Origin of the sequence: Bacillus sp. EB106-08-02-XG196 (assembly GCF_013396335.1) — a bacterium.
In the GTDB taxonomy this organism is placed as follows: Bacteria; Bacillota; Bacilli; order Bacillales; family Cytobacillaceae; genus Neobacillus.
Genome location: NZ_JABWSY010000009.1, coordinates 115,344 through 170,326, shown reverse-complemented (window position 1 = coordinate 170,326; position 54,983 = coordinate 115,344). Strand labels below are relative to the sequence as shown.

The window sequence follows — 54,983 nt, the reverse complement described above, 5'->3', positions numbered from 1 at the left end:
TTGTTTGGAAGAAACGTTTAGTCTATTTAATGTGACCGATCGAATACCATCGAATTATCAGGGGAGATTTCTTTCCACTGGAGATATTATACTAATTGATGAAGGTCGTGGAGGCCAGCATTATTATCAATTGAAACCTGGCGGGTGGCAGCCTGTTAATCGAATCCAGATAAGATAAAAAAACCTAAGGAGAAAATTCCTTAGGTTTTCTTTTTGCTTTTATTGACCATTACTTTTTCGACCGCCTGATGCTTCATTTTCTTTTGCATGAGCATTATGCTCTGCTTCAATGGCCTCAGGTGGAATATGATTATTTTTCTTTGGACGATTTGTTTGTGCTCTATGCTTTTTTCCCATAATTTTATGAACCTCCTTTGGATAATCTAAAAATAGCTTCCCACAAATAGAAAAATTCATGACGTTTTCAGTGAAAGGTTTTTCATTCTAAAAAGTGTTGTGATATATTGACTAGTGTGAAGTTACGAACTTCACTTTAATTGATTGGAGGATTTTTATTATGAGTGTACATATTGGTGCAAAAGAAAATGAAATTGCTGAAACGGTATTATTACCTGGTGACCCGTTAAGGGCTAAATATATTGCAGAAACCTTCTTAGAAGATGCCAAATGCTATAATGAAGTGAGAAATATGTTTGGTTATACAGGTACATATAAAGGGAAGAGAATTTCTGTTCAAGGAACAGGAATGGGTGTTCCTTCTATCTCCATTTATGTAAATGAATTAATTAACAGCTACAATGTCCAAAATTTAATCCGTGTCGGCACTTGCGGAGCTATCCAAAAGGATGTAAAAGTCCGCGATGTTATTTTGGCAATGACCAGTTCAACCGACTCTAATATAAATCGTCTTACCTTTGGAGGTGTAGATTTCGCTCCTTGTGCGAACTTTGATTTACTTAAAAAGGCATATGATGCTGGTTTAGAAAAAGGACTTAGTCTAAAAGTAGGGAATATTTTTACTGCAGACTCTTTCTATAATGACAATGCAGAACTTGAAAAATGGGCAAAGTATCAGATCCTTGCCATTGAGATGGAAACAACAGCATTATACACGTTAGCTGCTAAATTTAACCGCAGAGCATTGTCGGTACTTACAGTTAGTGATCACATTTTAACAGGTGAAGAAACAACAGCGGAAGAAAGACAATTAACATTTAATGACATGATTGTAGTTGCACTTGAAGCAGCGACAAAAGAATAGAAAAACGACCTCTTTCATTTTTGAAAGAGGTTTTCTAATTGACCTTTTTGGTAAAAATAGATATAGTGCATAAAGGATGAAGAAAGATAGATAGGTGAGAATAATGGTATGGAAAAATCTAGTATTAATTGGATCAATGACCGTTCTTTTTAGCGGCTGCAGTCAAATCGATTCATTATTAAATAAGCTTCCCTTCACTGGGAATGAATCTAGTAAAAACCAAGAGTCGGAGCAAAATGAATCTCCAATAAATGATCCACTCAGTTTAGAATCAATTTTTTTCAATGAAATTAAAGAAGTAGATGGCAAAAATGTCATCCAAAATTCGACGAATGTCATGGCATTGGTTAACAAGGAGTTTTACTTGCCAGAAGATTATATACCTAAAGATCTTGTCAAACCAGAAGTACAGTTCTCTTTTGGCGATGAGGATATAGAAAAAAGTTTAATGAGAAAAGAAGCTGCTGAAGCATTAGAGAAAATGTTTACTAACGCTGCTGAAAATGGAATCGAAATTTTTGCTGTATCGGGATACCGCTCATTTAGCCGGCAAAAATCGTTGTATGATGCAGAAGTAAATAGGGTAGGGAAAGAAAAGGCTGAACAAGCGGTAGCCATTCCAGGTGCGAGTGAACACCAATCGGGATTAGCCATGGATATTTCGAGTAAGTCGAATAAATTATATTTAAATACAGCCTTTGCAAATACCACTGAAGGTAAATGGCTAAAAGAAAACGCTCATCACTTTGGCTTTATTTTGAGATATCCGAAAGAGAAAATGGACATTACTAATTACATGTATGAGCCGTGGCATTTCCGTTATGTCGGTGTGAAAGCTGCAAGTACTATGTACGAGCATAACTGGACACTAGAGGAATATTTCAATGAAGTTAAGAAAATTTAGATAGCACTTCCGGCACGCCTGACAAATGGATGTGCCCTTTTTCTTTATACATAACTTTTCTTTGTTATTTTTTAATAAAAGATGTTATTCTAATCACTAAGGGCAAGTTTTACATATTATTTTTTGGACAATGAAAGTGGTGAAATCTTTGGATGAACAAAATGTTAATCAAGAAAATCTTGAACAAGAGCAGGTAACAGATAAGAAATCTGGGTATGTACACATTAAGAAATTTCATTTTATATTGATTTTGTTTTTCCTTGTATTGCTATCTACCGGTATTACGACATTTGCCTTATCGTTTGGGGATGAAAAGGTCATTACAGTTGGGACGGAAAGATCAGAATTTGATAAACTTTACACTGCCTATGATACGCTGAAGAGTGGATATTTTGAGGAGCTTGATCAGAAAAAACTGATTAATGGGGCTATTGATGGTATGGTAAAAGCTCTAGACGATCCTTATACTGACTATATGAGTGTGGAGGAAGCGGAAAAATTCCATTCCTCAATCAGTTCTTCATTCCAAGGAATTGGAGCCGAGATTCAAGAGAAAGACGGACATATTATGATTGTGTCACCTATTAAGGGCTCACCTGCTGAAAAAGCGGGTTTAAGGCCGAATGATATCATTGTGTCTGTCGACGGAAAAAGTCTACAGGGAATGACCTCGACTGAAGCCGTAACCATCATTCGCGGAAAAAAAGGGACAAAGGTAGAATTAACGATTCAACGACCGGGAACAGATGCTCCGGTTAAGGTTCCAATTATCCGAGATGATATTCCAATCGAAACTGTTTATGGTGAGATGGTTGGCGACGGTATTGCCAAAGTTCAAATTACAAGTTTTTCTACCAATACCTCAAAGGACCTTGCTGCAAAGCTAAATGAACTGCAGAAACAGGGGATGAAAGGGTTAGTCTTAGATTTGCGTCAAAATCCGGGCGGATTATTAGATGAAGCCATTAGTATTTCAAGTATGTTTGTTCCTAAAGGAAAACTAATATTAAAAGTGGAAGACCGGAATGGTAAGACCGAGGAATACCCTTCACAAAATGATGGGGACCCAGACTTCCCGTTAGTCGTATTAATTGATAAAGGCAGTGCCAGCGCCTCTGAAATTCTTGCGGGAGCAGTAAGCGAATCTGCTGGTGTTAAGCTTGTAGGTGAAAATACTTTTGGGAAAGGAACCGTTCAAACGGCCAAGGACTTCCCTGACAACTCAAACATTAAATTTACAACTGCAAAATGGCTCACGCCGAATGGTAATTGGATTCATAAAAAGGGAATTAAGCCTGATATTGAAGTGCCGCTCCCTGACTACGCAACATTACCAATCATTAATCCTGACAAAGAGCTGAAGCTTTCAAGTTCATCAACTGGGGTTGAATCAGCACAGAAAATGTTAAAGGCAATTGGTTATGATCCAGGACGTGAAGACGGATTCTTCGATGAGAAAACACAAGAGGCTGTTATTAGCTTTCAAACAGCAAATAAATTGCCTGCTGATGGAATCTTAAAAGGGGATACTACCTTTAAATTAATGGAAAAGCTTAGAGAACAGATTCAAAAAAATGATACTCAGCTTCAAAAAGCAATTGAAGTGTTAAAAGAGGAAATGAAATAATGAAAAGCCTGAACCGGTTGCTGTTGGTTCAGGCTTTTTCAATGTGGAAGTATAATCTTTGCCTAATTTTCCGAAAATGGGGATAAAAAAGGAATTAGGTGAATTTAGATATGAAAAAATTAATCATTGCCGTCATTATCCTGTCCTTTTGCGGCTTCGGCCCCTTACAGTCATTTTTTCAAAGCAGCACGGAGAAGGAGGGAGAAGAAGCCAAGAGTATTCCTTTCCTAGAAAAATTAAAGGATTCTTCTGAAAGTGAGAATAAGCAGGAAACCTTTCTCATTATCGAAAATAGGAAAGGCGCTGCTTCATCAACAACAGAACCAGCGCTGTTGTTAAAATATGATAAAGACCATAATAAAATTGAGTACGGGTCTATCATGCTTGCACTTGATGGCAAAGAAGGCGAATTGGAGCAACTGAAAAAACAGGCAGCAGAAAAATATCAAGTAGAAATTGATTATTGTTTTATCTATGATACTTCTGGTTTCGGGACATTGATTGATTTGATTGCCCCGAACGGGATAGAAATGAAGACTGGAAATGAAGGGCATTTGGAAGGTGAAAGACAAATACTAAAGGGTGAGGATTTTGTCCAATACTTGGAGCAGCTAAAAATGAATCCGGGGTATGCAAAGGAATTATCTCCAATATTTATGGCGTTAAAAGAAGAAATATTGAAAGAAATATCTACTGAGGATTTCCTTACTATAGCACCACAAATTCTGAATGAGACCTTAAAAAATGTCAAAACTGACTTAGGAAAAGGAAAGTTAATGGATTTGGGATTAACGGTAATGATGAACCCTGTTACTTCAATTGAACAAATAGAATTAGTGGCTGCTAATAAAGATAACAAGCTTGAAAATGTAAATAAAATGTTAGAAGGCGAACAAGGATTTTATTAGAGTGATGAGAAAGTGAATGAGTTCATTCACTTTCTCATTAATTTTCAGGAAGAATATCTAATAATTGCCGAATTCTATCTTTTTTATGTTCTATCACTTCTGAAATAAATTGACTATATTCATTGTTTTTTTGTGAGGCAAGCTCCTCATATAATTCCTTTAATTGGTTAAGGTGCTCTTTAAGGGAATATTCATTCACGCCAGAACCCCCTGACTGTACCTTGCGTAAAATAATTTCCACGAGCCTGTCATTGGTTGCTTCGAGAGATTTTGTCCCTTGTCGAACATATATGGCACCATAACGAAGTTCATTCCGCTGAACAACTGAGGTGTAGGGCACATATTTTGGATCATATTCAATGATGAGTACCTGAAATCTTTTATTGCTTAATGTTTGTTGGTCACTGCTAAAATAAAAATCCTCCGTCCGATATTTTAAGTATTTTGGTAGTAAATTTGCCAGTTTATTATCTATATCTGCTTTATCTAAAAAATCATCTTCGTTTAGTCCAGTTAAGGAAATTGAACCCTCCTCATTTTGACTAACACCAACAATAATACAGCCGCCGCCCGAATTTGCGATCGCAAGCACGTGTTTAGCCATCTTAGAAAACTCTGTCCATTTGGTTTTAAAATCTAGAAAATCTGTTTCACCCGTATTGTGAAGGAGAAGGTCTTTTAGGGTTTCGTGTGATGGGTTCTTAATAAAATGAAGGAGACTTTTTGGGTAGACATACTCATAAATCATGAGGAAAGATCCTTTCTGAATATTCTTTTACTACTATTATAAGCCACTTTTATCTGGTTGATAGCCCAATTTCAGCTATAATAAAAGGAAGATCAGATGAAAAAGAGGTAAACACAGATGAAAAACACTGAGGTATATATTTTATCCGGATTTTTAGGAAGTGGAAAAACAACGCTATTGAAGCGTCTGCTTGAAAATGAGCAATTATCAGGGCGAAAAACCGCCGTAATGATGAATGAACTAGGAAAGGTCTCAATCGATTCAGAAGTCGCTCGGGACGAAGATGTAGCTTTGAAGGAGCTATTAGGGGGCTGTATCTGCTGTTCCATTCAGGACAAGCTTGAAGCACAGCTGCAGGGCTTATTATTGAATGAAAAGCCAGAAGTTATCTATATTGAAACCACGGGGGCTGCACACCCGGTTGAAGTTCTAGATGCTATCCTTTCACCTTTATTTGCAGATCAGTTTACGATAAAGGGTATTGTAACAACAGTGGATGGATTAAGATGGAGTGACAGAAAGACGTTAAGTCCACAGGTTCATCAATTACTGCTCGAGCAGGTCAGACACGCAGATTTTATCCTTGTTAATAAAATGGATGAATTGTCGGAATCAGAGCAATCAAAAATTATTTTTGAGATACAAGGAATTAATTCTGCTGCACGCTGCTTATTAACTAATTATTCTCAGGTCTCTATTGATGAATTGAGAAAACTGACACTTTCATCATTTTCAAAACAAACTAGTGCTGATTTTTCGAAAAAAGCTCTTAATTTAACCACGTTTGTCTATCAATTCCAAGAACCAATCAACCATTCTGACTTCGAGGATTTTTTGAAGGGTTTACCTGAGAGGATATATCGCATCAAAGGCTATATAAAATTTGATTCTTTATCAAAACCATATCTCTTCCAATATTCTTATGGAATGCCTTTATATATAAAGGAAGAAATGAATTTACCTTTAAATCTGGTATTTATCGGCGAAAATATGGATTGGTCTGAGATTGAGGAAAAGCTAGGTAAACTTGAAAAAGACTTCAAAAAACAAAATTAAAATGAATGAACATTTCTTCTTCAGGTAACTCTTTTAATGTAGTTATTTTTTCATTGTAAAGGGGGTTTAGATGAAGAAGAAAACAGTTTTTGTGATGGTTATTCTATTCCTCCTAAGTGGTCAAGGGATTCATGCAGCAACAAATATTAGTTACAAAATTGAAATGCTGCCATGGGAAGAAGTCAATAATGTTTTGCCGAAGTATTCGAAGTTTACGGTTCTGGATCTTGAAACAGGGAAGAAGTATAAAGTGCAAAGACGTGCGGGCAGTCATCATGCCGACGTACAGCCATTGACACCCAAGGATACAGAAATCATGAAAAAGATTTACGGAGGAAAATGGAGCTGGAAACGGCGTGCGATTATTGTGATTCGAAAAGATCAATGGATTGCCGGGTCGATGCACGGGATGCCGCATGGTGCAGGTGCTTTAAAAAATAACTTCCCAGGACATTTTTGTATCCATTTTTACGGCAGTACCACTCATCGTACAAATGCAATGGACCTGTCACATAAGCTTATGATTTTAAAGGCCGCTGGGAAGCTGGAAGATTATTTAAGTAGAACATCTCCATATGAAACCGTTGAGGCGTATATTGCAGGATTAAAGCAGCAGGATGCCTCTATTTCAAAGATGATTTCCGTACAGAAGCTTAATTGGAAACCGATATTAGGCAAAATTGAAAATGTTAGAATTACCCGGATGCCAATTTTACCAGCAGAGGATTTAAAACAGGAAATAAGCATGGATGTTCCAATTGAAATTGATTGGTTTATTAAAAATAGAGGAAGTCAGCACTATCGTGGTGAAATCCATTTAATTCGATTTTCAACGATGGATGCCTGGAAAGTAGACTCAGAATCGTTTTTAAAAGAAAATGACTTAAAATAAATAAAAAACACCTTTAGCAAAAGTTAAAGGTGTTTTTCTGTTAGGCTTGTTCTCCGAATTTAATGAATGTTCTTTCGTCCTCAATTAAACCACAGGAGGCACATTGGATCCGATAATCAGGTCCGTTGTATGGAAGATGAAAGGGCTCTAATTCATTTTGACTGTATTCTTTCATAACTTCACCTGATTGCGGGTCAAGCTTTACCGATTGCGAAACTTGTTGAATGATATTAAAACGACTACGATTGGTTTTGCAATTTGGACATTTATAAGGCGTAGACATATATTTCTCCTTTCACGGTGTTGTTAATATCTATTTTTTGCAATAATATTGGAAAGTATGTAACAATGCAATTGAGGGGATATGGAGGTGGGGTTATTGACGATAGGAAATATCAATTTTGATGAATTACTAGCTGAGTATCGAATGGTTTGGAATAATCGTATGCTAGCTGCCAGTGATAGAAGCAGTGAGGAGACTTTAATAGAAGCTGTTAAAAGAGAACTGCTTGATGAGAACTCTCATCCGAGAATTCGGAAGAATAAATTTGAAAAATACTATTCCGCTATTAGCAGAATCACACAGTCGACAATCTCAAATGAAGCTAAAGTATCACTTATCCATGTCCACAATGGTATTATGGAGAATTTGATAAAGGAGAGCTAAACCATGAAAAAATTTAAAATTCTAAGTCTATTGTTTTTGGCTTTATTGATCGTCAGTGCATGCGGTAATAAAGAAAATCAAGATCAAGATCAAGCTGATAAAGAGTTACCTGAGTTTGTAGAAGTAAAGTTGACTATTACCCCGGAGCATGGACAAGCCAATGAACCGATTATATTTGAAGCAAAGGTTACACAGGGAGAAGAGAATGTTGAAGACGCAGACGAGGTGAAATTTGAAATTTGGCGTGCAAAGGATGAAAACCACGAAAAGGTAAAGGTACAGCATGCTGAAGATGGAATTTATCGCTTAGAAAAGTCGTTTGCACAAGAAGGAACGTACTATATTATTTCACACGTAACAGCTAGAGATATGCACAACATGCCTAAGGAAGAATTTGTTATTGGAACAGATAGTGAACCGGAGGACCCAAATGAATCGAAGGATTCAATGGATATGGAGGGGCATTAAAGAGTAAAAGACAGCAGTGTAATTGAATTGCTGTCTTTTTTCTATATTTCTGTAACATCGATTTGCGAGTATTGAATGTCATATGATTTTATTAGTTTTATTTCAAGTATTCCATCTTTATATTTAGCAGAGGATCCCTTCTTTTTTACCATTGCCGGAAGCTTGATGGAATGTTTAGCATCTCGCTCGGGTATATGTTCCACCATCAGCTGAGTTGCAGTATGATAAATCTGCAACTCTTTAAGGAGTGATTCATCCTTAATTGGTATTCTAACAAATACAGAATCATGCGTTTCAAAGGCTGAAGAATTTAATGGATTTCTCTGCTGAGTGGGTTGGGATTGATAATGATTCACGACGTCTTGAGGATTTAGGCTACCACCTGATTGAGATGCCATTACATTCCCCATAATGCCTTTAATAAATTGGTCGATTTCATCTGGTTTCATATGCTGAAGCTTATTCTTCATGTCTTTATTAAAAGGGAATAAATTCCACGGGAACATAATTTCCTCACCTTTTCTGCAAACTCTCTCTGGGCATTGATACCCTATACTATGCAATTGAGGTTTTAAACGTTATAAATTACCAAGTTAATTTTGCATATATAACCAAGCATCAAACATATAGTTAAGAAAAACATTTATGAGAGGTAATGGCTCTTGAATAAAAAAACGGCTTTAATTACTGGAGGAGCTACTGGTCTAGGGAAAAATACAGCATGGCAGCTTGCAGAACAAGGTTATAGGCTTGCGATTAATTATCGAAACAGTAAAAAAGAAGCTTTACTTTTATCTCAAGAGCTTGAAAAAAAATTCGGAAATAAGATCATTTGCATTCAAGGTGATGTAGCAAATCAGTTAGATTGTACGCACATTGTTGAACAAGTCTTGTCGGAATTTTCCTCGATTGATGTTGTCATTCATAATGCAGGACCATATGTACGTGAGAGAAAGAAAATGACGGAGTATTCAAACGATGAATGGAATTATTTAATAAATGGGAATTTAAATGCAGTTTTTTATTTATCCAAAGAAATCATTCCGTTTATGCGAAAGCAGCTCTGGGGAAGAATTATTACCATGGGCTTTGATAGAGTGGAAACGGCTCCTGGCTGGGTTTATCGATCGGCATTTAGTGCAGCAAAGACAGCACTTGCGTCACTCACTAGAACCATTGCCATTGAGGAAGCGAATTTTGGAATTACCGCTAATATGGTTTGCCCTGGGGATATCATCGCTGAGTGGAAGGAGAAAGATATTGAAGACTCCATCTTAAGTGAAAACGTTCCAGTTGGACGACAAGGAACAGGGGAGGATATATCAAGAGTAATTTCTTTTCTTATTGATGAGAAATCAGACTTCATTACGGGGTGTATTATTCCTGTAACCGGAGGAATGGACGTTCTCGGAAAGGCCTATTATCAAGCAAGATCGCCACAACAAACGAAAGAAACGTAATAAGTCTTTCCTTTTACAATTTTTGAACTATTCGATTTAATAGTATAAATTGTATTCCTTTTGTAGATAATAGATGTAACACATCTATGAAAGGAGCAAAATAAAATGAGTTTTAACATGAACAGAATTAATCCAAATCAAACTCAAGTATTTTTTCATGATGGTCGTTTTGAAACATTAACGAATGAGGAACTAGAAGAATTTTTGCTCCACATGGGTATTAGTGAGGTTAATTCAGGAATGGAACAAGATGTAACGGATTAATAAAAATCCTTAATAAGTACAAAAAGAAGAAGCAATCGGCCAAGGCCGGTTGCTTCTTATGCTTCTAACAAATGAGAAGGTTCTTCTTGTACTGCACCATTTCTCATGAGATAGAAGGAGTATTGGTCTTTAGGAATTTCATATAAATCATACACATCACCATCAGCATTCAACTGCTCATAAAGTGATTTTCTAGTTTCATTGGCTTTAACAACATAAGGGAGTTTTTCGGCAGCCTTAATAGACCTGATATTTACCTTACGTATCCTCATAAAGATGGTTTCTATTCCCATATTATAAAAAACTTCCTGGAAAAAAGCGTCCTTTGCAGGGCTGTTGTAGCCTTTCCCATGGTATGGCTTACCAAGCCATGTGCCTAAAAATCCAGCATTATCTTCAATATCAAAAAGATTAATAGTTCCGATTGGGTTACCCCATTCATCAAGAATCGTCCGTGAAATCAATTCACCGCGCTCTTCTGCTTCTATGGTTTGTTTGGTCATAAATATAAATTCTTCATAAGAATCACATTTTTGACGCACAAAAGGAAAGACATCTGGATGCGACATTAGTTCAAATAATACATGGCTGTCATGAAGATCTCGTTTCTTAAGCATTGAATTTCCCTCCATTGGGCAATCCGATCCCATGTCTAAAGAAGCGGCCCACCCTCGAAATTTTTTATTCAGATAAACTAAAAAATTTCGGGGTGGGAATCGAACCCACTAGAACCAGGTATTACTGGTGGCGCACCATTTGCCTTCCCTATATCATTTTTTTTGTTGATGAAAAATAATGTGATTTACCCCCCAGATTTTTAGGCCTTTTTCGGTGTCACTTAGAGTATCATACAAGAAAAAATAAAAAAAATAAATAGGTTTTTTGTTGTTTTTTTGAGATTATTTATTGGCAAATTTCAACATATATCTACTCTTCTGAGAAGACGATTTCACCGCCAATCATCGTCCATTTTGGTTTTGCTAAATAATGAAACGGATGGTGACTCCATAGTACTAAATCAGCTTCTTTTCCCTCATCAATGCTTCCCAAATGAGCGTCTAACTTTAGGTTCCTCGCTGGTAGCATTGTGATTCCTTCAAGTGCCTTTTGCTCGGAAAGACCCTCGCGCACAGCTATGCCCGCACATATATTTAAATATTGAATCGGGGTATAAGGATGATCAGTTGTTATCGATACTTCGACACCGTTATTAGTAAGCTCTTGATAGGTTTTCCAAGTCTTGTTTTTCAGTTCAATTTTTGATCTTCTGGTTAAGGTCGGTCCGACAGAAACTTTTAAGTTGATTCCAGATAACTCACTGGCAATTAAATGTCCTTCGGTACAATGCTCAATTCTTAAATCAAGGTTGAATTCCTCGGCAAGACGTAATGCAGTAATAATATCGTCAGCACGATGCGCATGAATTCTAACAGGAATTTCTCTTTTTAAAGCCATAACGAGTGGCGCTACTCTTAAATCCTCAGGGGTATCTGTATGGATTGCTTTATAAAAAGCTTCCCTGAGCATTCCCATGATTCCCATTCTTGTAATGGAGTCATTATTTCCTTGACTGTGAATTCTTTTCGGATTTTCTCCCAACGCAAGCTTTAGACCCGCAATTTCCTGGACGATCATTTTTTTTACATTTTTACCCGTTGTTTTAATAACAGATGTGGTTCCTCCAATGACATTGGCACTGCCAGGCATAACATGTGCAGTTGTGATGCCGCTTTTAACTGCATCAGTAAAGGCGGGATCTAAGGGATAGACACCATCAATGGCTCTTATATGCGGTGTCATGGCTTCAGCTGTCTCGTTTGCGTCATTACCAGCCCATCCAGTTCCTTCATCATATAAACCTAAATGGGTATGAACATCAATAAACCCGGGTAAGAGATAATGGTTATTACAGTCAATGATTTTGACATTTAAATCAACAGGCAGATTTTTTCCTACTTTTATTATTTTTCCATTCTCAACCAAGACATCCCCGTTTTGAATGGGCTGGGATGTGATGGGATACACATGCGCGTTTTTTAGAAGTATTTTCATGATAATTTAACCTTTCCCCACACTGATAATAGTATTTTTACTATTTTATCAACAGTGCTGTTGAAGTGGTAGTGGAAAATAAGTGATTTTTAAAAAAATTACGAAACCTTTTCCTGGAAGCAGCGTAAGTATTAGGGAAAGATAGAAAAAATTTTTCCTTTGGGGGAATCATAAAATGGTGAAAAGTGAAGAAAGAATGCTTGCGGCTATTCTCTATGTTGTTAGTCTTTTTTTCCCGATTATAGGCCCGCTGGTTATTTGGTTACTAAAGAAGGATGAGTCATCATTTATCAATTATCATGGAAGAGAATATTTTAACTTTTTCATTTCTTACACTGTTTATTCAGTAATATGCGGTATTTTAGTTCTCCTTTTGGTTGGTATTTTCCTATTATGGATTTTGGGGATTATGGCCCTAGTATTTACGATCATTGCTGCAGTAAAAGCTTATGAAGGAAATGAATATCGATTCCCATTAGTTTTTAGAGTAATTAAATAAAATAGACCAACTAGCCCAGCAAAAAAAAATTGCTGGGTTTTGAACGTTTTTATAGTTCAAACGTCATATCTTTATACAAAGCAAAACAAGGGGGAATGAGCATGGAATTATTAGAAGGGATTAACTGGGGGTTAATTGCGCCATTATTTATTATCCAACTTATTTTATTAATCGTATCATTCGTAGACTTATTCAGAATCGAAAAAACAAATGGTCCGAAGATTCTTTGGGTTTTTATTATTGTGTTTGTAAATATTATTGGGCCCATTCTCTATTTTGTGATTGGAAGGAGAAATGATTAATGTCTCTCATTCAAATTAAAGGGCTAAAAAAGAGTTTTCAAGGTCATGAGGTAATAAAGGGTCTGGATTTTAAGCTAGAAAAGGGCAAGTGTATTGCCCTTTTAGGTCCAAATGGGGCAGGTAAAACGACGACGCTGCGGATGCTTTCGGGTTTAATGAAACCGACTGCTGGGACTATTTCATTTAGTGATGCTAAAAAAGATGGGGACATTCGTCATTTAATTGGCTATTTGCCACAATTTCCAGTTTTTTATGACTGGATGTCAGGTCTCGAATTTCTTCAATATGTGGGAAAGCTTGGTGGACTAACAAGTAAAGAAGCAAAGGAACGTTCCTTAGAGCTGCTAGAACTAGTTGAAATCAGTGACGCGAAAAATAGAAGAGTAGGTAAATACTCTGGGGGTATGAAACAAAGGCTTGGTATTGCACAGGCAATCATTCACCGTCCGAAGTTAGTTATGCTGGATGAGCCAGTTTCTGCATTAGATCCATTTGGCAGAAGAGAAGTACTGGAGCTTCTAGAGGGATTGAAAAAGGAAACAACGATCCTATTCTCTACGCATATCCTGAATGATGCTGAGGAAGTATGTGATGAAATATTATTTCTACATAATGGAGAAATTGTTGAGTCCGGGTCGATGGATGTATTGCGTGAGCGGCATCAGCAGGCAAAAATTGACTTGATTTTCAGTAAGAAAACGGAGGAGATGGAAAGCACACTCAAACACCATTCTTTAACTCGATCAATATTGGTAGATGGTAATCGGATTAGTGTGTTTGTTACGAATGTAGAGCTTGCCAGGAAAGAGTTTTTAAAACTGATTTTCGAAAAAGATTGGCAATTGGATAAATTTGAAATAAGCAGTATGACCCTTGAGGATGTTTTTATGAAGGTGGTGGGAAAATGAGCCAGTGGTTGACGCTTTTTCAAAAAGAGATTCTTGAAATGTGGAGGAATTTTAAATGGATTTGGGTACCAATTACCTTTATCTTATTAGGTGTATCAGAGCCGTTAACGAGTTATTATTTACCGCAAATTCTCAAATCGTTTGGCGGATTGCCTGAAGGATCGGTCTTTGAAATACCAACTCCAACAGCAGGTGCTGTACTAGCTTCGGGGCTCAGCCAATACTCTACTTTTGGGGTTTTAATCATTGTTCTAGGTACTATGGGTGTGATTGCCAGTGAACGAAAAAGTGGAGTGGCAGCCATGATTTTAGTAAAACCGGTCTCCTATCTGTCTTTTGTTACTTCTAAATGGGCGGGCAGTCTGTTGTTAGTATGGTTTTCGTTATTTATCGGTTATCTATCAACCTGGTATTATACTGGTCAGTTATTTGAGTGGGTTGCTTTCGGTGAATTTTTCCAATCTTATGTTTTATATGGATTATGGTTGACTGTCATATTAACACTTACCGTATTTTTAAGTTCAGCTCTTTTGTCTCCTGGTATGGCAGGATTTATTTCGTTGGCACTTGCACTGGTAGTAAGTATTATTAGCGGGGCGCTTTCTCACTTGCTAGAGTGGAGCCCTTCGCAATTAACTAGTTATGCAGTGGCTTTGCTAACTACTGGGGTAGTTCCCGATGATACGCTACCAGCAAGTTTAATAGGCATCCTCCTCATTGTCATCCTATTATGGTTAAGTGTGTTCCTATTTAAGAAAAAAGAGCTTGCCTCATGATTTTAGTTGAAATATAGCAATATTAATGGAGAGGCCAGTAAATGGCTTCTTCTTTTCTACTAATTTAACGAAAAAACTCCTATCATTTTTTTTGTCCACGTTTAATAGAATAAATATAAGAAGGGGCAGATAAGGAGTTTTTTCTAGATGAAAATACATGAATTTTACCGTGGCAGTGCCAATATAACCTTAAATGGAAGCATAGCAGCACTTGTTCCTGCAATCATCATAGGAGTTGGGAATCTATATTATTTTCAAAATAAACAGATTATGTTATTAATGATACCTTTTATTATTTACAGCCTTATTAGTTTTCAAATCTATCTTTATAGGGTGAAGCAATCTGTGTCAATCGAGCGTAATATGACACAATTGCAAAGCTATTACCAAAATATTTTTGAAGCAAAACACCTAGTTGTTGTTTTCATGAACCACCAACAGCCCTGTTTACATCTCTTTTTCCCTGATGGACACCAAGCAGGAATGATTAAGAAATATAAGCAAAAAGGTTTTCGTTTGTTTAGAAAATCGAGAATATATGCGCTTTATAATAATCAAGAACAGACTGTTGGATTTTATAAAATAAAGCAGTCAAAGAGGTTAGTCGTTGAGGTTTATGATCGAAATATGAACTTTGTAGGCTGCTATGAAAAAGAAAAAATATCTTGGTTTAAAGAGAAGAAAGAAATGATCGATGAAAGTGGTCATAACATTGGCGCTGTGGAAGGTTCGGCATATTATATGGATGAGCGTGTTTATAATCAGTCTAGACAGCAGGTTGGCAGGCTGAGACGGGGGTGGATGCCGCTTGAATGGAGTGGTGTATTCCCGGAACCCAATACTCCCGTTCTTTCTCTTTCAGAAACTTTATCAGAAAAGGACAAGCTTTTGAGGATGTCCTTTTTGATTAATGGATATTTTATTGAGAGGTAAGGGAGTGTTATTCCTGCCACATATTTGATAGAATTAAGTATCAAAATTGCGGAGGTTTTTGTTGTGCTAATTGATTTAATTAAAGGCCATGGTTCAGGGAATGATTTTCTACTAATTGATGAAATATCTAATCCATATTCATTTTCAGAAACTGAAAGAGCAGAGCTAGCTAGTTTATTATGTAACCGAAATTCTGATTTAGGTGCAGATGGTATTCTGTTTATTATGAAAAGTGATCATGCTGACGGAAGAATGAGGGTGTTTAACACTGATGGTTCAGAGGCATCGATGTGTGGAAACGGTCTTCGGTTGGTTGCTAGGTATGTTTGTGAAATGCAGGGGCTTAATGAAGCGGTTATTGAAACAATGAAGGCGGATTTAAAGGTGAGTAAACAGCAAGATATATTTCCCACTGTGACTACCTACCAAGTAGAGATTTCACCCGTTTCGTTCCGTTTGAGTGACTTGCCATTGAATCTAAATGAACCAAACTTAATAAATGAAAATATCCCAGAGCTGTCAGAGGAGTTAATATTTTCTGCGCTTGCGGTGCCGAATCCACATTTAATCTCGATTGTAGAAACAGAGCAATTGAATTCCGGAGAGCAAAAAAAGATAAGTGAGAAGGTAAATAATCCAAATGAGTTGTTCCCTGACGGCGTAAACGTCAGCTTTGTTAAATCTTTGGATGAGGGAAGTATTTATGTAAATACATTTGAGCGTGGAGTAGGCTTCACAAATGCTTGTGGAACAGCGATGTCTGCATCGTCATTAGTCACCTGTCTACAAGGATTAAATGAAGTAGAAGATGTAATTAATGTCTATAATAACGGTGGGAAAGTGCAATGTGTAGTTCACGAAAACGATGAGGATTATTACATTGATTTGATTGGAAATGCAACATACTTATACAATGCACAGGTTGAAGTTGATTTGTCTCGGAAAACTTTTGAAGTAAGTTCGAAGGAAGATTTTGCTGAACAGCAAACCTACGAAAAACTACAGGCAGAAGCTCAAGCCTATCTAAAGGGTGCTGGATTGTAAAATAGTTAAGGTCACATAGAAATTTTATGTGCCCTTAACTATTTTTGGTTTATACAGGTAATCTGGAGTGACCGAAGAGATTGTTGGAATTAAATTTGGGTCAATGCAGGCGGGCTGGAGTGACCGAAAGGCTTGTTGAAAATGAATTTAGGTCAATGCAGATAGCCTGGAGTGACCGAAAAACTTGTTGAAAATGAGTTTGGGTCAATGCAGATAGTCTGGAGTGACCGAAAAACTTGTTGAAAATGAGTTTGGGTCAATGCAGATAGCCTGGAGTGACCGAAAAACTTGTTGAAAATGAGTTTGGGTCAATGCAGGATTTATGGTTGGGTTTATAGTGACCGAAACCAGATTCGAAACAAGTGAGCGGTCACTATGATTTATTTCTTTGCTTTTAAAACTTCTAACACAGGCTCAAATGCTTGAATAGATTTTGTTTGAAAGTAATTTTTAAACGGGTCGCCTTGTTTTCGAATACGATTCAAAGAATTCTCCATCGTAAAGTGAACGGGATTCAGTTTATCACTCACTTCTTCCCAATAGAGTGGTGTAGCAACCCCGGCATGTTCATTGCCCCTCATGGAATATGGCGCCACAATCGTTTTCCCTTCACTATGCTGCACATAATCAACGTAAAGACGGTTTCCACGATTTTTTTTCATACGTTCGATGGTAAACGAATCAGGATCCATAGATATTAAATAATCGGCAATAAAGCTTGTGAATAGACGTGTATCTTCAAAGGAAAATACATTCTCAGGGAGCGGCAGATAGATTTGTAATCCTTTATTTCCTGATGTCTTTACAAATCCAATGAGATTTAATTGATCAAGGACCTCTTTGATTAACAAAGCGGCTTTTACTGCCAAATGAAATTCGTCCTTTGAGGGAGGATCTAAGTCAAAGACAATTTCACTAGTTCCCTTACTGTGAATGGTTTGAAAAGGGATATGGAATTCAATCGCCAGCTGATTTCCCAGCCAAATCAAAGTTTTTAAATTGTTGCAAACGATATAGTCGATTCCTTCAGCCTGATGTGTCTGCACGAAATTTGGTGCATAATCTGGACAATTCTTTTGATAAAAAGGATCACCAAACATGCCATGAGGGTAACGAATAACGGTCAAAATTCTGTTTTCTAAAAAAGGGAGCATATAAGGTGAAATTTCTCTTAAATACAGGATAAAGTCTGCCTTTTGTATATCATGATTTTTCCATAGAGGCTTATCAGGATGCGTAATATCCAAATCCTCAGGTAAGTTTTTTTGTTTAAAAATAAATTGTTCATATGTACATTCTTTCGGCTTTAAATCAAAGCGGAAGGTATGAAAATGAGGCTCGCGCAGCTGGTTATCATAAAGCTCAAGATATTTAACTTCTAGACAAATAGCCGGGTCAACATAGATAAATTGACTGTCCTCAAGAACCATATTCTGCTTGATGGTACTTTGAAGTGCTGACTTTTCATCAGGCTTAAAACCAAATAGCACATGACCGATTCCATGAATTTTCCCTTCTTTATAAACTCCTACATAAAAGTATCCATTTGTTTTTTCAAAAGAAGTAATAAAGCAGGAGACATATTTCCAGTTTTTGTATTTTAACCATTGTAACGACCTTTTTCCTTCCTCCCAAAGGCTATTTTTATGTTTAGCAATTATTCCTTCCCCATCCTGTAATACAACGTTTTCCCATAACTTATTAAAATCTGTATGAGCCTCTACAAGCTGAATTAAATGTTCACTATATGGATCTGCTGCTATTGGAAGACTAAGTTGTTTGAAAAGGTTAATAAGCTCATCTTTCCGTTTGTCGAAGTGTTTCGAATGTATAGCTTTCCCTGCCCTTACAAGGATATCAAAGACCATTAATCGACAAGGCGATTTAGAAGATTGTTCAGCAATTTTTTTAGGTGCTTTTAACCTGCCGCGAACCTGGATGGCAGCAAAGTTTGCCTTACAGGGACTTTCTAGAAATACCAGCTCACCATCAAGGCGAAGGGGAAGGTGTGGTTGAAATAACTCCTCGTGAGATTCTAGGTATTCCTTTATTTCCGGGAACTGAGCTAGCAATGGCTTATCATTTCTACTAGTTAATGTAATCCCGCTCTTATCCCAATTCAAAATAGCCCGAAACCCATCATATTTAACCTCGTACAGCCAATCAGGTTGAATGGTTAAATCAAAGGTTAGTGTTGGCAGCATCGGTTTCATTGGTGTATTTCCTTTCTTTTTCTTTATTTTGTTACAAACCATAATGAATCATCCTTTACCAATTGTTTTTAGGAATGGAGTCGGTTAATAAAAGCAAACATAATAACAAAAAGATTGGAGAATGACGCTATGCATACGATGTGGAAAGGCAGCATTAGTTTTGGGCTCGTGAATATACCCATAAAGCTTCATACGGCCACTGAGGATAAAGACATTAAACTTCGGACTCTGCATAATAAATGCAATGCTCCGATTAAATATGAAAAGATATGCACGGCATGTGAAGAGGAAGTAAAGCCAGAGGACATCGTTAAGGCATACGAATATACAAAAGGTAAATTTGTCGTTCTTGACCATGAGGACCTCGAAAAGCTTCGCAAGGAAAATGAAGAGAAGGCTGTAGAAATCATTGATTTCGTCAAAATGGAAGAAATTGACCCTATATATTTTGACCGGAGTTATTATATGTCACCAAATGAAGGTGGAGGTAAAGCCTATTCTTTGCTGCGAAAAGCTCTTCAGGAATCACATAAAGTGGGAATCGCAAAAATCATTATTCGGTCAAAAGAGCAAATGGCAGTTATTCGTGTTTATGATAATACATTAGTAATGGAAACAATCCATTTTCCAGATGAGGTTCGCCGTTCAGCTGATGTTCCCAATGTTCCAGCAGACGATAAAGTAACCGATAAAGAATTAGATACAGCCATTATGCTAATTGACCAATTAACATCTGAATTTGAACCTGAAAAATATACAGATGAGTATCGAACGGCATTACTTGAATTAATTGAAGCAAAACGTACTGGACAAGAAACCGTGACACCAACAGCGAAGGAGACACCTTCAAATGTTACCGATCTAATGGCTGCTCTGCAGGCGTCTATTGATAGGACTAAACCAAGGGGTGAATCTGCTGGAAGAAAAGAACCTATATTAAAAAAGGAAACAGCTGTAAAGAAAGAAACAACAGCGAAAAAGGAAACGATAGCCAAAAAGCCTGCAGCACCAAGAAAAAAGGCTGCACCAAAAGTAAAAAAAGAAGCATGAGGATGAAACCGATTCGACGAACTCGAGTCGGTTCTTTTTAAGTATTTAGCTTCATAGTCCGTAAGTACTTTCAATCCGGTTTCTGGCATATTATTATGGAAGAATTAAAATTTAAAAATGTACGGGGGAGAGGGAATGGCCTATAATGTGCTTTTGTTTGCAGACCCTGGAATTGATGATTCTTTTGCTATCATGTATGCATTATTAAATCCTGATATAAATATTGTCGGTATTGTCAGTGGATATGGAAACACACCTAAAGAGCAATCAATTGAGAATACCGCCTATTTACTCACCTTAGCTAGAAGAGAGGATATACCTATCATTGCTGGAACAGCCGGTCCATTGTCTGGTGAACCAGTTCAGTTTTATCCTGAAATTCATGGACCGGAGGGGCTGGGTCCAATTAAACCACCTGATACTTTTAAATTTACAAAGGTTCATGACTTTAATAAAATCCTCGAAATCATTAATGAATATAAAGGGAACCTGATTATTGTCAATGTTGGCAGATTGACGGAGTTAGCGCTTATGTTTATTTTGTATGGGGATGATGCTTTAAAGGACGTAAATGCTTTTTATATTATGGGTGGAGCTTTTTTAGTTCCTGGTAATATTACGGCTGAAGCTGAAGCTAACTTTTATTCAGATCCAATTGCAGCAAGGATTGTAATGGAAAAAGCACATAACGTTTATTTATATCCCTTAAACATTACGAATAAAGCCATTATTACACCAGAAGTTATCAATTTTCTTAATGAAAACAGTCCAACCCCCTTTAGACCGTTACTAAAACCTGCCTTTGATTATTATTTTAAGGCCTACCAAAAAAATATACCAGGTATAAAAGGTGCTCCTTTGCATGATGTAGTCCCATTAATGGCATTAACAAGTCCTGAAATTGTAAAGTATATTCCGAGAAGAGTGCGAGTGGAGGAATTTGGAAATGCTAAAGGGAAAAGTATCGCTGACTTTCGTCCAAAGCCAGATAAAGAACCAGCAGAAACCTTAGATTATATAGGAATGGAAGCGGACATTCAAAAGTTTATCAGCAATTTTATGGATGCCTTCTTAGTGGGGGATATTGGAAAAAAATAATTAATTACTATTTATTTATAGTAGCTTGCTAGTATGCTATACTATTAACTTTATTGACTTTTAGAAAGATATAAGGTATTATGAAGATACGCTTTTAAGTTCGTGTAAATATTTATTGGTTTAAGTAGTCGTAACTGCACGAAATGTGGGTGATGTCTATTACCCTGTTGTGCATTGCGGCTTTTGATTTTTTAAATGGTTATTAACTAAAAGTGAACAAATCTTTGGGGGTACTATTCATGAATAACGGTAAAGTAAAATGGTTTAATGCAGAAAAAGGTTTTGGTTTTATTGAAGCTGATGGCGGTCAAGATGTATTCGTACACTTCTCTGCAATTCAATCAGAAGGTTTCAAAACATTAGAAGAAGGTCAATCAGTTTCTTTTGAAATTGTTGAAGGCGCTCGTGGACCACAAGCTTCTAACGTAAAAGCTGTTTAAATTATTTAAAAAATAAAAAGGTGGTGCAGTGATAAGGCATCACCTTTTTATCTTTATAAAGATGTATTTTGCTTTAAATATAAGAAACGGTTCTGCAAAAAGTACAAGGGGTGATCATTTTGGCGTTTGGTAGAAGAAATGATGAAGAAGTAAAGCTTGAAGAAACTAAAATTTGGGAATGTAATTCAGAGAATTGTAAATGCTGGATTCGTGACAATTTTAAGAGCACTGAAGTGCCCCTCTGTCCAATATGCAAAAGTGAAATGAGTCTTAATACAAAAGAACTACAAGTCATTCATAATCATAGTAAAAACTTTATGTAATAAACATAAGAAAAAGCAGGGGAATATTCCTCTGCTTTTTCTTAGGCTATTTTCTTAAATTTTGTTGCTTATAACAGCAAAAATATAATAAGAAAAGAGCTTCAAACTAAATTCAAAAGTACAAAATGACTATTTCCACGTTAAAATCGGCTTTAAGATTTTAACAACAATCGTAGAGAAAACAGCCTTTTCTTATGAATCAATATTTTCTTTACAATAATTAAAGACTAATAATTCCTCATCCTCTTCAAGAGCAAAATCTAAGATCTTTTCAGTTCCTCTTTCATACAGATGATAGTGAGAAATTCTTGACCCCTGCTCATCAACTACAAAAAGTACCTTCATTCCAATTCCTTTATCTGAAAAGAGTTCATCCTCTTCATCAATTTCCAGTTCAAGAAAAAATTCATAGCGGTCGCCGCTTAATAAACCAAATGGATCTACAAGTTTCTCAACTGTATGACCAGTAATATTCAATGAAATCATCCTTTGCAAAATATTTTCCTTTTTATTATATACATATTTCGTGAGGAACTAGAAATAAATGACACCATTCGACGATAAATTGTTATCAAAATATGGATGGTTTTTATGAATTAAATGTGAACTATCTAAAATTTAATATTTATTTAATAACTATAAAGTAAAATTGAGCTATAAGGAGTCCTTAGGAAGAATCCTCGTGAAAACTGTGCTATATAATTGTGAATTATTTCACAATCAAAAAAGGAGGCATTTATTAATGTCTAAAGACAGTCCTGTTAAGAATTTATTGGCTAATAAAATGCAGCGTAGGACATTTTTGAAATGGTCGGGGGCAATTGGTGTTCCTGTAATTGCTGGAGGTGTAGGGACAAAATTATTGATTGACCAGCAAAAAAGGGAAAACGTGGCAAGTGCAAGTGATTGGGATAAGGTGGTTTCTACTTGTAGTATCAATAACTGTGGTGGCCGATGTGTCATAAAAGCATATGTAAAAGATGGAGTGGTGGTACGAGTAGCAACAGACACCCAGGAAAGCGGAGACCCTTCCATTCCTCCACTTAAAGCCTGTGTTCGTGGAAGAAACTATCGAAATTTATTGTATCATCCAGACCGCCTTAAGTATCCAATGAAACGTGTCGGTAAGCGTGGCGAAGGAAAGTTCGAACGAATTTCTTGGGATGAAGCTATTGAAACGATTGCTTCCGAGATAAAACGAATTGGGGATACATATGGTCCGGAGTCTAGATATGTTAATTACGCCTCTGGACAAAGCTGGGGGCTTCACAGCGGAAGAAACGCTGCTAGAAAAGTATTAGCTCTTACAGGCGGTTACTTAAATTATCGGAATGATTATAGTTCAGGGGCAGGAAATGTGGCGACCCCTTATACGTATGGTACGAACAATTCAGGGAGTAGCTTTGATTCCCTGTTACATTCAAAATACATTATCCTTTGGGGGCAAAATCCATCTGAAATGATTTTCTCGACTCCATACAGGGAGTATCTAATGGGAGCAAAGAAAAATGGAGCAAAAATTATTCTGATAGACCCGCGATATACCGATACAGCTATTACATTTGCTGATGAGTGGATACCAATTAAGCCAACAACAGATAATGCAATGATGGACGCTATGGGATATGTCATTGTAACGGAGAAGTTACATGATCAAGCCTTCCTCGATAAGTACTGTGTTGGGTTTGATGGCGACCATATGCCAGAAGGTCTAAGTAAAGAAGAATCACTAAAAAGTTACCTTTTGGGTGAAAAAGATGGAGTAGCGAAAACACCTGAATGGGCAGAAAAAATATGTGGGGTGCCAGCTGAAAAGATTCGTGAAGTTGCCAGAAATTATGCCACGATAAAACCTTCAGCTCTTATACAAGGGTGGGCAGCACAACGTCAGGCATATGGTGAGCAATTTATGCGGGGAGGAGCTCAATTAGCCTGTCTAACAGGAAATGTTGGTAAACTGGGCGGATGGGCAGCAGGAACAGGTTACTGGAGCCGGGCGGATATTGTGTATCCTTTTAAAGTGGAAAATCCAATAAAGTCTTCGATTCCTTGCTTTCTCTGGACAAAGGCAGTCGAACAAGGTACCGAGATGACTGTAGCAGACGGTCTTCAAGGTACAGATAAATTAACAACGAATATTAAATTAATTTTTAACATGGCTGGGAATATGCTCGTTAATCAGCATGCTGATATCAATAAAACAACAAGTCTTTTAGAAGATGAAAGTAAAGTGGAATTTATCTGTGTCAGTGATCTATTTATGACTCCAAGTGCCCGGTATGCAGATATTGTTTTGCCAGGAACAACCTTTTTTGAAAGATATGATATAGGGGTGCCGTGGTGCTTTGGAGATTACGTCGTTTTTGGTGATAAAACCATTGAACCTCTTTATGAATGCCGAAATGAGTATGATGTATTTACTGAGGTGGCAGATAAGTTAGGGGTAAAGGAACAATTTACTGAGGGCATGACTATTCTTGATTTAGTAAAAGAAAGTATTAAAAGAACGCGTGAAGAGCTCGATCCAAACTTTCCGACATTTGAAGAGTTCCGCGAAAAGGGTGTCCACCATTTTAAATTTGATGAACCGCTCGTTGGCTTCAAAGCACAGATTGATGATCTAGAGAATAACCCTTTTGAAACACCTTCGGGGAAAATTGAACTATTCTCTAAGACTCTTTGGGATATGAACCAGCATGAGGAGATACCAGCTATAGCTAAATATATTTCCTCATGGGAAGGCCCGGAAGATCCATTAATTGAAAAGTATCCAATACAGCTTATCAGTTGGCATTATAAGCGTAGATGTCATTCCACCTATGATAATATGCCTTGGCTTGAGGAAGCGGCAAAGCAAGAAATGTGGTTGAATCCTAAAGACGCCGAGAAGCGTGGAATTAAAGATGGTGATAAAGTTCATGTATTTAATGACCGTGGCAGCTTGATGATTGATGTCAAGGTAACGACGCGAATTACTCCTGGTGTTGCTGGTATTCCTCAAGGTGCCTGGTATACACCAGACAAAGCGGGAACGGACCAAAGGGGCTCAATAAACGTCTTAACGTCTCAGCGGCCGACACCACTAGCAAAATCAAATCCACAATTAACAAATCTTATTGAAGTGAAAAAAGCGTAAGGAGTGACTACCTTGGGTCAAATAGGGTTTTATATCAATCAAAGCATCTGTCAAGGCTGTAAAGCTTGCAGTGTGGCTTGTAAAGATAAGAATAATACGGAAGTTGGGATAAACTTCCGCAGGGTTTACACAAAAGAAGAAGGCGCTTATATACAGCAGCCTAACGGCGGAATTGTTCAAAATGTGAAGTCGTACTATTTCTCGATTGCGTGTAACCATTGTGAACAGCCAGCTTGTCTCAAAAGCTGTCCTACTGGTGCGATTGTAAAACGTGACGAGGATGGAATTGTTACAATAGATCAGGAAATTTGTGCAGGAGCACAGTTATGTGTAAGTGCTTGCCCGTATGGTGGACCACAGTATAACAAAGAAACGTTTAAATCAAACAAATGCAATTTTTGTATTGATCTCCAAGAAAAAGGAGAAGATCCTGTTTGTGTTGCGACATGTCCATTAGGAGCAATAGAATTTGGCACGATAGAAGAACTGCGAAGAAAATACGGTAAAATTAGACAAATTAAAGGGATGCCAAGTCCTTCAATTACGAAACCAAACATTGTGATTACGCCGCATCGTGACGCTAAGCTTGTATAAAGACTTTAAAAAATGAGTTGGTGAAAAGATGTCAATCCTCATAAATTGGCTAGAGAGCCTGCATCAAGAAATAATTGTAACCACTAAATGTGTTAGAGAGCGGAACAGGAAGTCAACTTGCGGTTATTGCGTGAAAAAATGTGAGCATGAAGCAATTGTAGTAAAGGAAAATCTACCCATCATTGATACAAATAAGTGTACAATGTGTGGGGAGTGTATGATTGCCTGCCCGATGTCTGCAATAGAGGGAATTGTTACTAATCGGGCATTCGAGAGAGGCACCCTGGTTATTGATACGAATTATGTGCCATCAATTAAGGAATTGCTCATATATAAAAAGAGAGGAATGACATCGATTCAAGCGCATCAGCCATTAAACAAAGACTGGGAAACAGTGCTATACGAGACAAATAGTCAATTACAATTGCTTAATGAAAGTCCAATTGTAGTGATCGAGAAGGTGAAGGATGAAGTTCTTTCTAGAAGAGCCTTATTTGGATCACTTCAAAAAGAAGGAAAACAACTAGCAAAGAATATGACTCCAGCTTCATGGAAGATGGAGAAGGATGACTGGAAGATAACAAAGTATTATCCTGATTATCAATTTTATGGTGTCAAGTTAAACAAAGAGAAATGCACACTCTGCCAGGCTTGCTTTACTCTTTGTCCTGAAAACCTCTTTCATATTAAGGACAGTAAGCTCATGATTGAAAATGAAAAATGTGTGGGTTGCACGTCTTGTACCGATGTTTGTCCGGAAAATGCGCTTGAGATTGTACCAGAAATTAAGAGGAAAAGCGAAGATCAAAAAAATATCCATCAGAAGACGTGTAAGAACTGTGAGCATACCTTTTATACATTTGATGTGGAAATTGAGAAATGTCATGTTTGTATAAATAGAGACCCTGATTGGTTAAGTCCATATTAAAATAAACCCTTTTATCACCATCATAGATTTTGTTCCATTTGGACAAATTAAATCCATCTAAACATAGGTGGTGATTATGTGACGAAACGGAATATCAAGACAAAATCTGGTCTTCAATCAGCAAAGAGTTTAACGAACTCAGAGTTTGCCAATGAAATATCTCCTCAAAACAAAAAGGCTAAGAAAGAGAAGCCTCAGACATAAAATAAAAAAATGGTAAGCGCTGGGGGAGCCCCAGCGCTATTTTAGTTTTGACTTTTCGTTCCCGGTTTTATAGCAATTAAGGCAACAAATGACGCAATGATACTTAGTCCGCTAAGTGTAATGAATATCCAGTAAGTAGCACCTTTCATTAACAAAGCAATAATCGGAGGGCCGGCTGCTACTCCGATAAATCTCATTGAGCTGTAGATGGAGGAAATTGTACCTCGCTCTTCCTTCTCAATTCCTTCAGTAATTAAGGCATCTAAACACGGAAGTCCTCCCCCGATTCCGATACCTGCTATTAAAAACATGCTAATCATAAACCAGAGTTTAATCGAGAACCATAGGGCCAAAATGGATAAAGCTGCTGCAATAATCCCTCCGAAGGTGATCCATTTCATGAGGACCTTATTTTTTTTGATTACCTTGCCTGCAATAAAGGATGACAAACATAGTGCCCCAAGTGGTAAGGCCAAAAATAAACCTTTCTTAATATCTTTAATACCATATTTCGTTTCAAAGATTTCAGATAGGTAAAATAATATACCAAAAAGCACTAACATTAGGATTCCGCCAATAAAAAAGATAGCGTATAACCATTTACCTTTCTCAGTAAAGGTTTTCTTTACATTAATAAAAAATTGTTTAAAGGGAATTGGTTTTGAAGGCTCAGGACACTTAACTAAAATCATTACCAAGATAACCGATATGGTACAAAACACTGGAAATGAAAAGAAAGGTAAAAACCAGATAAATCCTGCTAGGACAGCTCCTAAAATAGGGCTAAGAACCTTTCCAAACGTATTAGCTGTTTCAATTAGACCTAAACAGCTGCTGACATCATCGTCATTTTTGAACATGTCACCAACTAAAGGAAGTACAATCGGGGCAGCACCTGCCGCTCCCACCCCTTGAAGTGCACGCCCTACTAATATTAACCAATAGGCATTGTCCAGTTTCCAAGCAGCCCATCCTGATAGTAAACCTCCAAGTCCAGCTATGATGAGACTTGGAATGATTACCTTTTTTCTGCCAATATGGTCAGATAGGTAGCCTGCGACCGGTATTAAGAAAATGGCAACAATTGAATATACTGTAATAACCATACTTGTTTGAAACGAGGATATCGATAATTTTTTTTCCATTGAGGGCAGCACAGGTATTAACATGGAATTCCCTAACGTCATTACTAACGGAATGGATGATAGTGAGAGAATTGCCCACTTTTGTTTGGAAACTTCATCTGACTTTTTCTTTTTTCCAGCTGAAGAGGATTTATTTCTCACAGCCTCTGAACTTGGGCATAATTGTTCAATATGATCCATTTTTCTTCTATCCCGCCTTCATCATGATGTGCTAATGTTAATATTGACATCTTCATTTCAAAATAACTATCAAATAGTAATCCTTTAAATGGAATAACGATATATATTCTCTAAATTGAATTTTCTAAAAATTAATGTTGACATTAGGTTTGAAAATGGTTTAATATAAAAATCAATACGAAGGGCATTGATGAAGAGTAGTAACTTTTACGGATTCTTAAGAGAGCTGATGGATGGTGTGAATCAGTGTAGACGTTTAAGTGAATGGACTTCGGAGCCTCCAAACCGAACCTCCTATAGGGTCAGTAGGCTTTGGCGAAATCCTCATCGTTAAAAGAGGCAGATATTCAAGCATGTAATGCTTTGATATCGGTAAAGTGAGCTGATTTTTGGCTAATGAAGGTGGCACCACGGGTCTTCCGTCCTTTTTGGATGGAGGGCCCTGTTTGTTTTTAATTTAAAAAATAAAATCGTTGAACAAGAGTAGTACACTTATTTAATTCTTTTTCAGAGAGTCGGGGATGGTGAGAACCCGGTAAGAATGGATTTGTGGAATGGACTTGTGAGAGGCTGCCTGAACCTAAGTAGGGCCGCACGGAGTTCCACCGTTAAAAGGATAGGGTATCGGACTTTATTGGTTCTGTATCTGAAGGAGGAAGCTGTAATTTAACAGCTTCAAAATGAGGTGGCACCACGACTTTAGAATCGTCCTCTATATGCATAAGTTTTTATTCCTTATGCATATAGAGGACGATTTTTTATTTTTTTACGAAGGGATGCAGAAAACATGAAAACAAAAAACACCTTTTTCCTTAAGGAATTAAAAGGAGACACGTACACACCTATCTCTATTTTGCAAAGAATTAAGGGAAACAAAAAATTCTTATTAGAAAGCTCGCATAAATACCATGATTCAGGACGCTACTCTTTCATTGGAGCTGACCCGGCTTTTGAACTCATCAGCTCAAGTGACAAAAATGAAATTCATTATCGAAATGGCGATAAGAAGGTTATACAAGGTAATCCACTTGAAATAATTAAGACATTGCTGCCGGAGATTGATGAAGCACCTTTTCCGTTTATCGGCGGGGCTATGGGGTATGTCGGCTATGATATCATCCGCCAATTTGAAGTAATTGGCGAAGAGTATCCAAATGGATTGGAAATGCCTGATGTCCATTTAATGTTTTATGAAGAAGTCATTGTTTTTGATCATCTTGAAGAAAAAATAACGATTTGCGGACTTACTCTTACTGAAGATGGCGATAAAGATTTACTTGAAAAAAGGCTGGAACAAAGAATGGAAGAGCTAAAGCAGCCTGCCCTATATCAGGATGACCAACCTTTTCAATTTACAGGCTTTCAGTCGGAAACCTCAAAAGAAGATTTTATTAAAAATGTAGAAATTGCCAAAGAGCACATAATAGCAGGTGATATTTTTCAGGTGGTTCTCTCAAGACGAATGAAGTCATCTTTCCAAGGCTCACCGTTATCACTTTATCGCAAACACCGTGCCCATAACCCTACACCTTATATGTTTTATATTGATTTCGAAGCTTATACCGTAATCGGTTCTTCCCCAGAAAGCCTTATAAAGACAAGAGGGTCACAGGTGTACGCCAATCCAATCGCTGGCACAAAACGAAGAGGAAAAACAGTTGAGGAAGATCATCTGATTGAAAAAGAGTTGTTATGTGATGAAAAGGAATTGGCAGAGCATAAAATGCTCGTTGACCTTGGGAGAAATGACTTAGGCAGGGTTTGTGAATTTGGATCTGTAACGGTGGATAAGTATATGCAGGTTGAAAAGTTCCGCCATGTCATCCATCTTGTTTCAGAAGTTAGCGGAACGTTAACAGAAGAGCATAGCAATCTTGATGCATTGGCTGCCTGTCTTCCAGCAGGTACCGTCTCAGGGGCACCGAAAATAAGAGCGATGGAGATTATTAATAAATTAGAGAAATCAAAACGCGGCCTTTATTCCGGTGCTATAGGTTATTTATCCGCCAATGGGAATATAGATTTTGCCTTAGCCATTCGTACGATGATTTTGAAAGAAGGAACCGCTTATATACAGGCTGGTGCAGGAATTGTACACGACTCCAATCCAGAGTCAGAGTATGAAGAAACCATTAATAAATTAAAAGCCTTTTTGGAGGGAGAACAATGATTTTACTGATTGATAATTTTGACTCCTTTACATTCAACCTATATCAGTATCTAGGTGAATTAGGAGAAACGGTTTCGGTTATTAGAAATAATCAACTTACCGTTGAGCAAATAAGGGAAATGAATCCGAAGGCAATCATTCTGTCACCAGGCCCTGGGAAACCAGAAGAGGCAGGAATATGCATAGAGGCCATTCAAAAATTATATCAAGAATTTCCTATCCTAGGAATTTGTTTAGGACATCAAGCAATCGGTGCTGCTTTTGGCAGTGAAATTAAAAGAGCAGACTTCATTAAACACGGAAAAACATCACAAATCACGCATAATGGCTTCGGAATTTTTGCCTATTTACCTTCACCATTAGAGGTAATGCGCTACCATTCCTTGGTTGTCGATAAAAATAGCCTTTCTTCCGATTTGGAGTGTGTCGCTCAATCTATGGATGACCAGGAAGTTATGGCGATAAAACATCGATATTATCCAGTATTCGGTTTGCAGTTTCATCCTGAATCAATCGGCACCCCAACTGGGAAGCAATTGCTCAAAAACTTTTTAACTCAGATAGAAGGGAAGATGAAAAATGAAGAACTTTCTACTCCAATTAGCTGACGGTGGATCCTTTACAGAGCCTCAAATGAAGGAGGCGATGGACTGCATATTAGGTGAAGAAGTTTCTGAAAGTGAAATTGCTGCCTTTTTAATGGGGTTAAAGTCAAAAGGTGAAACAGTCGAAGAAATAACTGGCATCGTCAAAGGTCTAAAGGAGAACACTCTTCCATTTCGTAAGAAGTTTCCAAATGTTCTCGATAATTGTGGTACTGGCGGGGATGGTTCTTCGAGTTTTAATATCAGCACTACTTCGGCATTTGTCATTGCAGGTGCTGGTATCCCTGTTGCCAAACATGGCAACCGAAGCATATCGAGCAAAACAGGAAGTGCGGATGTGCTTGAGTATTTAGGAATTAATTTAAATTTATCAGTAGAACGAACAGAAGAAATTCTCGATGAACTAGGTATTGCCTTCCTATTCGCACCAAATGTTCATCCCAAACTTAAGAAGGTAACGACCGTTAGAAGACAATTGAAAATCCCAACCATCTTCAATTTTATCGGACCACTTACAAATCCTATCGATTTAGACTATCAATTACTCGGTGTCTATCGCAGAGACTTACTTCCTGTATTTGCAGAAGTACTGCAAAATCTGGGTCGTAAGCGGGCAGTCGTCATCAATGGCGCAGGCTTTATGGATGAGGCTTCGCTTCAGGGGGAGAACCATCTAACACTTTTAGAAGATGGGATGATTTCCAGCCAAAGCTTTGTACCGGGTGAAGTGGGACTTCCACAGTATGATAACAGTGCCATTAAGGGGGGGGATTCTAAAGAAAATGCCCTCATTCTTAAAAATGTTCTTTCAGGCGAAAAGGGTGCCTGCCGAGATACAGTGCTATTAAATGCAGGAATAGGAATTTATGCAAGCGGAAGGGCAGAAAACATTGCTGATGGAATTAGCATCGCAAGGGATGTCATTGATTCAGGAGCTGCCTATGAAAAATTACAAGGTTTAATCAAAATGACGAGAAAAGGTCAAAGAGAGGCGATATAGGGTGGAAACGATATTAGATCGAATTATTGAGGAAAAACGAAAAGAGGTCCAAAAACTTCGCGAAGGAAATTTGATGAAAATGGAAGCGAAGCCTAGAAGATCCTTTATTCTAAAATTAATGGAAGCAAATGAAATTGCCATTATTTCAGAATTTAAACGTGCTTCTCCATCGAAAGGAATCATTAACAGTGGAGTTGATCCGGCTGAGCAGGCAGCAAGATATGAGCAGGCAGGAGCATCGGCTATTTCAGTGCTAACCGATTCAACCTTTTTCAAAGGCTCCTTTTCAGATTTAAGAGCCGTAAGAGCGGCGGTCAATTTGCCTATCCTTTGCAAGGACTTTATTATTGATTCTAGTCAAATTGATATGGCCGCTGAAAATGGTGCAGATATAATCCTTCTGATTGTGGCCGCATTAGAACAAGAAACCCTTGCCAAGTTGTATCAATATGCACGAAGCTTGAATTTAGAGGTGTTAGTGGAGGTTCATAATCAAGTTGAGTTAGAGAAGGCCCTTCGAATAGGAGCCCAATTAATCGGTGTTAACAATCGGGATTTAAAGACCTTTACGGTTTCACTTGAGGCAACAGAATCCTTAGCAAAATCCATTAAGGATGCAGGTGCCTTTCTTATTAGTGAAAGTGGGATCCATCAGAAGGAAGATGTGGAGCGTGTACGAAACGCAGGGGCAAATGGAATTTTAGTTGGAGAAGCATTCATGAAGAGCCCTGACCTATTACAGTCCTTCAAAGATTTCAGGCTGCCGCTAGCAGGTGGTTTAAAACAATGAAGGTGAAAATTTGTGGTATAACTGGCCTTACTACTGCAATTGCAGCTGTTGACTATGGTGCTGATGCCCTCGGATTTGTATTTGCAGAAAGCAAGCGCAAGATTACAGAAGTAAAGGCTAAGGAAATCATTGAACATTTACCGAGAGAGATATTAAAGGTTGGGGTGTTTGTTAATGAGGCGAAAGAAAAGATAGAGGAAATTGCTTCAAGTGTGGGTCTCACGCATGTTCAGTTACACGGCGATGAAACTCCTGCATTTTGTGAATCCCTTTCGTATCCGGTTATAAAAGCAATAAGTATTCATGACGAAAAGAGCTTAAAGTCAATTGAAAATTATAAGTGTGAATACCTTTTGATTGACGGACCTAAAGGGCAATACAGAGGAGGAAACGGCTTATCCTTTGATTGGAACTGTATTTCTGCAGGGGATCTTAAGGAAAAAAAAGTGATTCTTGCCGGTGGATTGCATGAAGAAAATGTGGAAGAGGCAATAAAGCTGATTAAACCGTACATGGTCGATGTAAGCAGTGGTGTTGAGTCTGAAGGGAAAAAGGATCTAAACAAAATCCAATCATTCATAATTAAGGCTAAAGGGAGCCAAACAGGAGGAAAAGGGAATGAATTCATATACACTGCCGAATGAAAAAGGGCAATTTGGTATTTATGGCGGAAGGTTTGTACCAGAAACACTTATGAAAGCTGTTCTTGAGCTGGATGAAGCTTATAAAATCGCAAAAGAGGACCCAAGTTTCCAAGCAGAAATTGATGGATATTTATCGGAATATGTGGGGAGAGAGACGCCGCTTTATTTTGCAAAGAATCTTACAAAATATGCTGGCGGAGCTCAAATTTATCTTAAAAGGGAGGACCTGAACCATACAGGTGCCCACAAAATAAATAATGCAATCGGTCAGGCTCTGTTAGCCGTAAGAATGGGAAAAAGAAAAATCGTTGCGGAAACTGGTGCAGGACAGCATGGAGTTGCAACCGCTACAGTTTGTGCCTTATTAAATCTTGAATGCATTATTTTCATGGGAGAAGAGGACATCAAACGACAGGCATTAAATGTATTTCGTATGGAGCTGCTCGGGGCAAAGGTTGTTAGTGTTACTTCTGGCAGCTCAACCTTAAAGGATGCCGTAAATGAAGCTTTACGTTACTGGGTTGAACATGTGGAGGATACACATTATCTATTAGGTTCTGTTATGGGACCACATCCCTTTCCAGTAATGGTTAGAGATTTTCAAAGTGTGATTGGCAAAGAAACAAAACAACAGTTCTTTGAACAGGAAGGAAAGCTTCCTGAAGCCGTTGTCGCCTGTATCGGCGGTGGCAGCAATGCCGCTGGAATGTTCCATCCCTTCATCGAAGATAAAGAAGTAAGCCTTTATGGCGTAGAAGCTGCTGGACAGGGAACTGACACCGATTTTCATGCTGCTTCCCTCACAAAAGGAAAACCAGGTGTTCTCCATGGTGCACTCATGTACTTATTGCAAGATGATGAAGGGCAAATAATCGAAGCACATTCGATTTCAGCTGGACTCGATTATCCTGGTGTAGGACCAGAACATAGCTACTTAAAAGACAGTGGAAGAGCGAATTATCAGTCGATAACGGATAAAGAAGCATTGGATGCCTTTCAGCTTTTATCAAAACTTGAAGGTATTATTCCAGCTCTTGAAAGTGCTCATGCCGTCAGTTTTGCTGTTAAACTTGCTGCCCAAATGAAGGAAACAGAGCATATAGTTATTTGTTTATCAGGTCGTGGTGATAAAGACGTAACTGCTATAAAAGAAAGGTTAGAAAGGGAGAGGGCATAATGAATAGAATTGAACAATCATTTAAGGCTTTAAATGAACAAAATCGAAAAGCTTTTATTCCTTATATTATGGCTGGCGATGGCGGTCTGAATATATTACCTGAAACTCTCACTACTTTGGAGAAATTTGGTGCGACACTCATTGAAGTAGGGGTTCCCTTTTCTGATCCTGTCGCAGATGGTCCGACCATTCAACAAGCAGGTATTAGGTCGCTTCAAAATGGAACAACATTAAGAGGAATTATTGCCGAACTTACAAAAGCCAGGGGAGTAGTTTCTATCCCTATCGTGCTTATGACGTACCTAAACCCTATCTATTCATATGGGATTTCTACATTTGCAAAAGATTTAGCGAAAGCCGGAGTAGACGGGTGTATTATTCCTGATCTTCCGATTGAGGAAGAAGATTTGCTTGCCGCTGAGCTCGAAAATGCAGGGATTGAATTAATTAGACTTGTTACGCTGACCTCGCCAAGAGAGCGAATTAAAGAAATATCGAGTAGAGGTAAAGGCTTTTTATACACAGTAACGGTAAAAGGTATAACGGGAACGAGGAATGAATTCGATCAAGAAGTGGTGGAATTTTTAAAGAGAGTAAAGGAAGTAAGTCCGATTCCTGTTGTGGCTGGGTTTGGAATATCAACCGAAAGTCAAATCAAGGAGTTAACCACTCATTGCGACGGAGTGATTGTCGGCAGTAAGATAGTCGACTTACTCAATAAAAACGACATCAATGGGTTGGAAAGCTTTATGTCTGTTCTTAAACCTGAAAAAAACATTAGATAGAAGAAAAAAATCTACTCATTACGAGTGGATTTTTTTGTGCTAGTGTCATTTGTTACAGCAACTCTATAGAATATTTACTATAATTTTGTTAGAAGATTAAGTTTGGTTAAGTTAGGGTGAGGATGTCTGATGAAGGTGAAGGAAACAATCAACACATTAATTGCAGGTATTGATAGTTTTTCAGGAAGCTCCTACAAAGTACATGTTGATTTTTTTCGGGATACATTTACTGTCTTTGAATGGAGAAACAAAGAAAATATCCTCCCATTTACCAATCTTGAGAATAAATCAATCGGAAACATAGCTGATTTTAAAAGTGAAATTTATTCAATGAAAATCTGGGAATGGGAACCCTCTTATCGAAAGGAAGAAGGAATCATCCTTGATGGGAAATATTGGACTATTAGGGTAAATACCAAACACAAAGTTTATGAGAGTGAAGGAATTGAATGTTTTCCACCTGACTGGAAACGATTTTGTCACGCCGTTGAAAAATTAACAGGAATACCCTTCCGCTAAAACTTCTACCTATATCAAATTGGCAGGAATGTCTTCTTGATACCTCCGTATATCTCTTATATAATTAGTCTATACTTTTACTGAACTTCTTTGTATTTTAATCATTTATTAGGGATTTCCCTTTAATTTATTGATTTGAAACTTCCAATCTTGGAAGTTTTGTTTGTTTTAGCCTATTTTTATAAAAATTAGATAGTAAAAAAGAGGAGTTAATATAATATGAAGGAAATTACTGTTGAGGAATTACAAACGATAAAGAATCCCACCATCATTGACATTCGATCACCTATTGAGTTTAAGGATGGTTCAATTCCGGAAGCAATCAACATTCCTTTATTTACGGACAAAGAGCGAGAGGAAATTGGTACCATTTATAAACATGAAGGGCAGCCTGCTGCTAAATGGAGAGCAATGGAATTTGTTTCACATAAAATCCCAAAACTTCTAAAGGAAATAAAAGAAGCCATGCAAAATGGGGACGAGTTAGTTATTCATTGCTGGCGCGGGGGAATGAGAAGCAAGGCGGTCGTAACCTTTTTAGAATTTGCCGGGATTTATGCTATGCGGTTAACTGGAGGCTATAAAGCTTACAGACAATACATTCTTAAGCAAATCCCGACGATGTTTCCAGAAAAAGCAGTTGTATTACATGGACTAACTGGGGTGGGTAAGACGGAAGTCTTGAAGACATTGAAGTCTCTTGGGTACCCAATACTAGATCTTGAAGAAATGGCTGCCCATCGAGGGTCTATTTTTGGAACAATTGGGCTTGGAGAAGGGAATAATCAAAAAATATTCGATTCCCTTTTATACAAAGGACTTCGAGAAATACAAGGTTCTGCTTATTTTGTTATGGAAGCAGAAAGCAAACGGATTGGGAAAGCTGTTCAGCCTGAAGAACTTATGGATAAGAAAATGAAAGGGATTAATATTTATATCCACACATCTTTAGAGCAAAGGGTTATACAGCTTGTAAATGAATATGTTTTGCCTTACCAAAATGAGCCTTGGTATCATGAACAAATTTCAATTGGGATTGAAAAAATCTTAAGAAGAATTAAAGACCATGATATGAAAACGGAACTGCTTCAAACTTTAGAAAATAAGGATTATCATACGATGATTCGTATTTTACTAGAACATTATTATGATCCCCGCTATGATCATGCAACTCTTGAATACAACGGGAAGTTTATAGATGTCTTTGCGGACGATGCTAACCATGCAAGTGTGATGGTAATGGCGGAAATTGACAAGCATTTTGTAAAAAACAAAGAGGTCATTGAAGGTCAGGTTTAAGCTGATTGGGAAAATTATTGTTAAAGTCATTTAATTGCAATAAATGAACGAAAATTCTAAATTATTCCACAACTATTTCCTCCTATTTCAGATTATAATAAAAGTATAATCAATAATAGAAAGGAAGCTTAACGATGAGGGAATCAAAAATTTACCACCACCGCTTAGTAGATTGTCAGGAACATGTCGCTTTTACAATAGAAGATGGTATTAATGTGTTCAGTGGAAGTGCTGCTATTAAAACCTGTATAAATTGTGGACATAGTGAATTACCTAGCGAGGTTAAGGAAGTAATCGACTCGTCCATAAGCGAAAAAAGAAAAACTCCTCTATTCCCAACGAAGCTGTTTGAATTAACCAAGGGTTTCTTATAACTTCAAAAGCTAAAAGGCCGGGCACTCCGGCCTTTTATATTTCACAGGAAAAAACCGCCGAACGTATGCGGCGGCTCTTAATTCAGATGGCAAAAGTTATCGATTTTTAAATGGCCTTAATCCACGACGTTTTATTTCATCTTTCAAAATCTTTATCCATTCTTTTTCTTTCCCAGACTTAACTGCATCCCGATACGAAACAACCAACTGTTCGTTACTCATAATTTTCAATTTAAGAATGCCTCCTTTGGAAAATGAATTGAATATTCAGTTTTTAATATTGTAATCGTTTTATTCCCATTTGAGAACCCAATTCACAAATTTGTCATATTAAAAACAAATTAATATTTGATAAGACACCAATGAAATTTAGTTGCGCTACCATGTCTCATTTGATTATACTAAGGAATAGTTAGTAACAGAAAGGAACGGTGTGAGGATGATTCATTTAACATGGCGCGATCGTGAAACAGTTAAACAAGTAAAATGTATACATACGGATGCCAAAAAATATATAGTAAATAACGCATTAACTGCCGGAAAAATTTATGATGTTAAAAATGAAACGGAAGAGTTTTATTATATTATTGACAATACCGGCAAAGTCGGCGGGTTTTATAAAGAATATTTCCAGAATGTAGACTGATAGGCCTCGCCTGCAGTCTATTTTTTTAACAAAGATTACAGGGGGATTAGGAGAAATGAAAATGTGGAATGAGCTTTTTGAGTTAAAAGGGGAAAAGGTTAAATTACTTCCAATCAGCCTCCATCATATTGAGGGCTTATGGGAGGCTGCTAAACCAGATGAAATTTGGACCTACATGGCAACAACGGTTAGAAATAAAGAAGAAATGAAGCAGATGATCGCTTCTGCTATCCAGAAGAGAGAAAAGGGTACCGAATACACATTTACCGTTGTTAATCAGGAAGACAAAATTATTGGAAGTACACGGTATCTAGATATTTCACCTGAACAAAAAAGTCTTGAAATTGGCTCGACTTGGTATCATCCCGATTCCTGGAGAACCAGCATAAACACTGAATGTAAATATCTGCTTCTTCAACACGTATTTGAAAGCTGGAAGGTTAGGCGTGTTCAGCTTAAAACAGATTCTCGAAACCTCCGTTCTCAAAAAGCAATCGAAAGAATTGGAGCTGTAAAAGAAGGGACCTTACGGAAGGATCGGAAAATTGCAGGTGGTTATGTACGTGATACAGTCTACTATAGCATCCTTGATGATGAGTGGGGGACAGTAAAGTTGAATTTAGAAAGGAAACTGGGCGTAAAGTAAGAAGCATTGGGATCCAATGCTTCTATTCTTACCTATTGATTTGTACTAGCTTTCAGTTCTGTCTTTTTACCATTTTGATATATCTTTCTGCTTAACCATGTTTGCAGTATTAAAAATGTACCTCCTACCGCCCAATATAGCGGAAGTGCTGCAGGGGAACTGAAAGAGAAAATAACAATCATAAGTGGGGACAATAAACCCATGAATTTCATTTGTTGCTGCTGAGCAGCCGGCATACTAGACTGTGATACTTTAAATTGGAAATAATAGATTACACCCGCAATGAGAGTAATGGTAATATCAGGGTGTCCTAGACTAAACCATAAGAATTGATGGGTAGCAATCTCTTCAGAACCACGAATGGCATAATAAAATCCAGTTAGAACCGGCATTTGAATCAAAATAGGCAGACAACCCATATTTAACGGATTTACACCATGCTTCTGATAAAGACCCATCATTTCTTGCTGCAGCTCTTGCTTCTTTTTGGGATCCTTTTCATCCTTTATTCTCTTTTGGATCTCTTCCATTTCCGGCTTCATGACATCCATTTTCACTTTCATGTCCATTTGATTTTTATATTGCTTGAGCATAAATGGCAATAATATTAGACGGATGATAAGGGTAACAAGAATAATGGATAATCCATAATTGCCATTGAAAAGCTCCGCTAAAAAGTGAATGGAAACAATAAAAGGTTCAACAAAATACGTATGGAAAAATCCATCTCCTTTACCTTCAGCTGCCGAACAGGCTGATAGCAAAATGGTGGATAAAATTAATAATAGTAACACCTTAAAAGAACGTTTGGTTTTCATATTTCCTCCTAGATTTGTTTAAAATGTTTTATCTGCAAAAGGGAGGAGGAAATAGGTTCTTCCGTATCATTCTGTGAACATTCTTTTCTACGAATATATTTTACAATTCGAATAAGAATAATATTTCTGTCCAGATAGCTTTTCTTTTTATAAATAAACAATGGGTGATTGATTTTTGTTTGTGCGGGTTCGCTTATGGATCCCATAAAGCAATATTCCACATTCCATGCCCATAGTAATTTAATAATCACACCGAAATATAGACTTAAATATAGTGCTTCCACCGCATTTGTATCTGTAAAATCAATGAGCAATTGGTACAAAAATAATCACCTCGCTTTTAATGCTGCATGAATTGAGTATAAAGGAGAAAGGGGTAAGAATCAATTTAATCAATTTATCAAAAAATGCTGCTCAACTTTAGAGCAGCATTCTACTTTAAGTTACTGTTTTTTCCACTTTGCTGTAATCATTTCATAAGCAAATTGTGCTTTTTCTTCAGTCGGTGGTTCCACATGTTGTAATGGATATTCAAGTCCCAGTGCTTCCCATTTATAAACACCGAGCTTATGGTAAGGTAGTATTTCAATCTTTTGTACATTTTCTAGTGTTCCAATAAATTCCCCTAGCTTTTGAAGATCCTCTGGTTCATCGGAAACAGTAGGGACGAGGACATGGCGTACCCAAACAGGTACTTTGCGGTCAGATAAAAACTTAGCAAATTCAAGAATATGGTCATTTGCCATACCGGTTAATTGGATATGTTTTTTACGGTTAATATGTTTTAAATCTAGTAAAATTAAGTCCGTATAATTTAATAACTCTTCAAGCTGTTCAATAAACAGTTTAGAGTGTGAGAAACACCCTCCTGAAGAATCAATGGTCGTATGAATCCCTTTCTTTTTACATTCCTTAAACAATTCAGTAAGGAACGGTATTTGTAGAAGTGGTTCACCGCCGCTAACCGTGATTCCTCCGCCAGAAGATTGGATGAAGGGTAGATATGACATGAGATCATCCATGATTTCGGAAATGGTCATCTGTTTGCCGCTGCCGATTTCCCACGTATCCGCGTTATGGCAAAACTGGCAGCGTAATAGGCAGCCTTGGGTAAATACAACATAGCGTATACCTGGTCCGTCGACTGTTCCTAATGTTTCAATTGAATGAATATTTCCGTTCATGATGAAGATCCCCCTTATTTTTAAAGCAGGAGCCCCTTAAAAAGGAGCCCCATAATCTAATTTTATAATGATTCGTGGAATGTACGGTTAATAACGTCTAACTGCTGTTCTTTTGTTAATTTGATGAAGTTAACCGCATAACCAGAAACACGAATGGTTAATTGTGGATATAATTCTGGGTGTTCCATCGCATCCATTAATGTTTCTTTATTAAATACGTTAACATTTAGATGGTGACCAGATTTAATTGCATATCCGTCTAAGATGGACACTAAGTTACGAACCTGACTTTCTTCTTCTTTGCCAAGTGCTTTAGGAACGATAGAGAAAGTATTTGAAATTCCATCCATTGCTGAGCTGTATGGCAATTTAGCAACAGAAGATAGAGAAGCAAGTGTTCCTTTAGTATCACGGCCATGCATTGGGTTTGCACCTGGTGCGAATGGTTCGCCGGTACGACGGCCATCTGGTGTATTTCCAGTCTTCTTACCATAAACCACGTTTGATGTAATCGTCAAGATTGACATTGTATGAACGGAATTACGGTAGGTTTGGTGTTTACGTAACTTTTTCATAAACGTTTTTACAATTTCAACGGCAATGCTATCTACACGGTCATCGTTGTTTCCGTATTTAGGGAAGTCGCCAGTTGTTTCGAAATCAACAGCTAGACCGTTTTCATCGCGAATAACTTTCACTTCAGCATATTTAATGGCACTTAATGAGTCAGCTACTACGCTCAATCCAGCGATTCCTGTTGCCATAGTACGTAATATTTGACTGTCATGTAATGCCATTTCAATTCTTTCATAGCTGTACTTATCATGCATATAATGAATTACATTTAAGGTATTGATATAAAGACCTGCAAGCCATTCCATCATTTGATCAAACTTTTCCATCACTTCATCGTAAGTCAATACCTCAGAAGTGATTGGCTGATATTGTGGTCCCACTTGAATTTTTAATTTCTCATCCACACCACCGTTAATGGAGTAGAGAAGTGCTTTTGCAAGGTTCGCACGAGCACCAAAGAACTGCATTTGTTTGCCAATTTCCATAGCGGATACACAGCAAGCAATTCCGTAATCATCGCCGTACTCAGGACGCATAATATCATCGTTTTCATATTGGATAGAGCTAGTTTTAATGGACATTTTTGCACAATATTTTTTAAAGTTTTCAGGCAGCTGTGGTGACCATAGTACTGTTAAGTTTGGTTCTGGAGCAGGACCTAAGTTATCTAATGTGTGTAGGAAACGGAAAGAGCTCTTTGTTACAAGTGAACGACCGTCAGATGCCATACCGCCAATTGACTCAGTTACCCAAGTTGGGTCACCACTGAATAAGTCATTATAATCAGGTGTACGTGCAAATTTAACTAAACGAAGCTTCATAACAAAATGGTCAACGATTTCTTGTGCTTCAACTTCGGTTAAAGTACCATTTTGCAGGTCTCTTTCTATATAAACATCAAGGAAAGTAGATACACGTCCAAGACTCATTGCAGCACCGTTTTGCTCTTTAATAGCAGCTAAGTATCCAAAATATAACCATTGGAATGCTTCTTGTGCAGTTGTTGCTGGCTGAGAAATATCAAAGCCGTGACTGCTGGCCATTTCTTTTAATTCTTTTAATGCACGAATTTGTTCTGCAATTTCTTCACGAAGACGCATATTGTCTTCCGTCATTACCTTGCTTGTATTCTTTTGATCCATTTGTTTTTCCTTGATTAAGAAATCTACACCGTATAGCGCTACCCGACGATAGTCACCAATAATACGTCCACGGCCGTAAGCATCAGGAAGTCCTGTAATAATTGCTGCTTTACGAGCTAACATCATTTCATCTGTATAAGCGTCGAAAACTCCTTGGTTGTGAGTTTTACGGAACTCTGTAAAGAATCTTTCGATTTCTGGATTTAGTTCGTATCCATAAGATTCTAATGCTGCTTTTGCCATCCGAATTCCACCGAAAGGCTGCATAGAGCGATTAAAGGGCTTGTCGGTTTGAACACCAACTACTTTTTCTAGTTCTTCATTTAGGTAACCAGGAGTGTGAGAAGTAATCGTAGATACTGTTTCAGTATCCATGTCTAGGACTCCGCCTTTTTCGCGTTCCTGTTTTGTTAATTCCATTACTTGCTCCCAAAGCATGTTTGTTGCATCTGTTGCACTAGCTAGGAAGCTGTCGTCACCTTCGTATTGATTATAGTTTTTTAGTATGAAATCACGTACGTTAACTTCTTTTGTCCAAGTGCCTTTAGTAAAACCATTCCATTGTTCCATGATTAGTTCACCTCGTAAGTTTGTTTACATTTAATATAACTGTGTAATAGTTATTTCTTATCTAAAGTGTAACAGATTTTTTGTGAATGAAGTCACATCGATTGTTAACATATTGTGAACCTTATTTCTTTATTGATTTATCAAGGTTTTTTACTTTCGGTATAAGGAAGAGTTATGTGCGTTTATGAAAAACTGTACTATAATTATTTGAGTTAATACACTAACTGTTATATAAGAAAAAATCAATAATACCAACATGTTTATAGTGCAAACCACTGAAACAGCTGCCTATAACAATTGAAAAAAAGCAGGAGAGAAATCTCCTGCTTTTAATCGACGATGATGTCTGCAATCATTGGACCATTATGATCTCTGTCTCCATGTACTTCACAAATCAAACGATACGTACCTTCTTTATCAATTTGAAGCGGTACCATTGTTTCTTCCCCTTTTTTAACGGTACCTTTAATGTCTGTACCTTCAATATAAAATGGGTGCTCCTCACCGTTAATACCACTAATGTATAGGTTTACCTTTTCACCAGCATCAACATTAATTGTTCCTGGATCCCACCGGTATACTTCTATTTCCTTTCCGTCTTTTGTAGTGCTGTTATATTCTACTGTGACCATATGAATTTCTCTTACATCTTCATTTGCTGTTTGATTGAACACAGCAGTATCCCCGGCCTTTAACAAAAACCAAGCAGAAATCGTTACGAGTAAGAACGCTGTTACCAAAATAAAAACAAGTGTATCTTTCTTTAATACTAAAAATTTCATTATTAACCCCCCAAGAATTTGTCCTATTTCATGTTTATGCAGAGAAGGGAGGTAAACTTGTCTCTTTTTTATAATTTTTTTCTATTGCTCGTACATATACTTTAGAGAAATGATAATTTCTTTGATTTTCCAGTTGAAAAGTTTATAGTTTAAAATAGGTCTGAAAGTACAGGTGGTAAATTATCGGTATGAAAAAAGGAAAAATATTTACAGTTGTAAAATTTCTCTTTCCATTACTCTTATTAGTGTTTGCACTACTTGAATTGAAAAAGTTTATCGGGAATTTAGACCTTGGATTACTTCAAACTGAAATTATACAACTACGGTCTGGTACTTTAATCCTTATTTTTTTTGTAATGTTTGCTGCTGTGTTACCCATGCTTCTCTATGATGTAATGCTAATGAAAATTCTTGGAATAAAGGCAAGGAAAAAAGATGTCCTGGAACAAGCATTAATTGTGAATACCTACTCAAACTTATTTGGTTTTGGCGGTTTAATTGGGGCAATGTTAAGAACCTACTTCTATCATCAGTTTGAAAAGGATAAGCGAAGGTTAGTAGGCGGTATTGCTACTGTTTCTTTTTTTTATATGACTGGAATGTCTTTACTTGCTATAATAGTAGCTTTGAGTTTCAGTGAACATCCCATTTTTGTGGAAACAAAATGGCTATTCTTTGCCATTTTGGGTATATCATTATACTTACCATTATTTTTTGGAATTCATATAATTAAAAATAAAAGGGACAAGCAGTCGTTAATCACCGTTGGATCAGGAGTAAAACTTTTCTTTATTTCACTATTAGAGTGGACTTCAGTTTTTTGTGGTATTTGGTTTTTATCTTGGATTATTGATATTCCTGTTACCTTTGAACAGCTTTTTCCTGTTTATGTTGTGGCGGCTTGTGCAGGTATTATTAGTATGATACCAGGTGGACTTGGTTCATTTGATATCGTTTTTATTTGGGGAATGCAGGACTTAAATGTTCCGGAAGAAAAAGTTCTTGTTATCCTATTATTCTACCGAATTGGATATTATTTAATCCCATTTTTATTCAGTTCTCTTCTTTTTATTAAACGGTATTGGGTGAAATGGAACAAGTCATGGAGTAATATTCCTAATACAATTCTCCAAAATGTTAGTCATGTTATGGTTACTATACTCGTTTTTCTCTCAGGCTTAATCCTGCTATTATCCGCAAGTGTTCCAGGCATAATGGATAGACTTAGAATAGCTCAGGAAATTCTTTCTTTTCCAATCATTAATATTTCTCATCAGCTTTCTGTGGCTGCAGGCTTTCTCTTGCTTGGGTTATCTCGAGGGATAGAATACAGCGTAAAAAGAACTTACGATTTGACCATGCTTGTGTTAATTCTTGCTGCCATTTTTTCTATCTTTAAAGGAATTGATTACGAAGAAGCTATTTTCCTTATTACGGTTGCACTATTACTAAGGACGTCAAGAGGACAATTTTATCGGGAAAGTTATGTCCTAACGTGGGGGAAAACCACAGTTGATATCCTTATTATTACGGTTATCATTTCAATGTATTTGGTAATTGGCTATTCTAATCTGCCATCCAGTAAAATTTCCATCCCGTCACAATTATTGCCTTATGTCATTGAAGATTCATCGGATCTATTCAGCTCTGCGATGATCGGTTTGCTCATTGCATTACTCATCCTTTATGCAGGATACGTAATAAGCAAACCGAAAAAGTGGAAATTTGAAGGTTCTATTGGTCAAGAAGAGGAGATAGTAGATCATTTAAATACCTATTATGGAAAGAGTTTGTCCCATTTACTATTACTCCATGATCAATATATATATTGGAACAGCAAGAAGAATGTCTTAATATCTTTTCAACAGTATGCAGATAAATTAGTAATTCTTGGGGATCCGATAGGTGATAAAAACGAATTATCAAATGCGATTGAGGAGTTTCAGGAACAAGCAGACCGATATGGATATACCCCCGTCTTCTATCAAGTAAGTGATGAAATGCTTCCATATCTCCATGGAAACGGGTACACCTTTTTTAAATTAGGTGGGAGAGTATCGAAATATGCATTTGTAAGTGAAAAAATTGCAGCGCAAATTTATCTACATGGTATCGAGCTAAATCAATTTCAGGGATTAAGAAATTTCAAAGAAAAGCATACAAACAAATGGGAGTCGAAGTACTTAGGCTATAGAAGGAAATCAACGTTTTCTTTACCATTAACAATGACCCAAATTACATTATTAATTTCAAAGCACAAAAGGTAGGACACGGCTCGGCTATGGCTGAGCTATTTTTTTATTACGATTATTTCAAAATCACTTTAATGTCCTTTCATTTAATTAACAATTGTTCTATAAATATTTACATTCAATAATAATTTGATAAAATCAGGTGGTAAATATAAAAGTAAGGATGTTGTAAATTGTCAAGGTTTGTATCATTATTAATGTTATTATTTCTTATCTTATCAAACCAAGCAAATAGCCGCGCTGCAGAAAAGACCTTAGATATTAAAAGTGAAGCTGCAGTGTTAGTAGATTCAGAAACCGGTGCCATTCTATATAATAAAAATAGTGATGAAAGATTATTCCCTGCTAGTTTGACGAAAATTGCAACAGCCATCTATGCAATTGAAAATGGGAATATTGATGATATTGTCGCAATAAGTCCTAGAGCGGTAAAGGAAGAGGGAACAAGAGTTTATTTAGTTGAAGGTGAAAGGGTACCTTTAAAAAAGCTAATCCAAGGTATGCTGATTAACTCAGGGAATGACGCTGCTGTAGCAATCGCTGAGCATATAGACGGAAGCGTAGAAAAGTTTGCAGTAAATATAAATAAGTATTTAACGAAGAAAATCGGGGTAAGTAATACGAATTTTACAAATCCAAATGGATTGTATAATGAAAATCATTATACAACAGCTAAAGATTTAGCCTTAATAACTAATTATGCAAAAAAGAATCCAGTGTTCACAGAGATATTCGGAACTAAAGAGCTGCCTTGGAGTGGAGAGTCCTGGGAAACGACACTCCTGACGCACCATAGACTTTTAAAAGGTGAGATTCCTGTTGAAGGAATTACTGGTGGAAAAACTGGGTTTGTAAATGAATCAAAACATACCTTAGCAACAACTGCGGAAAATGAACATATAAAGCTGACTGCCATTGTTTTAAAAGGGGATAGAAGCAAGGATACTTATCAGGATACAGAAAAACTGATTGAATATGGTTTAAATAGCTTTCAACATCGTATTATTAAACAAGACGAGTTATTTAAAATGAAAGAAAAAGAATATTATGCTAAAAGTGATATTGTTATTACGGAGCATGTCAATGGTTCAAAAGAAAGTATTACTGAACAAGGTACACTCGAGGTAGTAAACGATGGAGAAGTCATTCAATCTATTCAACTTGAAGTAAAAGAACCTGAACGAGTAAAAGTAAAAGTAAAAGAGGAAAAGCTGTTAACTAGTGAGCAGAGCAGTATAAATATTATTTATGGAATTATCGTTTTTGCATTTGCAGGACTTTTTCTGGGCGTAAGAAAAAGATTGGTGAAAAGACAATGACGTAAAAGCCATGGAGAGATATACTCTTCATGGCTTTTTTTGAATTACATTCGAAAGTAGCAGCATGAGAAAGGAAATGAGTACCATTGATAGAACGAAGGACCAAGCTAAACGCATGTTTCCGGATTCCATCGCAACATAAATCGCTGTTGGAGCTGTTTGTGTTTTTCCTGGGATATTCCCAGCAAACATTAACGTTGCTCCGAATTCACCCAGAGCTCGTGCAAAGCTCATAATCAGACCGGAAATTATTGCGGGAAGTGTCAATGGCAGGGATACCAATAAAAACACCTTTCCTCTGCTTCCGCCATCCACTTTGGCGGCATCTTCAATATCTTTATCGACCGATTGAAAGCCTAATTTAACAGATTGGTACATAAGTGGAAATGCAACAGTGGTTGAAGCGATAATCGCAGCCCAGGGTGTAAACATGATGGAATGTTGGAAAAATCCCTCGATTAATGCACCGATTGGGCTATTTCTTCCAAAAAAGTAAATCAGTAAAAATCCTATCACTGTTGGCGGTAAAACGATCGGCATCATAAGGAAGGTTTCAAGCAGCATCTTTCCTTTAAATTTCTTGTTATATAATAGTCTCGCAAAAAAAATCCCAAAAAAGCTAACAATAATGACGGAAATAAATGCAACTTCTAGAGAGAATCTAAGGGGCTGCCAAAATTCATATGCAAACATAATCATCAATCCAATACTATAAAGCCATATTTTTCAAAAATTGTTTTTGCGGTATTACTTTGTAAATAGTCGAGAAATAGCTCAGCTTCTTTTTTATGGGGTGTAGATTTTATTATGCCTGCAGGATATATAATCGAATCATGAGTCTGATCACCTGCAACTGCCACAATATTAACTTTATCTGATACTTTTACATCTGTCATATAAACAATTCCTGCGTCAACATTACCTGTTTCAACATAAGTTAGAACTTGGCGTACATCCTTTGTTTGAATGACAATGGGTTGAATTTGTTCCCAAATACCAGTATGTTTGAGTGTTTGTTTGGCATATTTACCTGCTGGAACAGACTCTGGTATACCGATTGCGATTTTTTTTGCCTGATTATCCGTCAAATCAGAAAATCCATTAAGTTGTGCAGGATTTTCTTTGTTAGTGATTAACACAAGCTGGTTACCTAATAAATCAAACTGCTTTTGTGCATCGATTAAACCTTCTTGTATTAATTCGGTAAATTGGTCATGTGATGCAGATAGGAAGAGATCAACAGGTGCTCCTTGGAGAATTTGTTGTTTCAAAGCTCCGGAGCCGCCTATATTGTACAAAATTTTTATGTTTTTATTTTCTTTCTCGAAATTCTCTTTTATTTCTATTAGGGATTCATTGAGACTAGCAGCGGCAGAAATCGTTATTTCCACTGGTTTTGATTGTTGTGATTCTTCGGGCGAACATGACGTTAAGCCAACTAGTAGTAGTATGACAAAAACGACAAGAAAAGGATTCTTCATGCATAATTTCCTCTCAAATTTTACAAGGTTTCTTCTAACATTATAACGAAAGAATATACTTCCTTAAAGTATTGAATAAGAAAAAAAACTGCCGGGGCGGCAGTTTTAAGTATTTTCCATAATTGTCCTATGTTGTTTGAACCTATTGAAATCTGCTTTCTACCTTTTGGCAAACTTCTTCTGCGCTCATCCCATTTGCTTCAATAACCGAACCTTTTGTAAAGGTATCCTGCATTCCCATAACATTTGAATCTAAACCTGTTACAACACAGCAATCGCAATTTTGTGCATCTGATTCCTGTCTAAGTTGAACTACATCATGTCCTTTTTCCCTTAATGCTTCTAGAACATCTGTTAGTGATTCTTCTACTCCAATTCTTGCCATACAAAACACCTCCTCCTGTAAATTATCATGCCAAAGTTCCCCATAATTATTCTGTATAAGTCACGATAATCTTCAAAAACTAAAAGAGGAGGTGTAACCATGGGAAAGCGAAAAAAGGATCCATCCACCATTGGCCTGGCGTCACCGCAAGTTGAAGGCCAAGGAACAACAACAACAGAAACAGGAACAAGAGAAGCTTCATCATCGCGCAGGAAAACTAAGAGGGGTTAATAAAGGGAAAAAAGCGGGCACATCGGGTGCCCGCTTTTACTTATTAATTATTGCTATACATCTCTGCCACTTGTTTTTGAACATCACTATTTTCAAGATACTCATCGTATGTCATTTGCTTATCAACTAATCCATTTGGAGTTAATTCAAAAATCCGGTTTGCAATCGTTTGGATAAACTGGTGGTCATGTGAAGAAAAGAGAAGAGACCCTTTAAAGTTTATCAAACCATTGTTTAATGCGGTAATGGATTCCAAATCAAGATGGTTTGTTGGCTCATCAAGAAGTAAAACATTTGCTCCATTTAACATCATCTTAGAGAGCATGCAACGAACTTTTTCTCCTCCAGAAAGGACGCTTGCTTTCTTAAGCACTTCTTCTCCAGAAAATAGCATTCTGCCTAAAAATCCTCTTAAGAAGCTTTCGCTTTCATCTTTTGGAGAGAACTGACGAAGCCAATCAACCAGATTCAATTCGCTGTTTTCAAAAAACTCGGAGTTATCCTTAGGGAAATAGGCTTGAGAAGTGGTAATACCCCATTTAAAGGTTCCACTGTCAGCTTCCATTTCACCCATTAATATTTTGAAAAGAGTTGTTTTCGCAACTTCGTTCGGTCCAACAAGAGCAATTTTATCACCTTTGTTCATAAAAAAGCTTACGTTATTTAGTACTTTTACGCCGTCAATTGTTTTTGTTAATCCTTCAACCATTAATAAATCATTACCAATTTCTCGTTCCGGAGTAAACCCTACGAACGGATAGCGGCGGGAGGATGGTCGAATGTCGTCTAGCGTAATTTTATCTAATAACTTCTTACGAGAAGTTGCCTGCTTTGACTTAGAAGCATTCGCACTAAATCGAGCAATAAAAGCCTGTAGCTCTTTAATTTTCTCTTCCTTCTTTTTGTTGGCATCAGAAGTCAATCTTGTAGCCAATTGACTAGACTCATACCAGAAATCATAGTTACCTACATAAACTTGAATTTTACCGAAGTCTAAATCAGCGATATGAGTACAAACTTTATTTAAGAAATGACGGTCATGGGATACGACAATGACTGTATTTTCAAAGTTTATCAAGAACTCTTCTAACCATTGAATGGCTTTAATATCTAAGTGGTTCGTCGGCTCATCCAGAAGAAGTACGTCAGGTCTGCCAAAAAGTGCCTGCGCTAAAAGAACCTTTACCTTTTCAGAACCTGTTACTTCAGCCATTTTTTTATAATGTAAGTCTTCACCGATTCCAAGTCCTTTTAAAAGAATCGCTGCTTCTGGCTCTGCTTCCCAGCCATTTAGTTCTGCAAATTCACCTTCAAGCTCGGCTGCTTTCATTCCATCTTCATCTGTGAAGTTTTCCTTCATATAGATAGCGTCTTTTTCTTGCATTACTTGGTAAAGTCTTGCGTGACCCATAATTACAGTCTTTAATACTTCTTGTTCCTCGTATTCAAAGTGGTTCTGTTTTAATACAGCCATTCGTTCGTTTGGACCAAGTTGAATTGTTCCGGTTTGAGATTCGATTTCTCCGGAAAGGATTTTTAAAAATGTTGACTTTCCAGCGCCATTTGCACCAATTAAACCATAGCAATTTCCAGGCGTAAATTTAATGTTTACATCTTCAAATAACTTACGGTCACCATATCTTAAACTAACGTTACTTACAGTTATCATTTTATAATTATCCTCCAACAGCAAAATATCTACTAATTATACCATTAAATTGGATGAAGAGCGAATTCTTTGTTGAATGAGAGGATTTATTAGAAGAAATTTAAATATATTGCAGAAAATTTTTCTAATTTTTTTTCGTCGTTTTCACACTTTATTCATATTTTTGTTGTAGAATTATTGTAATGAAGTACTGAAGGAATAAAGTAGGTGAGAAGTATGTCGAAAAAGCAACTTACTGAACTCGTTAACAAGTTAAAACAGGCCGGAATAAAAGCAAGCTTAACCAAACCAAAGTCCAACTACCTATTATCTCTACAGCAAATAAAAAAGTTTCCTTCATCCGTGAATTAAATAGGTATTAAAAAGCGATTAATCCAAGGGACTAACCGCTTTTTTTATGCTCTTATTCAATTTCATCCATAATCTCTTTATAGACTTCTTGTTTATCAAAATCTTCTCCCATTGGGAACTTAGAAATGAATTTATTATTTTCATCGATTAAATAGGTAAACGATGTATGAACAAATTGACCGTTACCAGGGTCTTTATATTGAAACTGGAGTGATTCTGCCACTTCTCTAATCTTTTTTTGGTCAGCTTTGATATTTTCTTGATCGCCAGTGAGGAAAATCCAATTATCGGAATTTGGAATTTCAAAAGCATTCATGTATTGTTGTATCACTTCAGGTGTGTCCCGGTAAGGATCGATAGTAATGGTAAGAAATTCAATTTCTTTACCGAAGACATTGCTTTTTTCTAAATCACCCTGTAATTGCACCATCTTTTGTGTAGTGGTGGGGCAAATATCTGGACAATTAGTGTAAATAAATTCGACAAGTTTAAGTTTTTTATCGTCACCAAAACTATAAGATTCACCATTCTGATTAATTAAGCTAATATTAGCAGGTACTTTGGAACTTGCATCCCGAATAAGAAAAAAAGAGATTCCAGCTGTAATCAATAGAAACACTGCTAAACTACATATTAGATAGATTTTTTTCATGACTTCTCCCTCCTATCTTAAAGATAAAGAAGTTTTTTGTAAAAAGATGTGGATATTTCGTGAACAAATCATTTTGACAATTTTAATGGATTATTATATTCTTATAAAGAATTAATATTTTCAAAATAAGGGAGTATGTTGTATGTTAGGTGTCGTTCTTAACTAATCCATCAATTGGATATTTATCATTCCATTTTTGCCTTGTTCAATTTACTGAATGAATATAGGCCTATTTGAGTGCGTTTTGGAATGAAGTTAAGAACAATGGGCATACCAAGCATACAGTTTTCTCCATGCTGCTGTGTACATTCTAAGTAGACAGTTTTTTGTGGATAAAATTTGTATACAAAAACGAGAAAATACTCGTTTTATTTAGCGTAGCCGCAATGACATTGTTCATTGCGGCTATTTTTATTTTATTTTGGAGGGAAAAACATTGAATACACATACATTTAAGGTTTTGCAAGTACAGGAAATAAAAGAGAAAATAGCCGAATTTGCTTTAACAAATGAAGGAAAAGAAAAAATCTATCACCTTGTACCTTCTACACATTTGAAACAAATTGAAGCATGGCTGGATGAAGTTTCGGAGGGAGTCGAAATACTCAAGAAAAGCTCGAGTGTACCTGTCCATGGTTTGGGAGGTATGGAACAAATACTATCTAAATTAAACAAAGGTACTGCACTGCGTCCCGACCAATTATCCAAGCTTTATGATTTCTTAGATTGTTGTGGAAAAATGCGCAGGTTCATGAAGGATAAAGAATATTATGCACCAAGAGTAACCTCATATGTGGAAGTGATTGAGGAATTGCCGGAGCTTGCGGGTGAAATTATTCGCTGTATTCGAAATGGAAGGGTAGATGATTATGCATCAAAAGAGTTATTAAAAATTAGAAAACAGATTGCCATTCATGAAGAGCGCCTTAAAGAAAAAACGATGCAGTTGATTCGATCCAACAAATATAAAACATATCTACAAGAGAATGTTGTCAGCCAAAGAGATGGAAGATATGTAATTCCTATTAAGAAGGAATACCGAAATAAAATTAAAGGGGCTGTTTTAGATACCTCTGCTTCAGGTTCAACATTATTTATTGAACCTGAAGAAATTGCTCTATATCAAGAACAATTAACGTGGCTGTTTGCAGATGAAGATGTCGAAGTCCAAAAGGTTTTGTCTTATTTAACGGGATTAGTAGAAGTGAAAGAGCAGCAAATTAAATTAGCTATCGAAACGATGGTCCATTATGACTTTTTGTTTGCGAAGGCGAAATATAGCCGGTCTATTAATGGTGTCAAGGTTAGGGTTAACGATGAGCAGGAACTAAAGTTAATTCAGGCAAGGCACCCTCTCCTCGGTGATAAAGCCGTTCCGTTATCATTAGAAATGAAAGATGGCCAAAGTGCACTCGTGATAACTGGTCCAAATACTGGTGGAAAAACAGTAAGTATTAAAACTGTAGGTTTGTTGACTCTCATGGTACAGTGCGGTCTTCATATCTCTGCTTCAGAAGAAAGTAATCTTAGTATCTTTCAGCGTATCCTAGTGGATATTGGTGATGGTCAAAATATTACAGAAAATTTAAGTACGTTTAGCTCGCGGATAGTAAATATTATTGAAATCCTTAAGGATACAAATGACCAGACTTTAGTACTTCTCGATGAACTTGGATCCGGAACCGATCCAGGGGAAGGTATGGGTCTTGCGACTGCGATTTTAGAGCAGTTGTTTAATAAAGGAGCGATGCTTTTAGCTACGACCCACTATAGTGAAATAAAAGAGTTTGCTGAAGGACATCCAGGATTTATTAATGGATCAATGGAATTTGATATCGAGACTCTTAGTCCGACGTACCGTCTTAATATAGGAAGAGGAGGGGAAAGTCAGGCATTTGCGATTGCTTTAAAACTCGGGATTCATCCGAAAATTATTGAGAGAGCACATCAAGTAACATATAAAGAAATCAAAAATTATGCCAAGATGGAAACTGATATCTGGAAACAGAAGGAATTAGAAAAACAGGTAATTGTAAATAAATACAAAAATAGAAAAAGGACCGTTATACCGGAGGAGAAGATTCCTGAATTCATTCAAGGGGACAATGTAAATATTTCACCAACTAATGAGCTCGGGATTGTGTATAGCGGTCCTGATCAACGAGGAAATTATGTGGTCCAGGTGAAAGGTGAAAAATTATCCGTAAACCACAAAAGAATAAAGCTTTATATCGCAGCTAAAGAACTTTATCCGGATGATTATGATTTTGATATTATCTTTCAATCAAAAGAGAATAGGAAGAAAAGTAAAATACTTTCAAAAAAGCATGATGATGAAATAATCATTGATTATACGGATATATAGAAAACAGCCTTCCTATTTGGAAGGCTGCCTATTATTTGAGTATTTTTCAGCGAGCAGCTGTTTCACTTGGTTATAACTTAAGCCTGACTGGCTATTTAATCTTTTTACCTCTTCGATATCCGTTCCGACCACAGTTACTTTTTTTCCGTTAGTTTTCATTTAAATTATTCCTTCCTTATATTGTTTAGGGTAAAAGATTGTTTTTGAGCAATGAAAAGGACATTTTTGGTACATACTATAAAAAAAGGAGGCGGTTCCCATTTTTTATGGTAAAAGGGCTAAGGATGAAGAAATTGAAGTAATTATGCTTGAAACCGAAATCTATTCTTGCATGGACAATGCCTGTATTGGCTGGATGAGAAAGGAATTTGTGACAGACGATTTGCTTTGTCCAATGTGTGGAAATGAAATGGCTACAGAAATAAGAGAGCTTCCGAAAATATAATGAAGAAAGTATTCAAAAAGACTGTCAATAAAAGACAGTCTTTTATTCTTCGCCAAAATCAAAGA

At 37.0% G+C, this 54,983-nt stretch carries 65 protein-coding genes and 2 other annotated features (2 of these 67 cut by a window edge); of the genes, 43 read left to right on the top strand and 22 right to left on the bottom strand.

Annotated features, from left to right (window positions below; translation table 11 throughout):
* Positions 1-178, top strand: the 3' portion of a protein-coding gene (locus MLOOGBEN_RS15625) for a YodL domain-containing protein (protein WP_179159185.1). The gene continues 131 nt to the left of window position 1, outside the view; the window shows 178 of its 309 coding nt (coding positions 132-309); its start codon lies beyond the left edge, outside the window; the stop codon is at positions 176-178.
* Between the two features lie 41 nt (positions 179-219).
* On the opposite strand, the gene MLOOGBEN_RS15620 is transcribed toward MLOOGBEN_RS15625, so the two are convergent.
* Positions 220-357 (bottom strand): hypothetical protein, encoded by a 138-nt coding sequence (locus tag MLOOGBEN_RS15620; protein WP_095250585.1) that lies wholly within the window; start codon positions 355-357, stop codon positions 220-222.
* 160 nt (positions 358-517) lie between these two features.
* Here MLOOGBEN_RS15620 and deoD point away from each other — a divergent pair, with 160 nt between their 5' ends.
* The 4 genes from deoD to MLOOGBEN_RS15600 all read left to right on the top strand — a co-directional run bounded on the left by deoD (position 518) and on the right by MLOOGBEN_RS15600 (position 4,661).
* On the top strand, positions 518-1,222 hold the full coding sequence (gene deoD, locus MLOOGBEN_RS15615) for a purine-nucleoside phosphorylase (RefSeq protein ID WP_179159184.1): 705 nt from the start codon (positions 518-520) through the stop codon (positions 1,220-1,222).
* Between the two features lie 103 nt (positions 1,223-1,325).
* Complete coding sequence (locus MLOOGBEN_RS15610; RefSeq protein WP_179159183.1) at positions 1,326-2,126, top strand: M15 family metallopeptidase; 801 nt, start codon at positions 1,326-1,328, stop codon at positions 2,124-2,126.
* Positions 2,127-2,256: 130 nt separating this feature from the next.
* A complete protein-coding gene (locus MLOOGBEN_RS15605; protein WP_179159182.1) occupies positions 2,257-3,753 on the top strand; it encodes a lmo1851 family serine protease in 1,497 nt (498 codons plus the stop codon).
* Positions 3,754-3,863: 110 nt separating this feature from the next.
* Positions 3,864-4,661 carry an LCP family protein gene (locus MLOOGBEN_RS15600; protein ID WP_179159181.1) on the top strand — a complete coding sequence of 266 codons (798 nt, stop codon included), beginning with the start codon at positions 3,864-3,866 and terminating at the stop codon, positions 4,659-4,661.
* A gap of 37 nt (positions 4,662-4,698) precedes the next feature.
* On the opposite strand, the gene MLOOGBEN_RS15595 is transcribed toward MLOOGBEN_RS15600, so the two are convergent.
* Entirely contained in the window at positions 4,699-5,409 is a 711-nt protein-coding gene (locus tag MLOOGBEN_RS15595) for an AlbA family DNA-binding domain-containing protein (protein WP_179159180.1), read from the bottom strand.
* Positions 5,410-5,526: 117 nt separating this feature from the next.
* On the opposite strand from MLOOGBEN_RS15595, the gene MLOOGBEN_RS15590 reads away from it, so the two are divergent.
* Together MLOOGBEN_RS15590 and MLOOGBEN_RS15585 are read left to right on the top strand one after the other, a co-directional pair.
* Positions 5,527-6,465 (top strand): CobW family GTP-binding protein, encoded by a 939-nt coding sequence (locus tag MLOOGBEN_RS15590; protein ID WP_179159179.1) that lies wholly within the window; start codon positions 5,527-5,529, stop codon positions 6,463-6,465.
* A 70-nt stretch (positions 6,466-6,535) separates the two neighbouring features.
* Positions 6,536-7,357 carry a hypothetical protein gene (locus MLOOGBEN_RS15585; protein WP_179159178.1) on the top strand — a complete coding sequence of 274 codons (822 nt, stop codon included), beginning with the start codon at positions 6,536-6,538 and terminating at the stop codon, positions 7,355-7,357.
* 40 nt (positions 7,358-7,397) lie between these two features.
* On the opposite strand, the gene MLOOGBEN_RS15580 is transcribed toward MLOOGBEN_RS15585, so the two are convergent.
* Entirely contained in the window at positions 7,398-7,640 is a 243-nt protein-coding gene (locus MLOOGBEN_RS15580) for a DNA alkylation repair protein (RefSeq protein WP_095250593.1), read from the bottom strand.
* Positions 7,641-7,736: 96 nt separating this feature from the next.
* On the opposite strand from MLOOGBEN_RS15580, the gene MLOOGBEN_RS15575 reads away from it, so the two are divergent.
* A complete protein-coding gene (locus MLOOGBEN_RS15575) occupies positions 7,737-8,024 on the top strand; it encodes a hypothetical protein (RefSeq protein ID WP_256989122.1) in 288 nt (95 codons plus the stop codon).
* Positions 8,025-8,027: 3 nt separating this feature from the next.
* Positions 8,028-8,492, top strand: coding sequence for a FixH family protein (locus MLOOGBEN_RS15570; RefSeq protein ID WP_179159176.1), 465 nt, complete (start codon positions 8,028-8,030; stop codon positions 8,490-8,492).
* Positions 8,493-8,533: 41 nt separating this feature from the next.
* Here the strand turns inward: MLOOGBEN_RS15570 and MLOOGBEN_RS15565 are convergent, their stop codons facing one another.
* The gene (locus MLOOGBEN_RS15565; protein WP_179159175.1) at positions 8,534-8,998 is read right to left on the bottom strand and encodes an Hsp20/alpha crystallin family protein; all 465 of its coding nucleotides are present in this window, start codon (positions 8,996-8,998) and stop codon (positions 8,534-8,536) included.
* Positions 8,999-9,154: 156 nt separating this feature from the next.
* On the opposite strand from MLOOGBEN_RS15565, the gene MLOOGBEN_RS15560 reads away from it, so the two are divergent.
* Complete coding sequence (locus MLOOGBEN_RS15560) at positions 9,155-9,952, top strand: SDR family oxidoreductase (RefSeq protein ID WP_179159174.1); 798 nt, start codon at positions 9,155-9,157, stop codon at positions 9,950-9,952.
* Positions 9,953-10,057: 105 nt separating this feature from the next.
* A complete protein-coding gene (locus MLOOGBEN_RS15555) occupies positions 10,058-10,216 on the top strand; it encodes a hypothetical protein (protein WP_165978972.1) in 159 nt (52 codons plus the stop codon).
* A gap of 56 nt (positions 10,217-10,272) precedes the next feature.
* Here the strand turns inward: MLOOGBEN_RS15555 and MLOOGBEN_RS15550 are convergent, their stop codons facing one another.
* Together MLOOGBEN_RS15550 and MLOOGBEN_RS15545 are read right to left on the bottom strand one after the other, a co-directional pair.
* Positions 10,273-10,833, bottom strand: a complete 561-nt coding sequence (locus MLOOGBEN_RS15550) for a GNAT family N-acetyltransferase (protein ID WP_179159173.1) — start codon at positions 10,831-10,833, stop codon at positions 10,273-10,275.
* 310 nt (positions 10,834-11,143) lie between these two features.
* Positions 11,144-12,271, bottom strand: a complete 1,128-nt coding sequence (locus MLOOGBEN_RS15545; RefSeq protein ID WP_179159295.1) for an amidohydrolase — start codon at positions 12,269-12,271, stop codon at positions 11,144-11,146.
* Positions 12,272-12,443: 172 nt separating this feature from the next.
* Between MLOOGBEN_RS15545 and MLOOGBEN_RS15540 the strand changes: the two genes are divergently transcribed.
* The 6 genes from MLOOGBEN_RS15540 (at position 12,444) to dapF (ending at position 16,730) form a co-directional block, all read left to right on the top strand.
* Complete coding sequence (locus MLOOGBEN_RS15540) at positions 12,444-12,767, top strand: DUF4870 domain-containing protein (protein ID WP_179159172.1); 324 nt, start codon at positions 12,444-12,446, stop codon at positions 12,765-12,767.
* A gap of 101 nt (positions 12,768-12,868) precedes the next feature.
* A complete protein-coding gene (locus MLOOGBEN_RS15535) occupies positions 12,869-13,069 on the top strand; it encodes a PLD nuclease N-terminal domain-containing protein (protein WP_179159171.1) in 201 nt (66 codons plus the stop codon).
* The gene (locus MLOOGBEN_RS15530; RefSeq protein ID WP_179159170.1) at positions 13,069-13,977 is read left to right on the top strand and encodes an ABC transporter ATP-binding protein; all 909 of its coding nucleotides are present in this window, start codon (positions 13,069-13,071) and stop codon (positions 13,975-13,977) included. Before MLOOGBEN_RS15535 ends, MLOOGBEN_RS15530 begins: the two co-directional genes overlap by 1 nt.
* On the top strand, positions 13,974-14,753 hold the full coding sequence (locus tag MLOOGBEN_RS15525) for an ABC transporter permease (RefSeq protein ID WP_179159169.1): 780 nt from the start codon (positions 13,974-13,976) through the stop codon (positions 14,751-14,753). Before MLOOGBEN_RS15530 ends, MLOOGBEN_RS15525 begins: the two co-directional genes overlap by 4 nt.
* 147 nt (positions 14,754-14,900) lie before the next feature.
* Entirely contained in the window at positions 14,901-15,686 is a 786-nt protein-coding gene (locus MLOOGBEN_RS15520) for a hypothetical protein (protein WP_179159168.1), read from the top strand.
* A gap of 63 nt (positions 15,687-15,749) precedes the next feature.
* Positions 15,750-16,730: a diaminopimelate epimerase gene (dapF, locus tag MLOOGBEN_RS15515; RefSeq protein ID WP_179159167.1), complete on the top strand. Its 981-nt coding sequence runs from the start codon at positions 15,750-15,752 to the stop codon at positions 16,728-16,730.
* Positions 16,731-17,110: 380 nt separating this feature from the next.
* Here dapF and MLOOGBEN_RS15510 read toward each other — a convergent pair whose 3' ends face one another.
* Positions 17,111-18,943: a DNA ligase D gene (locus MLOOGBEN_RS15510; protein WP_179159294.1), complete on the bottom strand. Its 1,833-nt coding sequence runs from the start codon at positions 18,941-18,943 to the stop codon at positions 17,111-17,113.
* 129 nt (positions 18,944-19,072) lie between these two features.
* Between MLOOGBEN_RS15510 and ku the strand changes: the two genes are divergently transcribed.
* From ku to MLOOGBEN_RS15490, 4 genes are all read left to right on the top strand, one after another.
* Complete coding sequence (gene ku, locus MLOOGBEN_RS15505) at positions 19,073-19,993, top strand: non-homologous end joining protein Ku (RefSeq protein WP_179159166.1); 921 nt, start codon at positions 19,073-19,075, stop codon at positions 19,991-19,993.
* 135 nt (positions 19,994-20,128) lie between these two features.
* Positions 20,129-21,091, top strand: a complete 963-nt coding sequence (locus MLOOGBEN_RS15500) for a nucleoside hydrolase (protein ID WP_179159165.1) — start codon at positions 20,129-20,131, stop codon at positions 21,089-21,091.
* A gap of 239 nt (positions 21,092-21,330) precedes the next feature.
* A complete protein-coding gene (locus tag MLOOGBEN_RS15495; protein WP_132094519.1) occupies positions 21,331-21,531 on the top strand; it encodes a cold-shock protein in 201 nt (66 codons plus the stop codon).
* Between the two features lie 119 nt (positions 21,532-21,650).
* On the top strand, positions 21,651-21,854 hold the full coding sequence (locus MLOOGBEN_RS15490; protein WP_179159164.1) for a cold-shock protein: 204 nt from the start codon (positions 21,651-21,653) through the stop codon (positions 21,852-21,854).
* Positions 21,855-22,046: 192 nt separating this feature from the next.
* On the opposite strand, the gene MLOOGBEN_RS15485 is transcribed toward MLOOGBEN_RS15490, so the two are convergent.
* Entirely contained in the window at positions 22,047-22,340 is a 294-nt protein-coding gene (locus MLOOGBEN_RS15485) for a DUF6509 family protein (RefSeq protein ID WP_179159293.1), read from the bottom strand.
* Between the two features lie 256 nt (positions 22,341-22,596).
* On the opposite strand from MLOOGBEN_RS15485, the gene MLOOGBEN_RS15480 reads away from it, so the two are divergent.
* The 4 genes from MLOOGBEN_RS15480 (at position 22,597) to MLOOGBEN_RS29290 (ending at position 26,716) form a co-directional block, all read left to right on the top strand.
* Entirely contained in the window at positions 22,597-24,990 is a 2,394-nt protein-coding gene (locus tag MLOOGBEN_RS15480) for a DMSO/selenate family reductase complex A subunit (RefSeq protein WP_256989121.1), read from the top strand.
* A gap of 12 nt (positions 24,991-25,002) precedes the next feature.
* Positions 25,003-25,584, top strand: coding sequence for a DMSO/selenate family reductase complex B subunit (locus tag MLOOGBEN_RS15475; protein ID WP_179159163.1), 582 nt, complete (start codon positions 25,003-25,005; stop codon positions 25,582-25,584).
* A 28-nt stretch (positions 25,585-25,612) separates the two neighbouring features.
* The gene (locus MLOOGBEN_RS15470) at positions 25,613-26,512 is read left to right on the top strand and encodes a 4Fe-4S binding protein (RefSeq protein WP_256989120.1); all 900 of its coding nucleotides are present in this window, start codon (positions 25,613-25,615) and stop codon (positions 26,510-26,512) included.
* A gap of 78 nt (positions 26,513-26,590) precedes the next feature.
* Entirely contained in the window at positions 26,591-26,716 is a 126-nt protein-coding gene (locus tag MLOOGBEN_RS29290) for a hypothetical protein (RefSeq protein WP_256989119.1), read from the top strand.
* Between the two features lie 41 nt (positions 26,717-26,757).
* On the opposite strand, the gene bcbE is transcribed toward MLOOGBEN_RS29290, so the two are convergent.
* The gene (gene bcbE, locus MLOOGBEN_RS15465; protein ID WP_179159161.1) at positions 26,758-28,041 is read right to left on the bottom strand and encodes a bacillibactin exporter BcbE; all 1,284 of its coding nucleotides are present in this window, start codon (positions 28,039-28,041) and stop codon (positions 26,758-26,760) included.
* A 178-nt stretch (positions 28,042-28,219) separates the two neighbouring features.
* Positions 28,220-28,471, top strand: a binding site (T-box leader).
* A gap of 34 nt (positions 28,472-28,505) precedes the next feature.
* Positions 28,506-28,757, top strand: a binding site (T-box leader).
* 71 nt (positions 28,758-28,828) lie between these two features.
* Between bcbE and trpE the strand changes: the two genes are divergently transcribed.
* From trpE to MLOOGBEN_RS15415, 10 genes are all read left to right on the top strand, one after another.
* The gene (gene trpE, locus MLOOGBEN_RS15460; RefSeq protein WP_179159160.1) at positions 28,829-30,211 is read left to right on the top strand and encodes an anthranilate synthase component I; all 1,383 of its coding nucleotides are present in this window, start codon (positions 28,829-28,831) and stop codon (positions 30,209-30,211) included.
* Positions 30,208-30,819 (top strand): anthranilate synthase component II, encoded by a 612-nt coding sequence (locus MLOOGBEN_RS15455; RefSeq protein ID WP_179159159.1) that lies wholly within the window; start codon positions 30,208-30,210, stop codon positions 30,817-30,819. The genes trpE and MLOOGBEN_RS15455 overlap by 4 nt, the downstream gene beginning before the upstream one ends.
* Positions 30,791-31,816, top strand: coding sequence for an anthranilate phosphoribosyltransferase (trpD, locus tag MLOOGBEN_RS15450; RefSeq protein WP_179159158.1), 1,026 nt, complete (start codon positions 30,791-30,793; stop codon positions 31,814-31,816). The genes MLOOGBEN_RS15455 and trpD overlap by 29 nt, the downstream gene beginning before the upstream one ends.
* A gap of 1 nt (position 31,817) precedes the next feature.
* Entirely contained in the window at positions 31,818-32,606 is a 789-nt protein-coding gene (gene trpC / locus MLOOGBEN_RS15445; RefSeq protein WP_179159157.1) for an indole-3-glycerol phosphate synthase TrpC, read from the top strand.
* Positions 32,603-33,250, top strand: coding sequence for a phosphoribosylanthranilate isomerase (locus MLOOGBEN_RS15440; protein ID WP_179159156.1), 648 nt, complete (start codon positions 32,603-32,605; stop codon positions 33,248-33,250). Before trpC ends, MLOOGBEN_RS15440 begins: the two co-directional genes overlap by 4 nt.
* Complete coding sequence (gene trpB, locus MLOOGBEN_RS15435) at positions 33,225-34,427, top strand: tryptophan synthase subunit beta (protein ID WP_179159155.1); 1,203 nt, start codon at positions 33,225-33,227, stop codon at positions 34,425-34,427. Before MLOOGBEN_RS15440 ends, trpB begins: the two co-directional genes overlap by 26 nt.
* Positions 34,427-35,212 (top strand): tryptophan synthase subunit alpha, encoded by a 786-nt coding sequence (gene trpA / locus MLOOGBEN_RS15430; RefSeq protein WP_179159154.1) that lies wholly within the window; start codon positions 34,427-34,429, stop codon positions 35,210-35,212. Before trpB ends, trpA begins: the two co-directional genes overlap by 1 nt.
* Before the next feature lie 129 nt (positions 35,213-35,341).
* Entirely contained in the window at positions 35,342-35,731 is a 390-nt protein-coding gene (locus MLOOGBEN_RS15425) for a hypothetical protein (RefSeq protein WP_179159153.1), read from the top strand.
* A gap of 219 nt (positions 35,732-35,950) precedes the next feature.
* Positions 35,951-37,030, top strand: coding sequence for a tRNA 2-selenouridine(34) synthase MnmH (gene mnmH / locus MLOOGBEN_RS15420; RefSeq protein WP_179159152.1), 1,080 nt, complete (start codon positions 35,951-35,953; stop codon positions 37,028-37,030).
* 134 nt (positions 37,031-37,164) lie between these two features.
* Positions 37,165-37,404: a hypothetical protein gene (locus MLOOGBEN_RS15415; RefSeq protein ID WP_179159151.1), complete on the top strand. Its 240-nt coding sequence runs from the start codon at positions 37,165-37,167 to the stop codon at positions 37,402-37,404.
* A 96-nt stretch (positions 37,405-37,500) separates the two neighbouring features.
* Here MLOOGBEN_RS15415 and sda read toward each other — a convergent pair whose 3' ends face one another.
* Positions 37,501-37,626, bottom strand: coding sequence for a sporulation histidine kinase inhibitor Sda (sda, locus tag MLOOGBEN_RS15410; protein WP_411256763.1), 126 nt, complete (start codon positions 37,624-37,626; stop codon positions 37,501-37,503).
* Between the two features lie 217 nt (positions 37,627-37,843).
* Between sda and MLOOGBEN_RS15405 the strand changes: the two genes are divergently transcribed.
* Both MLOOGBEN_RS15405 and MLOOGBEN_RS15400 read left to right on the top strand, forming a co-directional pair.
* Positions 37,844-38,050 (top strand): DUF6501 family protein, encoded by a 207-nt coding sequence (locus MLOOGBEN_RS15405; protein WP_179159291.1) that lies wholly within the window; start codon positions 37,844-37,846, stop codon positions 38,048-38,050.
* Positions 38,051-38,105: 55 nt separating this feature from the next.
* Complete coding sequence (locus tag MLOOGBEN_RS15400) at positions 38,106-38,696, top strand: GNAT family N-acetyltransferase (RefSeq protein WP_179159149.1); 591 nt, start codon at positions 38,106-38,108, stop codon at positions 38,694-38,696.
* 32 nt (positions 38,697-38,728) lie between these two features.
* Here MLOOGBEN_RS15400 and yidC read toward each other — a convergent pair whose 3' ends face one another.
* From yidC to MLOOGBEN_RS15375, 5 genes are all read right to left on the bottom strand, one after another.
* Positions 38,729-39,514, bottom strand: a complete 786-nt coding sequence (gene yidC, locus MLOOGBEN_RS15395; RefSeq protein WP_179159148.1) for a membrane protein insertase YidC — start codon at positions 39,512-39,514, stop codon at positions 38,729-38,731.
* Between the two features lie 8 nt (positions 39,515-39,522).
* A complete protein-coding gene (locus MLOOGBEN_RS15390; protein WP_179159147.1) occupies positions 39,523-39,837 on the bottom strand; it encodes a hypothetical protein in 315 nt (104 codons plus the stop codon).
* Between the two features lie 120 nt (positions 39,838-39,957).
* Positions 39,958-40,698, bottom strand: coding sequence for a pyruvate formate-lyase-activating protein (gene pflA / locus MLOOGBEN_RS15385; protein ID WP_179159146.1), 741 nt, complete (start codon positions 40,696-40,698; stop codon positions 39,958-39,960).
* 62 nt (positions 40,699-40,760) lie between these two features.
* Positions 40,761-42,986 carry a formate C-acetyltransferase gene (gene pflB / locus MLOOGBEN_RS15380; RefSeq protein ID WP_179159145.1) on the bottom strand — a complete coding sequence of 742 codons (2,226 nt, stop codon included), beginning with the start codon at positions 42,984-42,986 and terminating at the stop codon, positions 40,761-40,763.
* A gap of 329 nt (positions 42,987-43,315) precedes the next feature.
* Positions 43,316-43,768 (bottom strand): cupredoxin domain-containing protein, encoded by a 453-nt coding sequence (locus MLOOGBEN_RS15375; protein WP_179159144.1) that lies wholly within the window; start codon positions 43,766-43,768, stop codon positions 43,316-43,318.
* A 188-nt stretch (positions 43,769-43,956) separates the two neighbouring features.
* On the opposite strand from MLOOGBEN_RS15375, the gene MLOOGBEN_RS15370 reads away from it, so the two are divergent.
* Together MLOOGBEN_RS15370 and MLOOGBEN_RS15365 are read left to right on the top strand one after the other, a co-directional pair.
* Positions 43,957-46,035 carry a phosphatidylglycerol lysyltransferase domain-containing protein gene (locus MLOOGBEN_RS15370; RefSeq protein ID WP_179159143.1) on the top strand — a complete coding sequence of 693 codons (2,079 nt, stop codon included), beginning with the start codon at positions 43,957-43,959 and terminating at the stop codon, positions 46,033-46,035.
* A gap of 158 nt (positions 46,036-46,193) precedes the next feature.
* A complete protein-coding gene (locus MLOOGBEN_RS15365) occupies positions 46,194-47,339 on the top strand; it encodes a D-alanyl-D-alanine carboxypeptidase family protein (protein ID WP_256989118.1) in 1,146 nt (381 codons plus the stop codon).
* Positions 47,340-47,366: 27 nt separating this feature from the next.
* On the opposite strand, the gene modB is transcribed toward MLOOGBEN_RS15365, so the two are convergent.
* From modB to MLOOGBEN_RS15350, 3 genes are all read right to left on the bottom strand, one after another.
* Positions 47,367-48,032, bottom strand: coding sequence for a molybdate ABC transporter permease subunit (gene modB, locus MLOOGBEN_RS15360; protein ID WP_179159142.1), 666 nt, complete (start codon positions 48,030-48,032; stop codon positions 47,367-47,369).
* Positions 48,033-48,037: 5 nt separating this feature from the next.
* Entirely contained in the window at positions 48,038-48,820 is a 783-nt protein-coding gene (gene modA / locus MLOOGBEN_RS15355) for a molybdate ABC transporter substrate-binding protein (RefSeq protein WP_179159141.1), read from the bottom strand.
* Positions 48,821-48,962: 142 nt separating this feature from the next.
* Positions 48,963-49,205: a YkuS family protein gene (locus tag MLOOGBEN_RS15350; RefSeq protein ID WP_179159140.1), complete on the bottom strand. Its 243-nt coding sequence runs from the start codon at positions 49,203-49,205 to the stop codon at positions 48,963-48,965.
* Positions 49,206-49,304: 99 nt separating this feature from the next.
* Between MLOOGBEN_RS15350 and MLOOGBEN_RS15345 the strand changes: the two genes are divergently transcribed.
* A complete protein-coding gene (locus MLOOGBEN_RS15345; protein WP_179159139.1) occupies positions 49,305-49,436 on the top strand; it encodes a YuzL family protein in 132 nt (43 codons plus the stop codon).
* A gap of 43 nt (positions 49,437-49,479) precedes the next feature.
* On the opposite strand, the gene MLOOGBEN_RS15340 is transcribed toward MLOOGBEN_RS15345, so the two are convergent.
* Positions 49,480-51,105, bottom strand: coding sequence for an ABC-F family ATP-binding cassette domain-containing protein (locus tag MLOOGBEN_RS15340; RefSeq protein WP_179159138.1), 1,626 nt, complete (start codon positions 51,103-51,105; stop codon positions 49,480-49,482).
* A gap of 216 nt (positions 51,106-51,321) precedes the next feature.
* Here MLOOGBEN_RS15340 and MLOOGBEN_RS29285 point away from each other — a divergent pair, with 216 nt between their 5' ends.
* Positions 51,322-51,456: a hypothetical protein gene (locus MLOOGBEN_RS29285; RefSeq protein WP_256989117.1), complete on the top strand. Its 135-nt coding sequence runs from the start codon at positions 51,322-51,324 to the stop codon at positions 51,454-51,456.
* A gap of 52 nt (positions 51,457-51,508) precedes the next feature.
* Here the strand turns inward: MLOOGBEN_RS29285 and MLOOGBEN_RS15335 are convergent, their stop codons facing one another.
* Positions 51,509-52,108 (bottom strand): SCO family protein, encoded by a 600-nt coding sequence (locus tag MLOOGBEN_RS15335; RefSeq protein ID WP_179159137.1) that lies wholly within the window; start codon positions 52,106-52,108, stop codon positions 51,509-51,511.
* A 436-nt stretch (positions 52,109-52,544) separates the two neighbouring features.
* Between MLOOGBEN_RS15335 and MLOOGBEN_RS15330 the strand changes: the two genes are divergently transcribed.
* Positions 52,545-54,473 carry an endonuclease MutS2 gene (locus MLOOGBEN_RS15330; RefSeq protein ID WP_179159136.1) on the top strand — a complete coding sequence of 643 codons (1,929 nt, stop codon included), beginning with the start codon at positions 52,545-52,547 and terminating at the stop codon, positions 54,471-54,473.
* A 12-nt stretch (positions 54,474-54,485) separates the two neighbouring features.
* Here MLOOGBEN_RS15330 and MLOOGBEN_RS15325 read toward each other — a convergent pair whose 3' ends face one another.
* Positions 54,486-54,632, bottom strand: coding sequence for a hypothetical protein (locus MLOOGBEN_RS15325; protein ID WP_179159135.1), 147 nt, complete (start codon positions 54,630-54,632; stop codon positions 54,486-54,488).
* A 100-nt stretch (positions 54,633-54,732) separates the two neighbouring features.
* Here MLOOGBEN_RS15325 and MLOOGBEN_RS15320 point away from each other — a divergent pair, with 100 nt between their 5' ends.
* Positions 54,733-54,918, top strand: a complete 186-nt coding sequence (locus tag MLOOGBEN_RS15320) for a cold-inducible protein YdjO-related protein (RefSeq protein WP_179159289.1) — start codon at positions 54,733-54,735, stop codon at positions 54,916-54,918.
* Positions 54,919-54,960: 42 nt separating this feature from the next.
* Here MLOOGBEN_RS15320 and MLOOGBEN_RS15315 read toward each other — a convergent pair whose 3' ends face one another.
* Positions 54,961-54,983: the 3' end of a transcriptional regulator SplA domain-containing protein gene (locus MLOOGBEN_RS15315; RefSeq protein ID WP_179159288.1), read on the bottom strand. It continues 229 nt past the right edge of the window; 23 of the gene's 252 nt are visible here — the last part of the coding sequence; the start codon falls outside the window, past its right edge — the gene reads right to left on this strand; the stop codon is at positions 54,961-54,963.

Excerpts from the sequence above, each read along its gene's own strand:
- MLOOGBEN_RS15620 (WP_095250585.1), bottom strand. The coding sequence starts at position 357 with ATGGGAAAAAAGCATAGAGCACAAACAAATCGTCCAAAGAAAAATAAT.
- deoD (WP_179159184.1), top strand. The coding sequence starts at position 518 with ATGAGTGTACATATTGGTGCAAAAGAAAATGAAATTGCTGAAACGGTA.
- MLOOGBEN_RS15610 (WP_179159183.1), top strand. The coding sequence starts at position 1,326 with ATGGTATGGAAAAATCTAGTATTAATTGGATCAATGACCGTTCTTTTT.
- MLOOGBEN_RS15605 (WP_179159182.1), top strand. The coding sequence starts at position 2,257 with ATGAAAGTGGTGAAATCTTTGGATGAACAAAATGTTAATCAAGAAAAT.
- MLOOGBEN_RS15600 (WP_179159181.1), top strand. The coding sequence starts at position 3,864 with ATGAAAAAATTAATCATTGCCGTCATTATCCTGTCCTTTTGCGGCTTC.
- MLOOGBEN_RS15595 (WP_179159180.1), bottom strand. The coding sequence starts at position 5,409 with ATGATTTATGAGTATGTCTACCCAAAAAGTCTCCTTCATTTTATTAAG.
- MLOOGBEN_RS15590 (WP_179159179.1), top strand. The coding sequence starts at position 5,527 with ATGAAAAACACTGAGGTATATATTTTATCCGGATTTTTAGGAAGTGGA.
- MLOOGBEN_RS15585 (WP_179159178.1), top strand. The coding sequence starts at position 6,536 with ATGAAGAAGAAAACAGTTTTTGTGATGGTTATTCTATTCCTCCTAAGT.
- MLOOGBEN_RS15580 (WP_095250593.1), bottom strand. The coding sequence starts at position 7,640 with ATGTCTACGCCTTATAAATGTCCAAATTGCAAAACCAATCGTAGTCGT.
- MLOOGBEN_RS15570 (WP_179159176.1), top strand. The coding sequence starts at position 8,028 with ATGAAAAAATTTAAAATTCTAAGTCTATTGTTTTTGGCTTTATTGATC.
- MLOOGBEN_RS15565 (WP_179159175.1), bottom strand. The coding sequence starts at position 8,998 with ATGTTCCCGTGGAATTTATTCCCTTTTAATAAAGACATGAAGAATAAG.
- MLOOGBEN_RS15555 (WP_165978972.1), top strand. The coding sequence starts at position 10,058 with ATGAGTTTTAACATGAACAGAATTAATCCAAATCAAACTCAAGTATTT.
- MLOOGBEN_RS15550 (WP_179159173.1), bottom strand. The coding sequence starts at position 10,833 with ATGCTTAAGAAACGAGATCTTCATGACAGCCATGTATTATTTGAACTA.
- MLOOGBEN_RS15540 (WP_179159172.1), top strand. The coding sequence starts at position 12,444 with ATGGTGAAAAGTGAAGAAAGAATGCTTGCGGCTATTCTCTATGTTGTT.
- MLOOGBEN_RS15535 (WP_179159171.1), top strand. The coding sequence starts at position 12,869 with ATGGAATTATTAGAAGGGATTAACTGGGGGTTAATTGCGCCATTATTT.
- MLOOGBEN_RS15530 (WP_179159170.1), top strand. The coding sequence starts at position 13,069 with ATGTCTCTCATTCAAATTAAAGGGCTAAAAAAGAGTTTTCAAGGTCAT.
- MLOOGBEN_RS15525 (WP_179159169.1), top strand. The coding sequence starts at position 13,974 with ATGAGCCAGTGGTTGACGCTTTTTCAAAAAGAGATTCTTGAAATGTGG.
- MLOOGBEN_RS15520 (WP_179159168.1), top strand. The coding sequence starts at position 14,901 with ATGAAAATACATGAATTTTACCGTGGCAGTGCCAATATAACCTTAAAT.
- MLOOGBEN_RS15510 (WP_179159294.1), bottom strand. The coding sequence starts at position 18,943 with ATGAAACCGATGCTGCCAACACTAACCTTTGATTTAACCATTCAACCT.
- ku (WP_179159166.1), top strand. The coding sequence starts at position 19,073 with ATGCATACGATGTGGAAAGGCAGCATTAGTTTTGGGCTCGTGAATATA.
- MLOOGBEN_RS15500 (WP_179159165.1), top strand. The coding sequence starts at position 20,129 with ATGGCCTATAATGTGCTTTTGTTTGCAGACCCTGGAATTGATGATTCT.
- MLOOGBEN_RS15495 (WP_132094519.1), top strand. The coding sequence starts at position 21,331 with ATGAATAACGGTAAAGTAAAATGGTTTAATGCAGAAAAAGGTTTTGGT.
- MLOOGBEN_RS15485 (WP_179159293.1), bottom strand. The coding sequence starts at position 22,340 with ATGATTTCATTGAATATTACTGGTCATACAGTTGAGAAACTTGTAGAT.
- MLOOGBEN_RS15480 (WP_256989121.1), top strand. The coding sequence starts at position 22,597 with ATGTCTAAAGACAGTCCTGTTAAGAATTTATTGGCTAATAAAATGCAG.
- MLOOGBEN_RS15470 (WP_256989120.1), top strand. The coding sequence starts at position 25,613 with ATGTCAATCCTCATAAATTGGCTAGAGAGCCTGCATCAAGAAATAATT.
- bcbE (WP_179159161.1), bottom strand. The coding sequence starts at position 28,041 with ATGGATCATATTGAACAATTATGCCCAAGTTCAGAGGCTGTGAGAAAT.
- trpE (WP_179159160.1), top strand. The coding sequence starts at position 28,829 with ATGAAAACAAAAAACACCTTTTTCCTTAAGGAATTAAAAGGAGACACG.
- MLOOGBEN_RS15455 (WP_179159159.1), top strand. The coding sequence starts at position 30,208 with ATGATTTTACTGATTGATAATTTTGACTCCTTTACATTCAACCTATAT.
- trpD (WP_179159158.1), top strand. The coding sequence starts at position 30,791 with ATGAAGAACTTTCTACTCCAATTAGCTGACGGTGGATCCTTTACAGAG.
- MLOOGBEN_RS15440 (WP_179159156.1), top strand. The coding sequence starts at position 32,603 with ATGAAGGTGAAAATTTGTGGTATAACTGGCCTTACTACTGCAATTGCA.
- trpB (WP_179159155.1), top strand. The coding sequence starts at position 33,225 with ATGAATTCATATACACTGCCGAATGAAAAAGGGCAATTTGGTATTTAT.
- trpA (WP_179159154.1), top strand. The coding sequence starts at position 34,427 with ATGAATAGAATTGAACAATCATTTAAGGCTTTAAATGAACAAAATCGA.
- MLOOGBEN_RS15425 (WP_179159153.1), top strand. The coding sequence starts at position 35,342 with ATGAAGGTGAAGGAAACAATCAACACATTAATTGCAGGTATTGATAGT.
- mnmH (WP_179159152.1), top strand. The coding sequence starts at position 35,951 with ATGAAGGAAATTACTGTTGAGGAATTACAAACGATAAAGAATCCCACC.
- MLOOGBEN_RS15415 (WP_179159151.1), top strand. The coding sequence starts at position 37,165 with ATGAGGGAATCAAAAATTTACCACCACCGCTTAGTAGATTGTCAGGAA.
- sda (WP_411256763.1), bottom strand. The coding sequence starts at position 37,626 with ATGAGTAACGAACAGTTGGTTGTTTCGTATCGGGATGCAGTTAAGTCT.
- MLOOGBEN_RS15405 (WP_179159291.1), top strand. The coding sequence starts at position 37,844 with ATGATTCATTTAACATGGCGCGATCGTGAAACAGTTAAACAAGTAAAA.
- MLOOGBEN_RS15400 (WP_179159149.1), top strand. The coding sequence starts at position 38,106 with ATGAAAATGTGGAATGAGCTTTTTGAGTTAAAAGGGGAAAAGGTTAAA.
- yidC (WP_179159148.1), bottom strand. The coding sequence starts at position 39,514 with ATGAAAACCAAACGTTCTTTTAAGGTGTTACTATTATTAATTTTATCC.
- pflA (WP_179159146.1), bottom strand. The coding sequence starts at position 40,698 with ATGAACGGAAATATTCATTCAATTGAAACATTAGGAACAGTCGACGGA.
- pflB (WP_179159145.1), bottom strand. The coding sequence starts at position 42,986 with ATGGAACAATGGAATGGTTTTACTAAAGGCACTTGGACAAAAGAAGTT.
- MLOOGBEN_RS15375 (WP_179159144.1), bottom strand. The coding sequence starts at position 43,768 with ATGAAATTTTTAGTATTAAAGAAAGATACACTTGTTTTTATTTTGGTA.
- MLOOGBEN_RS15370 (WP_179159143.1), top strand. The coding sequence starts at position 43,957 with ATGAAAAAAGGAAAAATATTTACAGTTGTAAAATTTCTCTTTCCATTA.
- modB (WP_179159142.1), bottom strand. The coding sequence starts at position 48,032 with ATGTTTGCATATGAATTTTGGCAGCCCCTTAGATTCTCTCTAGAAGTT.
- modA (WP_179159141.1), bottom strand. The coding sequence starts at position 48,820 with ATGAAGAATCCTTTTCTTGTCGTTTTTGTCATACTACTACTAGTTGGC.
- MLOOGBEN_RS15350 (WP_179159140.1), bottom strand. The coding sequence starts at position 49,205 with ATGGCAAGAATTGGAGTAGAAGAATCACTAACAGATGTTCTAGAAGCA.
- MLOOGBEN_RS15345 (WP_179159139.1), top strand. The coding sequence starts at position 49,305 with ATGGGAAAGCGAAAAAAGGATCCATCCACCATTGGCCTGGCGTCACCG.
- MLOOGBEN_RS15340 (WP_179159138.1), bottom strand. The coding sequence starts at position 51,105 with ATGATAACTGTAAGTAACGTTAGTTTAAGATATGGTGACCGTAAGTTA.
- MLOOGBEN_RS29285 (WP_256989117.1), top strand. The coding sequence starts at position 51,322 with ATGTCGAAAAAGCAACTTACTGAACTCGTTAACAAGTTAAAACAGGCC.
- MLOOGBEN_RS15335 (WP_179159137.1), bottom strand. The coding sequence starts at position 52,108 with ATGAAAAAAATCTATCTAATATGTAGTTTAGCAGTGTTTCTATTGATT.
- MLOOGBEN_RS15325 (WP_179159135.1), bottom strand. The coding sequence starts at position 54,632 with ATGAAAACTAACGGAAAAAAAGTAACTGTGGTCGGAACGGATATCGAA.